The sequence below is a fragment of the Streptomyces poonensis genome, from assembly GCF_014650915.1.
Taxonomy (GTDB): domain Bacteria; phylum Actinomycetota; class Actinomycetes; order Streptomycetales; family Streptomycetaceae; genus Streptomyces; species Streptomyces poonensis.
The window spans coordinates 285,709-341,592 of sequence record NZ_BMVW01000007.1 but is presented as its reverse complement, the minus strand read 5'-3'; the positions used below and the strand labels follow the sequence as shown (position 1 = coordinate 341,592).

Genomic DNA, 55,884 nt, shown 5'->3' with positions numbered 1-55,884 from the left:
CCGGCGAGATGGAGGTCGTGATCGCCCTCGGTCCCTCCACGGACCGTACGGACGAGATCGCCGCCGAGCTGGTCCGGGAAGACCCGCGCGTGCACACCGTCCCCAACCCGACCGGCCGCACGCCCGCCGCGCTGAACGCCGCGATCAAGGCGTCCCGGCACCCCGTCGTCGTCCGCGTCGACGGCCACGGCATGCTCTCGCCGAACTACATCGCCACGGCCGTACGGCTGCTGGCGGAGACCGGCGCGCAGAACGTGGGCGGCATCATGCACGCCGAGGGCGAGAACGACTGGGAGCACGCGGTCGCCGCCGCCATGACGTCGAAGATCGGTGTGGGCAACGCGGCGTTCCACACGGGCGGCGCGGCGGGCGAGGCCGAGACCGTGTACCTGGGCGTGTTCCGGCGGGAGGCCCTGGAGCAGCAGGGCGGCTACAACGAGGAGTTCATCCGCGCCCAGGACTGGGAGCTGAACTTCCGTATCCGCGAGGCGGGCGGCCTGATCTGGTTCTCGCCCGAGCTCAGGGTGTCGTACCGGCCGCGCCCGAGCGTGAAGGCGCTGGCCAAGCAGTACAAGGACTACGGCCGCTGGCGGCACGTCGTCGCCCGCTACCACGAGGGCTCGATCAACCTGCGCTACCTCGCCCCGCCGACCGCGGTGTGCGCCATCGCGGCGGGCATCGTGGTGGGCGCGGTCCTCACGCCCTGGGGTTTCATCGTCCCCGGCGGCTACCTCGCGGCGATCGTGGCCGGCTCGCTGCCCGCGGGCAAGGGCCTGCCGCTGAAAGCCCGCCTGCAGATCCCCGTCGCCCTCGCCACGATGCACATGTCGTGGGGCTACGGCTTCCTGACCAGCCCCAGGTCGCTGGCGAAGAAGGTCATCGCGTCGCGGCGGCCGGCGGTGCTGACCAAGAACTGAGTGTCACGCGCGTGGGGCCCCCTTCCGGGTGGGGAAGGGGGCCCCACGCGCGTGTGTCTGGGTGCTTTACAGGTCATACGGCTCGGACCTGTGCGAACACCCCTCCTAGAGAGGGCCTCCGGCTCGGGGCAGGTTACGCGGTTTCCTGTTCCGTCAACCGTGATCGCTTGACCCATACGCCCCGCCCTCGGGAGCATCAACGCAGGTGCGGGGGTACTGGCAGCGGCATGGGAGAGGGGAACCCAGACCATGAAGGTCACCAAGCTGGTCAGCACATGCGACATCAAGGACTGCCCGACGATCTACGCAACGGATCGCGGCACCCTCCTGGTACAGGGTGAGACGCCGACAGACCACGGACTTCGGATTCCCGCTCACGAAACCCTGGTCGAAATCCCGATGGAACTGATCCAGAAGGCCATTCGTGACAACCTCATCTAAGACCCTCGGTGACCTATTCGACTCGTTCACGCGTGAGGCATTCCGCCTGGAGACCCTGGACGACTACAGCAAGTCCGGGAACGTCGACGCCTATCACGCCTTCCTGGCCGGGGAGCCGCAGCCGGACGACTACAACGAAGGCTGGGTGGAGGAACTTCGCTCACACACCGAAAAGGGAAAGCGGATCTACCGGGTGCACATTCTGTCGCGCCCACTCACGGAATACCTTTGCTTCGAACTGGGGTGGGGCTACCGGAAGAATATGACCGGGGGCGAAGAGTTCTTCATCCTCGACACCACCGACAAGCCCAACCCGTTGGAGAACGTCCCGGACTTCTGGTTCTTCGACTCCGAGTCCGTGGCCGTGATGAACTACGACGAGGCCGGGAAGTACCTCGGCTCTGAAGTACTGGGGCCGGAACAGACGAAAGAATTCACCAGGTTCCGTGACACGGCACTCGCGCACGCGGAACCGTTCACCGAATGGTGGGCAAAGTACGGGGCGTGAACAGGGCACAGCTTGGAGCCGCGCTGCGGGCGCTGCGAGTGGCATCCGACAAGGAAGCCAAGGCGGTGGCCCGCAGCGCCCTCATGTCTCCGTCCAAACTGTCCAAGATCGAGAATGCGAAGCTGGCGCCCAGTACGACGGACGTAGAGCGCATCCTGACCGCAATCGGCGTCTCGGACGAGGTCAAGGCGGAGTACACAGAGGCCGCACGCGCGTCGGCGACAGAAGCGACAGCATGGCGTCTGCTCAAGCGGATGGGGGTCCACAAGGGCCAGCAGGCCGCCAAGGCCCTGGAAGCCCAGATGTCGATGCTGCGGCTGTTTCAGCCCGCACTAGTTCCGGGACTTCTCCAGACTCCCGAGTACATCCGAGCTATTCTGCAACGCCATAATCTCAGTGAGGACGCACTCACGCAAACGATCAATGGTCGGCTTGAACGGCAAGCAGTTCTCTACGACAACACAAAGTCACTGCGGTTCGTCATCACGGAACCAGTTCTACGCTGGCGCATCGTGCCACCACAGATGATGGCTGCACAGCTTGACCGTATCGCTTCCATTTCGCGACTCTCTCATGTGGACATTCGTGTAGTTCCGCTAGAGATTCAGCAACACGATATTGCTAACCACGCGTTCGTAATCCGCGACGACCGCATGGCGACCGTGGAAACGGTACACGCTGAGGTCGTCGTCACTGACCCACGGGACGTGGATCTTTACGTTGAAAAGTTCGAAGGGTTCCAGCGGATAGCACTGACCGGTGAAGACATGCGGAATCTGATCGAAGACATCCGGAACAACTTCTTGCGGGAACAAGAAACAGGCTAGAAGTTCAGCCATGGCTCGCAGAATATAGGAGCCATGGTGAGTGACAGCAGGGCACATAGGACCGAAGCGGCTGATCACCTAGACAGTAATGAGGCCCGACAGTTCCTTTCCCGTCTCTCCGGAGCATTCGGCGGAGGCGGCGTGCTCAGGGTGCCGAAGAGCAGCCCTGGTCCGGAAGGTGCCGACCTCGCCCCTGGTTCGGCCCTGCGCTGGCCGAAATGTGAGTGCGGTAACCCGAGGTGTCCCGACTACGAGCCACCGGCTCAATCGTTGGCCGAGCGCCTGAGCGACAGGGTCGCCGAGATCAACAAGCGCAGCAAGGGCGGGGTGTGAGCCTCAGACGGCCCACCCCAGCGCACCCGTGAGTTCCCGCTCCCCGCTGGTTGGTGAGGCTCCCCAGCGGGGAGCGGGCCAAGCCCCGGCCGGTCGCGCCGTGAAGCTGAGTCGGCTTGCCGGGCCAGCAAGTGCAGTGCACCACTCCCAGCAGCAGGAGGAGACACAGCATGAGCACAGCAGTCCAGACGCGGACCCGCGATCCGCGCATCATCCTCAACGCAGTACAAGAGCGTGTTCCGCATCTGGTCGCGGACGTGGGCGTGACCGACCTGTGGGAGCGCGAGGTGGCACTTCTGCTCCGGGACAGCGTGGCCGTCCGCAGCCTGGCCGAACGCATCCTCGACCAGGGCATCGCCTACCTGATCACCGCCATGGAGAACCCCGGCGTGGACATGGGCGTGGGGTACACCGTGGACATCGGTGTCCATCAGCTCATCCTCGACACGCCGCTGTACTTCGCCCTGTGCGAGGAGTACAACGGCGGGCGGTACAAGCACCACTCTCCGCTGATCGAGCGTCGCCGGGACGGCACCGTGACGCGCACGGCCGAACTGCTGCGCAGGAACGGCTTCGCCGTGGATGACGAGCTGTGGGAGGTGGACGCCTCCGACTGCTCACCGTGTGACAACAAGGTCCCCGACAGCCACTGACACGGGACTGGCACGCCCCGCCCCGCCCCCGAGTCCGCAGGAGGGGCGGGGCACCCGCCGGCCCACTTCGACACAGAGGGAAGCCCCCCGTTGCCCGCACGACACAACATCGACAGTGAACGCGAACTCTGGGACACCTTCGCGGAGAGCACCAAAGACAAGGTGTTCGACTCCAGCCCCGTTTTCTGCTGGACGCAGTACGCCGGGCACGGGCCCGGACCCGAACTGCTGGGCGATCCGGCGACCGCGCTGGAACTCGGATGCGGCACGGGGCGGGCGCTCGCGTATCTCGTGCAGCAAGGAGTGAAGGCAACGGGCGTGGATCTCTCGCCCGTCATGATCGGGAATATCACGGAGCGATGGGGGCCGTTGGGCGCACGGTTCGTCTGCGCAGAAGTGCTGGAGCATCTGAGCACCGAGACAGAGACCTACGACGCCGTGTATTCGATCTTCGGGGCGGTGTGGTTCACCGACCCGGCGAAGCTACTTCCTTTGATTGCTGAGCGGTTGAATCCCGGTGGTGTGCTCGCGTTCTCTCAGCCCCCGGCCATCCCGGGTGCGTACGGCCCGCAGGGCATGTACAAGGGTGGGTTCGCGGGCAAGGCCATGTATACGTACCGGTACAGCCACACGCCACGGAAGTGGGAAAGCCTCCTGCTCAAGGCCGGGTTCGAGGAAGCGAACGTACAGGTCCTGGAGGCTCCGGAGCACGACCACATCGGCACTTTGATCGCCCGTGCGGTGGTGTCCTGACAGACCACGGGGAGACGAGTCCTGCCGCGGACACCTCGCTGATCACTTCACCGGCCGCACTACGCGCAGCAGTGCGTGCAAGCTGCTCGGGGATACGCGGAGAACAGTGGTGGGTGAGTCGGACTCGCGCAGCAGCAGAGCAAGTCCGTCCACCGCGCCGGCGACTTCCACACAGTCCCGGCTCGCGTCGTCACCGGAGAAGCTGGACTTCTGCCACACGGGGTCGGACACCTGTACCTCGCTCAGACTCGGAGCCCCTCGGCCACGTCCCGTATGAGCTTCAGCGACGGTCCCGGACCGAGGGCGACCGCCCTCAACTGGTCGAACATAAGCTTATAGGCCGCCACTTGAGCATGGTCCTGCACGTACAGGGAGGACAGCGCAGTCTCCGCACGCACCACGTCCATGCCGGTGTCGGGCATGCCTACGATGCCGAAAGGACCGTTCACTCCTCGATGGGAGTCGGTCGTGTACGGCAGCACCTGCAACGTCACATGGTCGTGCTGCGCCATCCGGGTCAGGTGCAACAGTTGTTCCCGCATCACGCCCAGGCCGCCGAACCTGGCGTGAAGCACGGCCTCGTACAGCACGAACCACAGGTCTGGCGTCGCATCACCGCCATGCATGACGTGCTGGCGGTGCATCCGTCCACGTACATGAGCCTCCACCTCGTCCTCGGGTGGCTCAATCCGGCCGCGTCGGAACAGGACCCGCATGTAGTCAGGCGTCTGCAGGAGGCCGGGGACGAGAACCGTCTCCCAGGAGTGCAGGCTGAGGGCCTTCGCCTCCAACTCGGCAAGGTCGGCGAAACCCGGCGGCAGCACACTTTCGTACTGGTTCCACCAGTTGCGACGACGGCCTTCACGTGCCATCTCCGTCAGCGCTTCGACAAGCTCGCTGTCGTCGACGTCGTACGCCTGTAGCAGGGCCTTCAGCTCCGCTGCGCGGATCCCGCTCATGCCTGTCTCAATGCGGCTGATCTTTCCTTTGCTGCACTCGAGGATCTCGGCAGCCTGTTCTCCGGAAAGGCCTGCGGCCTCCCGCAGTCTGCGCAGCTCTGCCCCCAGACGCTTCTGACGGACGGTGGGGTATCTCCTGGGCGGCATGCGGACTCCCTGACTGATAGCGCTAGTTGAGTCTCACGCCAGGCCCTGCATAGGTCTAGTCACACGGTCGGGTGAAGCCACCGCAGAATGTTGCACCTCAGAACTTCCCGCTTCTACCGTCGAAGACAGAGCGCTCCCCCACGTCCCTCACGACTCCGGAAGAGCACCGCCTCCGCACCCCATGCGGCAGGCGACGGCGCCACCACGTGAGCAGGCGTGCCCCATCCCGACAGCCGCAAGGGAGTTCCACGATGAGTGAGCCTCATCCCCGACCACCGGACGACTCCTGGGAGTACCACCTCACCCTCCCCCACCACGTCCTTGGCCCCGGCGTCGCCCGCAGCACCGTGCGCTCGATCCTCACCCGCCACTCGCTGCCCGGTCTTGTCGACACCACGGAGTTGTTGACCAGTGAGCTGTGCGGGAACGCGTACCGCTACGCCGCCGGTCCCGCGACCGTGCGCGTGCAGTGGGGCAACGGCACGCTGCGCGTCAGCGTGTGCGATGAGAGCGATGTCTTGCCGCGTCCGACATCCAGCGGGGCCACCCTTGAGGGAGGACGTGGCTTGTTACTGGTGAACCAGTGCGCCCAGGCGTGGGGCAGTCGGGCAGCAGCGATCGGAACGGGCAAGGTCACCTGGTTCGAGCTGCACGGGTGACAACGAGAACGGCCTTGGCGGACCGCGCCGCCAAGGCCGTGTCGTCACCCGAACCCAAACCGGCGGGTTACGGCAGGTTCCGCGCCATCACGATGCGCTGGACCTGGTTCGTGCCCTCGTAGATCTGGGTGATCTTGGCGTCTCGCATCATGCGCTCCACCGGATAGTCCCGCGTGTAGCCGTAGCCGCCCAGCAGCTGCACCGCGTCCGTCGTGACCTCCATCGCCACGTCCGAGGCGAAGCACTTGGCGGCGGCGCCCTGGTAGGTGAGGTCGGCGTCGCCGCGCTCGGAGGCGGCGGCGGCCTGGTAGGTCAGGGCGCGGGCGGCCGAGATCTTCATGGCCATGTCGGCGAGCATGAACTGGATGCCCTGGAAGTCGGCGATCGGCTTGCCGAACTGCTTGCGCTCCTTGACGTAGCCCTTGGCGTAGTCGAGGGCGCCCTGGGCGATGCCGAGGGCCTGGGCGGCGATGGTGATGCGGGTGTGGTCCAGGGTCTTCATCGCCGTGGCGAAGCCGGTGCCCTCCTCGCCGATCATGCGGTCGGCGGGGATGCGGACGTTGTCGAAGTAGACCTCGCGGGTCGGGGAACCCTTGATGCCGAGCTTCTTCTCCGGGGCGCCGAAGGACACGCCCTCGTCGCCCTTCTCGACGACGAACGCGCTGATGCCCTTGGAGCGCTTCTCGGGGTCCGTCACGGCCATGACCGTGTAGTAGTCGCTGACGCCGGCGTTGGTGATCCAGCGCTTGACGCCGTTGAGGACGTAGAAGTCCCCGTCCCGTACGGCGCGGGTCTTCATGCCGGCCGCGTCGGAACCCGCGTCCGGCTCGGAGAGGCAGTACGAGAACATCGCGTCGCCCTTGGCGAGCGGGGTCATGTACTTCTTCTTCAGTTCCTCCGAGCCGGAGAGGATCACCGGCAGGGAGCCCAGCTTGTTCACCGCCGGGATCAGGGAGGAGGAGGCACAGACGCGCGCGACCTCCTCGATGACGATCACCGTGGCGAGCGCGTCCGCGCCGGCGCCGCCGTATTCCTCCGGCACGTGGACCGCGTGCAGGTCGTTGGCGACGAGCGCGTCGAGCGCCTCCTGCGGGAAGCGGGCCTCCTCGTCCACGGCGGCGGCGTACGGCGCGATCTTCGCCTCGGCGAGGGAACGGATCGCGTCACGGAGCATGTCGTGCTCCTCGGACGGGCGGTACAGGTCGAAGTCAGCCGATCCGGCCAAGGTCTCACGCTCCCAGAACACTGTGGTGCTGACGCTAATTACCGTTAAGTAACACGAATTTTAGAGGCCGGCTCACGCGACAGGTACGTGAGCTTGGCGACAAGGGGAAAACTGCCCCGTGAGGTGGCTGAGCACGCCCCGGTTATGCTCAGGCACCGCACGTGCAAGCCGTTTCTCCCAGGAGCACTTAATGGCCCTCAAGATCACTGTGATCGGCACCGGCTACCTCGGGGCCACGCACGCCGCGGCCATGGCCGAGCTCGGCTTCGAGGTGCTCGGGCTCGATGTCGTGCCGGAGAAGATCGACATGCTCCGGCGGGGCGAGGTCCCCATGTACGAGCCGGGACTCGAGGAGCTGCTGCGCAAGCACGTGGCCGGTATCGAGGGGTCGACCGGGCGGCTGCGGTTCACCACCGACTACGCCGAGCTGGCGGAGTTCGGCGACATCCACTTCATCTGCGTCAACACCCCGCAGCGGCGCGGCGAGTACGCCTGCGACATGAGTTACGTCGATGCCGCGGTCAGCGCGCTCGCACCGCACCTGCGGGGCCCCGCCCTGGTCGTCGGCAAGTCCACGGTGCCCGTCGGCTCGGCGGACCGGCTGGCCGCGTACCTCGCCGAGCACGCGCCCGCCGGGGAGGACGCCGAGCTGGCCTGGAACCCCGAGTTCCTGCGGGAGGGCTTCGCCGTCGAGGACACGCTGCACCCGGACCGGATCGTGGTGGGCGTGCGCAGCGAGCGGGCGGAGAAGCTGCTGCGCGAGGTGTACGCGACGCCGGTCGGCGAGGGCTCGCCGTTCGTGGTGACCGACTTCCCGACCGCCGAACTGGTGAAGACCGCGGCGAACTCCTTCCTCGCCACGAAGATCTCCTTCATCAACGCGATGGCGGAGGTGTGCGAGGCCGCGGACGGCGACGTCGCCAAGCTCGCGGAGGCCATCGGGTACGACGACCGGATCGGCAAGAAGTTTCTGCGGGCCGGCATCGGCTTCGGCGGCGGCTGTCTGCCGAAGGACATCCGGGCGTTCATGGCGCGCGCCGGCGAGCTGGGCGCCGACCAGGCGCTGACGTTCCTCCGCGAGATCGACTCCATCAACATGCGCCAGCGCGGCCAGATGGTGGAGCTGGCCCGGCGGGCGCTCGGCGGCGGGCCGTTCCTCGGCAAGCGGGTCGCGGTGCTCGGCGCCACGTTCAAGCCCGACTCCGACGACGTACGGGACTCCCCGGCGCTGAACGTGGCCGGGCAGATCCACCTCCAGGGCGGCCAGGTCACGGTGTACGACCCGAAGGGCATGGAGAACGCCCGGCGGGTGTTCCCGACGCTCGGGTACGCCGAGTCCGCGCTGGAGGCGGTGCGGGGCGCCGACATCGTGCTGCACCTGACGGAGTGGCGGGAGTTCCGCGAGCTGGACCCGGAGGAGCTGGGCGAGGTGGCGGCGCAGCGCCTGGTCCTCGACGGCCGCAACGCGCTGGACCCGGAGCTGTGGCGCCGCGCGGGGTGGACGTACCGGGCGATGGGGCGGCCCACCGCCTGATCCCGGGAGACCGCAACCGGAAGACCGCAGGACGCGTGGAAGGACGCCGGTCCGGCCGAGGCTCAGTCGGCAGGACCGGCGTCTGTCGCATTCTGCACCACTTGCCTGTGCTTCCTTGCCGCCTTTTGTCGCATCCGGCTACTTGGCCCGGTAACGGCGCATCTTCGCGCGGGCCCCGCACACCTGCATCGAGCACCAGCGGCCGCGTCCGGCCGGGCTGCGGTCGTAGTACGCCCAGAGACAGTCGGCGGCCTCGCACGCCTTGAGCCGCAGCCAGGTGCCGGCGACCAGCGCCTCGGCGACGGCGGCGGCGACCCGGGAGAGCAGGGAATGCCCGTCGGCGGGGACGAGGGCCGCCGAGCCGTCCTCCGTGCCGACCGTGACCAGCAGCGGGGCCCCGGACAGCAGCTCGCCCAGCGGGGTCACCGCGCGGTGCGGCGGGTGGCCGGCGTGGGCGAGCAGGGCCGCGCGGAGCGACTCGCGCAGTTCGCGGGCGCCCGGCAGGTCGTCCGCCGTCAGCCCGAAGGGCGCCCGGCCCTCGGCCGTGTCGAGCGAGTCGGCGCCCGTCTCGACGTCCAGCGTGTTCACCAGGGACTGGACCAGAGCCAGGCCCCCCGGCGCGGGCGATCGCTCACTCATGCTTGCGACGTTACCCCCGATACGGCAGCATGCAGTAACCGTTACCGGTTACCCGACTCTTCGGGTAACCGTTCCCCGACTTCGAGGAGGAAGTCATGGCCGTCGCCGAACTGGGCGTCGTCGTCCTGGACTGCCCCGACCCCCGCGCGCTCGCCCGCTTCTACGCCGAGCTGCTCGGCGGAACCGTCGAGGGCGCGGGCGAGGGCGACTGGGTGGACCTGAAGCTGCCCGGCGGGCGGGCGCTGGCGTTCCAGGCCGCGCCGGGGTACGTACCGCCGCAGTGGCCGGCGCCCGGCCACTCGCAGCAGTTCCACCTGGATCTGAACGTGCCGGACCTCGACGCGGCCGAGGAGGCCGTGCTGGGGCTCGGGGCGAAGCCGCTGGACACGGAGGACCGGTCGCGGAACTGGCGGGTTTACGCGGACCCCGCTGGGCACCCGTTCTGTCTCTGCGCCTGCTGAGCCGGGAGGGCTTATGACAGCTGTGGCACGTCTCCGTTCCGTCGTCGTCGACTGCCCCGATCCGCACTCCCTCGCCGACTTCTACGCCCGGGTCGGCGGCGGCACCCCGCGTGCGGAGGACGACGACTGGGTCGTCCTGCAGATTCCGGACGGGCCACGGCTCGCCTTCCAGCGGGCGCCCGGGTACACCCCGCCGGAGTGGCCGCGCGCCGACCTCAACTCGCAGCAGTTCCACCTGGACTTCGACGCGGGGAGCACCTGGGAGGAGGTCGACGCGGCGCACGCGAAGGTGCTGGCGCTGGGCGCCCGGCCGCTGGACCTGGAGGACGACGTGAAGAAGGACTTCCGGGTGTACGCCGACCCGGCGGGGCATCCGTTCTGCCTGTGCCGGATCGAGTCGGAGTGACCACGCCGAAGTGACCACGCGCGCGGGCGGCTACCCGTCCAGCTCCGTGATCCGCGCCGTGGACGGCTGCTTGCGCTGCTGGACGGCCCGGGCCGCGAAGTCCGCGCCGCGCAGCACGCGCTGGACGTTGCCCCAGGTGAGCCGGGTCAGGTGGTCCTCGGGCCAGCCCCGCAGGAGGAGTTCGGCGATGAGGTGCGGGTAGCAGGAGGCGTCGGCTAGGTCCTGCGGATGGGTGGTCCCGGAGTCGTACGTCCCCGACAGGCCGACGCACTCCGGGCCCGCCAGCGCGCGTACGTGGTCGAGGTGGTCGGCGACGTCCCGGACGGACGGGCCGGTCTGCTCGGCGGTGAGCGGCACCAGGCACAGGCCCCGGGCGACGCCCAGCCGCCGGAGCAGGTCGTCGGGCAGGTTCGCCGGGTGCGGCCGCAGCGCGCGGGCCCCCGACCTGGCGCACACCACCGGGGCCCGGGACACCGTGAGCACCCGGGCGGCCGTGGCGTCCGAGGCACCGGAGAGATCGGCGAGCACGCCGAGGCGGTTCATCTCCCGCACCATCTCCTCGCCGAACGCGGTCGGCCCGGCCTCGCCCGCCCAGGAGACGCCGGACAGCGTGAGCACCTTCAGGCCGAGCGCGTGCAGACAGCGCAGGATGCCGGGCGAGTCCCCGAGCGCGACGGCACTCGCGGGCCCGAGGAGGACGGCGGTCCGGCCGCAGTTGCGCGCGTCGGCGGTCTGCCCGGCGCCCTGGGCGAGCCGCAGCGCCTCCGGGTGGGCGCGCACCGCCGTCCGGACCACGTCCATCTGCTCCAGGGTGGCGCTGACGGCCCGCTCGCCGCTCAGCCCGTCCGGCAGGTGCAGCGCGCAGAACAGCGCCCCCACGTGCCCCCTGCGCAGCCGCGGCACATCGGTGTCCACGGCGCCCTCGCCGAGCTCCAGGTCGTACCAGTGCAGCCGGCGCAGCGCCCGGGGCAGCCCGCTGTAGCCGTCGGCGACGGGGTGCGCGGCGAGGAGGGCGTGGGCCCGTGTCAGGAGGTCGGGCAGCAGGTCGGCGGGGATGTCGGAGGTGCCGGTGGCGGATGCGGCGGGAGCTCCGGGCGGACTCTGTCCGGGGTGCCGCCCGGGCCGGGCGGCGGGCGGGTCGAGCTCACCGACCTCCGTTGGCTCGCGCAGTTCGTCGTGCAGGTCGGCCATGACGGGACTCCGTGGGTGAGCGGTACGTCTCGGTACCGTCACCGTGGCACGGAAGGCCGGGAGGCTTCCTGGTGGGTGGAGCGTTCGGGGGTACGGCCGCGCGGGGCGCCCGGCACACCGGGGGCCCCGCGCGCGTGCGTCAGCCGGCCGGCCGCTCGATGCCGTCCAGCTGTTCGATCGTGGCGTTCGACGGGGCCGTACGGGAGCGCAGGTCCCGTGCCACGTCCTCGGCCGCGCCCAGCACCCGGACCGCGTTCTGCCAGGTCAGCTTGGCGAGGTCGGTGCGCGACCAGCCGCGGTCCAGCAGTTCGGCGATCAGGTTCGGATAGCCGGAGACGTCGTCGAGGCCGTCCGGGGTGAAGGCCGTGCCGTCGTAGTCGCCGTCGATGCCGAGGTGGTCGATGCCGGCCACCTCGCGCATGTGGTCCAGGTGGTCGGCGACCGTGGACACCGTGGCGACCGGGCGCGGGCGGGTCTCCTCGAAGGCGCGGTGCACCTGCATCGCCTCGGCGGTGGTGTCGAGGTGGTGGAAGCCGTGGGCGCGCATGTTCTCGTCGGCGGCCCTCGTCCACTCCACCGCCGCCTGGAGCACGAACTTCGGCACGAACGTCACCATCGCCACTCCCCCGTTGGCGGGCAGCCGCTCCAGCACGTCGTCCGGGACGTTGCGCGGGTGGTCGCACACCGCGCGCGCGGAGGAGTGGGAGAAGATCACCGGCGCGACGGACGTGTCGAGCGCGGCCCGCATGGTGGTGGCGGCCACGTGGGAGAGGTCGACCAGCATGCCGAGCCGGTTCATCTCCTTGACGACCTCGCGGCCGAAGGCCGACAGACCGCCCACGCCCGGCTCGTCGGTCGCCGAGTCCGCCCACGCGTTGTTGTCGTTGTGGGTGAGCGTCATGTAGCGCACGCCCAGCTCGTACAGCTGCCGCAGCGTGGCGAGGGAGTTGTCGATGGAGTGGCCGCCCTCGGCGCCCATCAGGGACGCGATACGGCCCTCAGCGCGCGCCGCTTCCATGTCGGCGGCGGTCAGCGCGGCCCGCAGATCGCCGGGGTGGCGGTCGATCAGCTGCCGTACGCAGTCGATCTGTTCGAGGGTCGCGGTGACCGGTCCGGGCAGGTCCGAGCGGACGTACACGGACCAGAACTGCGCCCCGACCCCGCCCGCGCGCAGCCGCGCCAGGTCCGTGTGCAGGTGGGTGCTCTGGTCGGTGGCGATGTCGCGGGCGGCCAGGTCGTAGCGGACCTGCTGGCGCAGGGCCCAGGGCAGGTCGTTGTGGCCGTCGGCGACGGGGAACTCCCGGAGCAGTTCCCGGGCGCGCTCCAGCGCGCCCGGGGAGGAGGCCACGGCGCTCACTTGCCCGCGCCGAAGCCGAAACCGCCCGAGCCCTCCACCTTGGCGCGCAGGCGCTTGCCCTTCTCGGTGGCCTGGTCGTTCAGCTCCTGCTGGAACACGCGCATCCGGGCGAGGAGCTCCTCGTCGTGGGCGGCGAGCATCCGGGCGGCCAGCAGTCCGGCGTTGCGGGCGCCGCCGACGGAGACCGTGGCCACCGGAACCCCGGCCGGCATCTGCACGATCGACAGCAGCGAGTCCATGCCGTCCAGGTACTTCAGCGGCACGGGCACACCGATGACCGGCAGCGGGGTGACCGAGGCCAGCATGCCGGGCAGGTGGGCGGCGCCCCCGGCGCCCGCGACGATCACCTTCAGACCGCGCCCGGCGGCCTCCTCGCCGTACGCGATCATCTCGCGCGGCATCCGGTGCGCGGAGACGACGTCGACCTCGTACGCGATCCCGAACTCGTCGAGGGCCTGCGCGGCCGCCTCCATGACGGGCCAGTCGGAGTCGGACCCCATGACGATGCCGACGACAGGGCTCGGGCTCATTCGGTGATCGTCCCCTTCAGGTAGTCGGCCGCGTGCCGGGCGCGCTCCAGCACGTCGTCCAGATCGTCGCCGTAGGTGTTGACGTGCCCCACCTTGCGGCCGGGCTTCACGTCCTTGCCATACATATGGATCTTGAGCTGGGGGTCGCGGGCCATGCAGTGCAGATACGCGGAGTACATGTCCGGGTAGTCGCCGCCCAGGACGTTGGCCATGACCGTCCACCGCGCGCGCGGGCGCGGATCGCCGAGCGGGAGGTCGAGGACGGCCCGGACGTGGTTGGCGAACTGGGAGGTGATCGCGCCGTCCATGGTCCAGTGGCCGGAGTTGTGCGGGCGCATGGCCAGCTCGTTGACGAGGACGCGGCCGTCGCGGGTCTCGAAGAGCTCCACGGCGAGGTGGCCGACGACGTCCAGTTCCTTGGCGATGCGCAGGGCCAGTTCCTCGGCCTTGAGGGCGAGCTCCTCGTCGAGGTCCGGCGCCGGGGCGATCACCGTGTCGCACACGCCGTCGACCTGGCGGGACTCCACCACCGGGTACGCGACCGCCTGTCCGTGCGGCGAGCGGACCACGTTGGCGGCGAGCTCGCGGACGAAGTCGACCTTCTCCTCGGCGAGCACGGGGACGCCCGCGCGGAACGGCTCGGCGGCCTCCGCGACGGACCGTACGACCCACACGCCCTTGCCGTCGTAGCCGCCGCGCACGGTCTTCAGGACGACGGGGAATCCCCCACTCCCGCCGTCCTCGGAGCCGCCCTCCGCGGCGAACGCGGCCACATCGTCCGGATCGGTCACGATGCGGTGGCGCGGACACGGCACGCCGAGCGCGGCCAGCCGGGCGCGCATGACGCCCTTGTCCTGGGCGTGCTGCAGCGCGTCCGGCCCGGGGCGCACGGGAATGCCGTCCGCCTCCAGGGCACGCAGATGCTCGGTGGGCACATGCTCGTGATCGAAAGTGATCACGTCACAGCCCCGCGCGAACGCGCGCAGCGTGTCGAGGTCGCGATAGTCGCCGATGACGACGTCGCTCACGACCTGAGCCGCGGAATCCTGAGGAGTGTCACTGAGGAGCTTGAATCTGATGCCCAACGGGATGCCCGCCTCGTGTGTCATACGAGCGAGCTGGCCCCCGCCGACCATACCGACTACCGGGAACGTCACACCCCCAGGGTATCGGCCACCGCCGGCCGCTCCCGGGCGGCCGATTTGCACGCCTTTGACAATGCCTGTGCGGCCGTGCACAGGATTCCCCCAGGGGCGCTGGTTAGCATGACGGGGTCGGCGGCACTCGACCGGTGGGGCCGACGGCGGACGGAGGCCGTCGCGGACCGAGGCCATGGTGGACCGAGGCCGTTGCGGACCGATGACGGACCGACGCCCGTGATGTCCGACCGACGCACGTGACCGACGCACGCGACCGCTGTGTGCGACCGATGCATTCGACCGACGGGGGCCGGCACACGATGGGCAGTACCACCTCGGGGCCGCGGACGAGACCGGCCGGCGGTGCCCTGCGCCACAGGGTCGAGCGGCTCGCCCGGGAGGTCGCCAAGTTCGGCGCGGTCGGCGGGGCGGGACTGCTGGTCAACCTCGCCGTGTTCAACCTGGTGCGGCATCTCACCGATCTCCAGGTGGTGCGCGCCAGCGTGATAGCGACCGTCGTCGCGATCGCGTTCAACTACGTCGGCTTCCGCTACTTCACCTACCGCGACCGCGACAAGAGCGGCCGGACGAAGGAGCTGACGCTCTTCCTGCTGTTCAGCGTGGCCGGCCTGGTCATCGAGAACGGCGTGCTGTACGCGGCGACGTACGGGTTCGGCTGGGACAGCCCGCTGCAGAGCAACGTCTTCAAGTTCCTCGGCATCGGCATCGCGACCCTGTTCCGCTTCTGGTCGTACCGGACGTGGGTGTTCCGCGCGCTGCCGGCCCGGGAGGCGGTGGCGAGCGCCGAATCGTTCCTGGAGGCGGGTGCGTCCGCGTCGCCCGCGGTGTCGGCGGTGTCGCGCGGACAGGGCCGCAGGAGCTAGGACTCGGGGGACTCGACCCGGGGCTGAGCAGCCGGCCGGTCTTGCGCCGCCCGCCGGGCTACCGGACCGTCCGCTGCTCCTCGGCGGCGGCCTCGGACGGCTTGGTCGGCGTACGGGACAGGAAGAGCCCGAACACCGGCGGCTTCAGCTGGAGCATCTCCAGGCGCCCGCCGTCGGCCTCGGCGAGATCGCGGGCGACCGCCAGTCCGATGCCCGTGGAGTTGTGTCCGCTGATGGCGCGCTCGAAGATCCGCGCGCCCAGCTCCGGCGGAATGCCGGGGCCCTCGTCGGTGACCTCGATGACCGTCTGGTTGCCGGTGACGCGGGTACGGAGCGCCACGGTGCCGCCGCCGTGCATGAGGGAGTTCTCGATCAGCGCGGCCAGCACCTGCGCGACCGCGCCCGGGGTGCCGACGGCCTCGAGGTGCCGCTTGCCGGAGCTGACGATCGCGCGGCCCGCGCTGCGATAGGCCGGGCGCCACTCCTCCAGCTGTTGCTTGATCACCTCGTCGAGGTCGAAGGAGACGGCCGAGCCGGTCCGCGGGTCGCGCGAGTTGGTCAGCAGCCGCTCCACCACGTCGGTCAGCCGCTCCACCTGCGCCAGTGCGATGACGGCCTCCTCCTTCACCGTGTCCGGGTCGTCGGTGAGGGCGATCTCCTCCAGCCGCATGGACAGCGCGGTCAGCGGCGTACGGAGCTGGTGGGAGGCGTCGGCGGCCAGGCGCCGCTCGGCGGTGAGCATCCGGCCGATGCGTTCGGCGGAGGAGTCGAGGACGTCGGCGACCCGGTCCAGCTCGGGGACGCCGTACCGCTTGTGACGCGGCCGCGGGTCGCCCGAGCCGAGGCGCTCCGCGGTCTCCGCGAGGTCGGTGAGCGGGGAGGCGAGGCGGTTGGCCTGTCGTACGGCGAGGAGGACGGCCGCGACGACCGCGAGCAGGGCGACCGCGGCGATGATCAGCAGCGTACGGCCGACCTCCCGGGTCACGGACGAGCGCGGCTCCTCGACCGTGACCGTCTCGCCCTCCTCGCCCTGGGCCTCGGCGTGGATGACATCGTCGGCGGGACGCTCGCCGATCTCGATCGGCGCCCTGCCGGGAATGTCGATACGGGCGTACCGGTCGGCGTCGACCTGGTCCCGGAGCACGTCCGCGCTGACCCGCTCGTCCCCGAGGATGCGGCTGTCCACGATGCTCGCGAGGCGCATCGCCTCGGAGTCGACGCGTTCCTGGGCGGTGCTGCTGATCGTCCGGGTTTCGACGATCACGAGGGAGACGCCGAAGACGGCGATCACGACGAGAACCACGGCAAGCGTGGACTGAATGAGACGGCGACGCACGGGGCCCTCCGGGCGGGTGGCTTACGAGAACCAGTGTGCCCGCACGAGCCGGAGGCGCTCGGCTCGGACTCGGCTGGGCCCGGGCTCGGCCCGGTCCGGGCTCAACCAGGGCCGGGCTCAGCCAGGCCCGGGCTCAGCTCTTCTCGAAGCGGAACCCGACACCCCGCACCGTGGCGATGTACCGCGGATTCGCCGCGTCGTCGCCGAGCTTCTTGCGCAGCCACGAGATGTGCATGTCGAGGGTCTTCGTGGAGGACCACCAGGTGGTGTCCCAGACCTCGCGCATCAGCTGGTCCCGGGTGACGACCCGCCCGGCGTCCCGGACGAGCACCCGCAGCAGATCGAACTCCTTCGCCGTGAGCTGGAGCTCCTCGTCGCCCATCCAGGCCCGGTGCGACTCGACGTCGATACGGACGCCGTGCGTGGCCGGCGGCTGCTGGGGCTCGGCGGCACCGCGCCGCAGCAGGGCCCGCACCCGGGCGAGCAGTTCGGCCAGCCGGAACGGCTTGGTGACGTAGTCGTCGGCGCCCGCGTCGAGGCCGACGACGGTGTCCACCTCGTCGGCGCGGGCGGTGAGGATGAGGATCGGAACGGCGTGCCCCTCGGCACGCATCCTGCGCGCCACTTCCAGGCCGTCCATGCCGGGCAGCCCCAGGTCCAGGACGACCAGGTCGACGCCACCCTGCATCCCGGCGTCCAGCGCGGCCGGTCCGTCCTGGCGGACCTCCACCTCGTAGCCCTCGCGGCGCAGCGCGCGGGCCAGCGGTTCCGAGATGGACGCGTCGTCCTCGGCGAGCAGTACTCGGGTCATGGGGTGATGGTAGTCCGCTTGCGACAGCACCAGGAGGGTGATCGGCAAGCGTGGTGCACGCCTTCCGGCGAGGCGACTTCCCCCCGCGCGACACCGTGGACACCCTCCCGCGCGCGTGTGCGGTGGCAAAGCCGCGTTCCCTGCGGGCCGCAGGGAAGGTAGGGGCGGTCTCCAGGCCTCTTCGTACGCCCTCCGCACCCCCATAACGCCCTCCGAACGGCCCGAAACGGTGACACGCCGTTACGTTCCGTGATGCGGGCCCTGGAACTCTGGGATGCGATCATGCTTACGACCTTTGAAAGGGTGTCTGTGGTTCCTCTCCCACCTGTGATCCATCTCTCAAGCTCTTCCATATCCGTAACCGCTCTGACGTATGGTGATTGAACGCCTGTAGCACCACCGGGGACCTTTGGCGCTTCTTTACGCTGAAGGTCTCTTTTGTGTGCGGGTCAGCCCACGAGCTGGCCTTGAAAGGAATGACCTGTGGCCGGGCCTCAAACGCAAAGATGCGCGGAGAGGCGTGGATCCCGGTGGTCGCCGTCCATCGCTCCGTGATCCGGAGCGGACTCCCCGTGGGCGTGGGGTGGGCCGGCGGTCCCGCCGGTGCCGGCCGACCCACCGGGCGCGCACCCGTCCCCGAGCCCGTCCAAGGGCAGGGGCTGCGGGCTGGACCCCCACGCGCGCGTCCTGACCAGCAAGGAACGACCATGGCGTCCAGCCTGACGAAGGACTCGGCCACCCCGGGCACCCCCGGTAACGGCACCGAGAAGACCTTCTTCGGCCACCCCCGCGGCCTGGCCACTCTGTTCATGACCGAGATGTGGGAGCGCTTTTCCTGGTACGGAATGCGCGGACTTCTCACGCTCTATCTGATCGCGGGCGTTCTCGACGGTCCTCTCGAGGACCGTGAGGCCCTCGCGGCCGCGATCTACGGCGTCTACAACGCCCTCGTCTACATGCTGGCCATGCCGGGCGGCTGGGTCGCCGACCGGCTCTGGGGCGCCCGCAAGGCGGTGCTGGTCGGTGGCATCGTCATCGCCGCCGGCCACTTCGTGCTCGCCATACCGGCCGACGCCGCGTTCTTCTTCGGTCTGCTGCTGATCGCGATCGGTACGGGTCTGCTGAAGCCGAACATCTCCGCGATGGTCGGTGACCTCTACAAGCAGAGCGAGAGCGCCCGCCGCGACGCCGGCTTCACGCTCTTCTACATGGCGATCAACATCGGCGGCTTCGCGGCCCCGCTGATCGTCGGCACCGTCGGCGAGAAGGTCGACTGGCACCTGGGCTTCGCCCTCGCCGGTATCGGTATGGCGCTCGCCGTCGTCCAGTACGTCCTCGGCGGCCGTCACCTCGGCGACATCGGCAAGGTGGCGCCCACCCCGGCGTCCCCGGAGGAGAAGCGCGCCGTCGGCCGCAAGGTCGCCCTCTGGGCCCTGGTCGCGGTCGTCGCCCTCGTCGTCGACCTGCTGCTCGGCACCTTCCACGTCGACCACGTCGTCAACGTGATGGCCGTCCTCGGTGTGGTCGTGCCGATCGTCTACTTCGCGGTGATGTTCCGCAGCCCGGCGCTGGGCCGCTCGGAGCGGCCGAAGGTCGTCGCCTTCATGTGGTTCTTCATCACGGCCGTGCTGTTCTGGATGATCTACGACCAGTCCGGCTCGCTGCTGACGATCTTCGCCGACGGCAAGACGGACCGCATGATCGGCGGCTGGGAGTTCCCGGCCAGCTGGTTCCAGTCGGTGAACCCGGCGTACATCATCATCCTCGCGCCGCTGTTCGCCTCGCTCTGGACCTGGCTCGCCAAGCGGAACAAGGAGCCCAACACCGTCACGAAGTTCGCCCTGGCGATGCTGCTGATCGCCGGCTCCTTCGGGATCATGGGTCTGGCCGGCGCGGCCGCCGCGAACAGCGAGACCGGCAAGGTCACCGTCTTCTGGCTGCTGGCCGTCTACCTGGTCCAGACCCTCGGTGAGATGTGCCTGTCCCCGGTGGGCCTGTCGCTCTCCACCAAGCTGGCCCCGGCGCAGTTCGTCAGCCAGATCATGGGTCTGTGGTTCCTGGCCACCTCGACCGGCAACGCCCTCAACGGCTGGGTCACCAAGCTCAACTCCGTGCTGGGCGACACCGTGTACTACACCATGTGGGCGATCATCGCCGCCGTGGCCGGTGTCTGCTTCATGCTGGCCTCGCGCAGGATCCGCGCGCTGATGGGCGATGTGAAGTAGCCAAGGGCGCACGGCGTCATCAGTACGCCTGCGCACCCTGCGGACATACGTCGGAAGGGCCCGCACCGTTCGGTGCGGGCCCTTCCGACGTATGTCCTTAGCCGTACGGGCGCGGTCCGCAGCCCTGCCGGGCGGCGGATCAGGCCGGTGCGCCCACTTCCGCCCACACCGTCTTGCCCGCGAGCCCGGGCGTCCGAACGACTCCCCAGTCCAGGCAGAGCCGCTGCACGATGAACATCCCGTGGCCGCCCGGCCGGCCGGCGCGGTGCGGGGTGCGCGGGGCGGGCTGGCCCGCGCCGCGGTCGGTGACCTCGATACGGAGCACCTTGTTGTCGCAGGAGATCGTGAGCTCGTCCGGACCCTCGGCGTGCAGGCAGGCGTTGGTGACGAGCTCGGAGACGACCAGCAGCACGTCCTCGGCGGCCGCCCGCTGGTCGGCGGTCGCGGCGGGCAGCCAGCCCCACGCGTACAGCGCCTGGCGGGTGAAGTCACGGGCGAGCGGCACGACACCGCTCTCCCCGTCGAAGCTCAGCCGGCGGACCTGCCGCGGAGCACGCGCGGGCGAGCCCTCGGCTCCCCCGGCGCTCCCGTTCACGGCCGATACGGTCGGCCCCTGCGCCGGTGCGGCCGCAGCCCGGCTCTCCGCGTCCGGGTCCGGATGCGCGCCTCCCGCGCGCGTATCCCCCGTATGCGCGTCCATCGCACGTGCGGCCGCGTGCGCGCTCCGCGCGTGCGCGGTAGCGGGCGCCGTCGCGTCTTCGGCTCGTCCGGCGGCGGGCGCGGATGCACCTTCCGCGAGCAAGCCCTCTGCGCGGGCTTCCTCTCCGGGCACCGCGGAAGCGCCGCCGGCGCCCGACTCCGGGCCGCGGTCGCCCGGCGAGTAAGGCCGGGTGGTGCTCATCAGCGCTTCACCTCACCGATTCACCAGTTCACGTTTCAAGACTCAGTACGTGGATCCAGGGACCCGGCGGGATCCCCACGGCGCGCCCGCCGTGCCGTCGCCGACATGTTCAGGATGTCTTCTGCCCGACCGGACCGCCGGGACACCCACTTGTTCCGTGGGGAAACCGTGACGGATGTAACGGAACGCCCACACGTGGACGATCGAGGCACCCCGTTGTATGTCATTCGGACATCCCGGCCGATCGGGCTCCGCACGGTCCGGTCGCCCGGGCCTAGTCGCCCAGCGCCGCTTCGAGCGTCTCGTGGACGGTGAAGACGGCGTCCGCCCCGGTGATCTCGAAGACCCTCGCCACCACCGGCTGCATTCCCACGAGATGGACCCCGCCACCGGCGCCCTCCGCCTTCAGCCGCGCGCTCAGCAGGACGTTCAGCCCCGTCGAGTCGCAGAACTCCAGACGCGAGCAGTCCACGACCAGACGTGCGAACCCCTTGTCGAGACACTCGTCGAGTGGTTCACGCAACAGGTCGGCCGTGTGGTGGTCCAACTCACCCGCGGGGATCACGACGGCGCTGGCGCCCTCTTCCCGCACTTCGACCAATAGCCGGCCCGACTGTGCGCTGCCGACCGTCCCGCGGTCCATGCCGTCTCTCTCCCGACCATCGTGGCTGATGACTCGCCACCATCGTGGCTGATGACTCGCCCTCGAACACTACGCCTTCCTCACGCACTCCGACAGCCGAACAATCGCCAGTAAACGGACATTGCGCAACAGAACGCACTTGCGGCGGTCTCAGGAAAGCGGGTAGGGCTAGTAAAGACACCCGACTACACGGCCGGCTTTGGAGGCGCCGCACACCGCAGTGCACGTATTGGCATCGGCGGCCATATGCCGAGAACGATGGAGGACATCATGTCACCCCGGCTCGACGCATCGCATACCCAGAGGGCGACGTCGACACCCGCTCCGGAAGAAGTCCACGACGCATTCGAACTCGCCGCGCTCGAAGGACTCCCGGAGATCCCCCCGTACGACGAGGTGGGGCCGCTGGACGCACGGGCCCTGTCCAAGACACTCTTCGAGCGGCTGGAGTCCCTCGAGGAGGGCACCCATGAGTACGCCTACGTACGCAACACCCTGGTCGAACTCAATCTCGCGCTCGTGAAGTTCGCCGCCTCCCGCTTCCGCTCCCGCAGCGAGCCGATGGAGGACATCATCCAGGTCGGCACGATCGGCCTGATCAAGGCGATCGACCGCTTCGAGCTGAGCCGCGGCGTCGAGTTCCCCACCTTCGCGATGCCGACGATCGTCGGCGAGATCAAGCGCTTCTTCCGCGACACCAGCTGGTCGGTACGGGTACCGCGCAGGCTGCAGGAACTGCGCCTGGACCTGGCCAAGGCCGGTGACGAACTCGCCCAACAGCTCGACCGGGCACCGACGGTGTCGGAGCTCGCGCAGCGCCTGGGCCTCTCCAACGAAGAGGTCGTCGAGGGCATGGCGGCGTCGAACGCCTATACGGCCAGCTCCCTCGACGCCCAGCCGGAGGAGGACGACTCCGAGGGCGCCCTGGCGGACCGCATCGGTTACGAGGACCACGGGCTCGAAGGCATCGAGTACATCGAGTCGCTGAAGCCGCTGATCGCCGAACTGCCCTCGCGCGACCGGAAGATCCTGTCGCTGCGCTTCGTCGCCAACATGACGCAGTCGGAGATCGGCGAGGAACTGGGCATCTCCCAGATGCACGTCTCCCGTCTGCTGGCGCGCACGCTGGTACGTCTGCGCAAGGGCCTGACGGTCGAGGAGTGACACACGCCGACGGCCGGGCACGGGACATGTCTCATCACCGTCCCGCTGCCCGGCCGGCGCGTGTCCTGTGAGCGCCCGCGCGCGTGGGCCGCGCCGTCAGACGACCCTCACGCCTCGGCGCCAGACCGCGCTGACCAGAGGCACTCCCGGCCGGTAGGCGAGATGGACGTGGCTCGGAGCGTCGAGCAGCACGAGGTCGGCGTACGCGCCCGGGACGATACGGCCGATGTCGGTGCGCCTCAGGGCCGCCGCCCCGCCCGCCGTCGCCGACCACACCGCCTCGTCGGGGGTCATCCCCATGTCCCGCACCGCCAGCGCCACGCAGAACGGCACCGAGGACGTGAACGACGAGCCGGGGTTGCAGTCGGTGGAAAGGGCGACCGTCACTCCCGCGTCGAGGAGGCGGCGGGCGTCCGGCCACGCCGCCCGGGTGGAGAACTCGGCGCCGGGCAGCAGCGTGGCGACGGTCCGGCTGTTCGCCAGCGCGTCCACGTCCGCGTCCGTGAGGTGGGTGCAGTGGTCGGCGCTGGCGGCGTCCAGTTCGACGGCCAGCCGGACACCCGGGCCGTACGACAGCTGGTTGGCGTGGACACGCGGGTGCAGGCCCTTCTCCCGGCCCGCGGAGAGGACGGCCCGCGCCTGGTCGCCGTCGAAGGCGCCCTCCTCGCAGAACACGTCGATCCAGCGGGCGTACGGGGCGCAGGCGTCGAGCATCGGGCCGGTGACGAGCTCGACGTACGCCGCCGGGTCGTCGGCGTACTCGGGCGGAACGACGTGGGCGCCCAGGTACGTGACCTCGTCGGTGTGCCGGGCGGCGAGGCGCAGCGCCCGCGCCTCGTCCTCGGCGCTGAGCCCGTAGCCGGACTTGGTCTCCATCGTGGTCGTGCCTTGGCGGAGGGCCTCGGCGAGGTGACGGACGAGGGTGCGTTCCAGGTCGGTGTCGCTCGCGGCGCGGGTGGCCGCGACCGTTGTGCGGATGCCGCCCGCCGAGTAACTCCGGCCGGACATGCGGGCGTTGAACTCCTCCGTGCGGTCGCCCGCGAAGAGGAGGTGGGAGTGGGAGTCGACGAAGCCCGGGAGCACCGCCCGGCCGTCGGCCTCGACCCGATTGTCAGTGGCGGGTGCTTTGCTTGTTTCACCGGTCCAGACGACGCGGTCGCCTTCGATGACGACTGCCGCGTCCCGGATCAGGCCGACGGGGGAGTCGTCACCGAGGGAGGGGTCGTTGGTGACCAGAGCGGCGATGTTGGTGATGACGGTACTGGCCGTGCTGGCCGACTCCGCCGGGCTGGCGGTGCTGGGGCTGCTCATGGCGTCCTTGGTGGCCTGGTCTGCGGTGGGGGCAGGGGTCGGAGAGGCCCGCACGGAACTGCGGGCGGGGGATCGCGTGCGCCTGTGGGCGGGAAGACGCCGCGTACGGATGCGGGCGGAAGCCCTCCGCGTGCGGGTGACGCGGCCCGGGGTCAGCCGCGCAGGGCTGCGACGGCGCTCGCCAGGGCCCGCGGCACATCCGGTACGAGGGAGTGCGCCCCGTCCCGTACGACATGCCGGCCGCCCACGACCGTATGGCGCACATCCGCTGCCGACGCGGCGAATACGGCCGTCTCGGCGCCGAGTCGCGGAAGCGGCCCGGCCGTTCTGACCGAGTCGAGGGCGATCGTCGTGAAGTCGGCGAGCGCGCCGGGCTCCAGGGTGCCCGCGTCGTCCCAGCCGAGGGCCGCGTGGCCGTCGACCGTGGCCGCCCGCAGCAGGGCCGCCGCCGTCCAGTGACCGCGCGTGCGGGTGCGCAGGCGCTCGTTCAGTTCCATGGCGCGTGCCTCCTCGAACAAGTCGATGACGGCGTGGCTGTCGGAGCCGAGGGAGAGTGGCGAGCCGGCGTGCTGGAGCCGGGCGGCCGGACCGGTGCCGTCGGCTAGGTCCCGCTCGGTGGTCGGGCACATGCAGGTGCCGGCGGAGGCGGCGCCGATCAGTTCGATGTCCTCGTCGGTGAGATGGGTGTTGTGGACGCCGGTCGTGCGCGGCCCGAGGACGCCGTGGTCGGCGAGCAGTCGGGCGGGCGTGCATCCGTGGGCCGCACGGCAGGCATCGTTCTCCGCCGGCTGCTCGGACAGGTGCACATGCAGGGGTGCCCGCCGCTCCTCCGCCCAGCGCGCCACGGTCGCCAGCTGACCGGCGGGCACGGCCCGTACGGAGTGGACGGCGGCACCGATCCGTGCGTGATCCCGCTCCTTGAGAAATGAACAGCGTGTCGCCCAGGCCTCCGCGGTGCCGTCGGAGAAGCGGAGCTGGTGGGCCTGGGGCGGCTGCCCGAAGCCGGAGGAGAGATAGGCGGTGTCGAGGAGGGTGATCCGGATGCCGGCCTCGGCGGCCGCCGCGACCAGGGCCTCGCCCATGGCGTTGGGGTCGGCGTACGGGGTGCCACCGGGAGCGTGGTGCACGTAGTGGAACTCGCCGACGCAGGTGATGCCCGCCAGCGCCATCTCGGCGTACGTGGCCCGGGCGAGCGCGTGGTAGGTGTCGGGGGTCAGCCGGTCGGCCACCGCGTACATGACCTCGCGCCAGGTCCAGAAGGTGCCGGAGCCGATCTGGACGGTCGAGCGCAGGGCCCGGTGGAAGGCGTGGGAGTGCGCGTTCGCGAGGCCGGGGAGGGTGAGGCCGCGCAGCACCTCGGCGCCGGGCGGGGGGCCGCCGGTGCCCGCGCCGTCCCCACTGCGGGTGCTGTCCTCACTGCGGGTGCTGTCCCCACTGCGGGTGCTGTCCGTGCTGTCCATGTGCAGGGCGGTGATGCGCCCGTCGGTCACCTCGACGGTCACGCCGGGTTCGACATGGGTGCCGAGCCAGGCGTGTTCGAGCCAGTAGGTCTTCCGCGTCACCTGCAGGCCAGTCCTTCCAGTACGTCGGCGAGGGCGGTCACCCCGGCCACGCAGTCGTCCTCGGTGGCGTACTCGGCAGGGGAGTGCGAGACGCCCGTGGGGTTGCGCACGAACAGCATGGCGGTCGGAACGGTTCCCGAGAGGATTCCGGCGTCGTGTCCGGCGCCCGTGCCGAGGACGGGCACCGTGAGCTCGGCGGTCCCGCCGCCCAGGATCCGGGCGAGCTCGTCCCGCAGGGCGTGGTCGAACTCGACGACGGGTGTGAAGGACTCGCGGACGACGTCGAGCCGGACGCCGTGCGCCTCGGCGTACGCGCGGGCGGCCTCCTCGACGCCGGTCACGACCGTGTCGAGGGTGGCCTGGTCGGCGGCGCGGGAGTCGAGCCAGCCGCGCACGAGGGACGGGACGGCGTTCACCCCGTTGGGCTCGACGGAGATCTTGCCGAAGGTGGCGACGGCGCCGGCCAGCCGGGCCCGCTGCCGGGCGGCGAGCACGGTCTCCGCGTACGACAGCATGGGGTCCCGCCGGTCGGCGAGCCGGGTCGTACCGGCGTGGTTGGCCTCGCCCCGGAAGTCGAACCGCCATCTTCCGTGCGGCCAGATGGCGCTGGCCACGCCCAGCCGGTCGCCCGTGAGGTCGAGGGCGCGCCCCTGCTCGACGTGCAGTTCGACGAAGGCCCCGATCCGCCCGAGCCGTTCCGGGTCCGGCCCGATGGCGTCGGGGTCGTACCCGGCGGCCTCCATGGCGCGGGGCAGGGTGACACCGTCGGCCCCGGTCAGCCGGTGGGCCTGCGCGGCAGTGAGCTGCCCCGCGCTCAGTCTGGAGCCCACACAGGCGAGCCCGAACCGGGCTCCCTCCTCGTCACCGAAGTTGACGATGCCGACGGGCTTGGTGAACCGGGCTCCCCGCGCGCGGAGTTCGTCGAGCGCAGCGAAGGCCGACACGACGCCGAGAGGCCCGTCGAAGGCGCCGCCGTCGGGGACGGAGTCGAGGTGCGAGCCGGTGACGACGGCGTCGCCCTGCGCCGGGTCCCCGAGCCAGGCCCACTGGTTGCCGTTCCTGTCGACCTCGTGGACGAGCCCCCGCCGCCGGGCCTGCTCCGCGAACCAGGCCCGGCACTCGGCGTCGGCCCCGGTCCAGGCGAAGCGGCGATAACCGCCGGTGCCGGAGTACCGCCCCACGGGCCGGAGCTCACGCCACATGGTGGGGAAGTCCGGCGGGGTCGTCGTGAGCTCCGTGGACGGCGCCGGGATGCCGCCTCCCACCACGGATCCGGAGCCACCGCCCACCACGGAGCCGGAGCCGCCGCCCAGTTCCTCCGGCCTCACGCCTCCTCACCCTCGCGCATGGGCACCCGGACACCGCGCTCGGCGGCGACCTCGTCCGCGCGCTCGTACCCGGCGTCCACGTGACGGATGACGCCCATGCCGGGATCGTTGGTCAGGACGCGGCGGATCTTCTCGCCGCCGAGCTCGGTGCCGTCGGCCACGGTGACCTGCCCGGCGTGGAGGGAGCGGCCCATGCCGACGCCCCCGCCATGGTGGACGGAGACCCAGGACGCGCCCGAGGCCACGTTCACCATGGCGTTGAGCAGCGGCCAGTCGGCGATCGCGTCGGAGCCGTCACGCATGGCCTCCGTCTCCCGGTACGGCGAGGCGACCGACCCGCAGTCGAGATGGTCGCGCCCGATGACCAGCGGGGCCGCCAGCTCGCCGCTCGCGACCATGTCGTTGAAGCGTTCGCCGACCCGGTCCCGCTCCCCGTAACCGAGCCAGCAGATGCGCGCGGGCAGCCCCTGGAAGCGCACCCGCTCCCCGGCCATCCGGATCCAGCGGGCCAGGGACTCGTTCTCCGGGAAGAGGTCCAGGATCGCCCGGTCGGTCTTCGCGATGTCCGAGGCCTCGCCCGAGAGCGCCGCCCACCGGAAGGGCCCCTTGCCCTCGCAGAACAGCGGCCGGATGTAGGCGGGCACGAACCCGGGGAAGGCGAACGCTCGCTCGTACCCGGCGAGTTTCGCCTCGCCGCGGATCGAGTTGCCGTAGTCGAAGACCTCGGCACCCGCGTCCATGAAGCCGACCATGGCCTCGACGTGCCGGGCCATGGACTCGCGCGCGCGGGTGGTGAACCCGGCGGGGTCCTTGGCCGCGTACGAGGCCATGTCGTCGAAGTCGACGCCGAGCGGCAGGTACGACAGCGGGTCGTGGGCCGAGGTCTGGTCGGTGACGATGTCGACGGGCGCGCCCTCGGCGAGCATGCGCGGCAGCAGTTCCGCCGCGTTGCCGAGCAGGCCGATGGAGAGCGGCCGGCGGGCGTCGCGGGCCTCCACGGCGAGACGCAGGGCGTGTTCGAGGGAGTCGGCGCGGACGTCCAGGTACCGGTGCTCGATGCGGCGTTCGATCGCGCGCGGGTCGCAGTCGATGCAGAGGGCGACGCCGTCGTTCATGGTGACGGCGAGCGGCTGAGCGCCGCCCATGCCGCCGAGCCCGGCCGTCAGGGTGATGGTCCCGGCGAGGGATCCGCCGAACCGCTTGGCGGCGACCGCGGCGAACGTCTCGTACGTGCCCTGGAGGATGCCCTGGGTGCCGATGTAGATCCACGAACCGGCGGTCATCTGCCCGTACATGGTGAGCCCGAGGTGTTCGAGCCGCCGGAACTCCTCCCAGTTCGCCCAGTCGCCCACCAGGTTGGAGTTGGCGATCAGGACGCGCGGCGCCCACTCGTGCGTCTGCATGACGCCGACGGGGCGGCCGGACTGCACGAGCATGGTCTCGTCCTGCTTCAGCGTCCGCAGCGTCCGCACCATCGCGTCGAACGAACGCCAGTCCCGGGCCGCCTTCCCCGTGCCGCCGTAGACGACGAGTCGGTCGGGGTGCTCGGCCACCTCGGGGTCGAGGTTGTTCTGCAGCATGCGCAGGGCGGCTTCCTGCGGCCATCCCGGCGTGCTCAGCTCCGTGCCGCGCGGGGCTCGTACGGGGCGGGGTCCTGACACGTCTGCCTCCTGACGGGACGGGCGGGCGGTACACCTGTTGCACTCCCTATTCACATCCTGAAGACATGAATAGAACTAGTCAATACACACGTCGCCCGCCCGGACGCACCCCGGATGTTTGGCTGGACGCACTCGGCACAGGATTCCGGCGGCGAGAACCGTGAGAACGGCGCACACGACAACGGGGGGCCGACATGAATGACACGGGGTTCGGCATGAACGACACGGCGTTCGGCAGTGCGGGTGACAGCGACCGGCGGCGCGCGGCCCGGCGGGACGACGCGGTGCGCGCCGCCGTGGAGCAGGGCCTGCTGGGGCCGGGCGCGCCCATCGTCGGACTGCTGGACGTCACCGGCATCCGGGACTCGGCGGCGGCGCTGCGGGCGGCCTTCGACGCGGTGACGGCACCCGGCACACCCGTGCTGCACGCCTTCGCCGTCAAGGCCACCCCGCTCGTGCCCGTACTGCGCCTGCTGCGCGAGGCGGGCATCGGCGCCGAGGTGGCGAGCCCCGGCGAACTGGCGCTCGCCCGCGCGGCCGGGATCACCCCGGACCGTACGGTGCTCGACTCGCCCGCCAAGACGCCGGCGGAACTGCGGGAGGCGCTGGCCCTGGGCATCGCGGTCAACGCGGACAACCCCCAGGAACTGGACCGCGTCGACGCCCTGGTCCGCTCGGCACCCACCCGCTCGCCGCTCGGCATCCGGGTCAACCCCCAGGTGGGCGGCGGTTCCATCGGCGCGACGTCCACCGCCACGGCCACCTCGAAGTTCGGTGTGGCCCTGCGCGACGAGGGCGCCCGGGAGTGGGTCGTCCAGGCGTACACGGAGCGTCCCTGGCTCACCCGTCTGCACGCCCACACCGGCTCCCAGGGCATTCCGCTGTCCCTGATGGTGCGGGGCGTGGCGGAGACGTACGCCCTGGCCGAGGAGATCAACCGGCGCGTCGGCCGCCGGCAGGTCGACACCGTCGACATCGGCGGCGGCCTGCCGGTCAACTTCACCTCCGACGAGACGACCCCGACCTACGCCCGGTACGCGCGTCTGCTGGCCGAGGCGGTACCGGGCCTCTTCGACGGACGGTACGGGCTGGTCACCGAGTTCGGCCGCTCGCTGCTGGCCAAGCACGGCACCGTGGTCGCCCGCGTCGAGTACACCAAGCGGTCGGGCGGCCGCCCCATCGCGGTCACCCACGCCGGCGTCCAGGTCGCGACCCGCACCGTCTACGCACCGGACTCCTGGCCCCTGCGCATCGCCGCGTACGACGCGAAGGGGCACCCGAAGTCCGGTCCGGCGACCGTCCAGGACATCGCCGGCCCCGCCTGTTTCTCGGGCGACCTCCTCGCCGAGGGCCGCACTCTCCCCCTTCTCGAACAGGACGACTACGTGGCCGCCCTGGACACCGGCGCGTACTACTTCGCCCACCACTACGCGTACAACTCCCTGCTCCGCCCCGGGATCTACGGCTTCGCCCCCGCCTCCGTGCCCGCATCCGCATCCGCGTCCGCATCCGGGGGAGTCCGCTTCACGCCGGTACGAACTCCTCAGGGCCTGGACGAGATCGTCGGGGAATCGGGCGGGGAACACGCGAGCGGTCTTCTGCATCTGTAGGGGGATGCCGGGGCAGGGGCGCGCACCTGCCCGGATACCGCACAACCGGCGCACGCCGCATCTCGCGCTTCAACTCGACGGCCGTCGGCGCCGGATTGACGCACCATGACCGCTCCGGCCCCGGCACCCGCTCCCGCGACGCCCCAGCTGAGCGCAGTCCAGCGCGGACCCGTACCCGACTCCGCGGCCGCCCGGACAACCGATCCAGCGTAGTCGCGCCGGGCACAGCCGACCGGAAAACGCCTGGAACCCTCACCCCTCTCGCACACGGTGCATAGCTTCGGCGTCACTCAGCCGTACCCGAGGCGGGAGGGGAGCCACGGTGCCCGGAATAGACGAGTGTCTGCTGGAAGCCATGCGGCTGCCCGGAGCCCTGGGCGCCGCGGTGGTCGACTGGACCAGCGGTCTGGCCCTGGGCACGGTCGGGGACGCGCCGGGTGGTGACCACGAGACGACCGCGGCCGAGGCGGCGGAACTCGCCCGGCTCGCGGCCGAGCACCGCGCCTTCGCACCGGACGAGGAGGAGGGAACCGGCTGGGACGGCCAGGACCCTCCGGTCGAGGATCTGATCGTCAGCAACCGCGACACGTACCACCTGCTGCGGTTCGTACGGACGACCTTCGACAGCAGTGTCTTCCTGCACCTGTGGCTCACCCGCACCGACGGCAACCTCGCTCTGGCCCGCATCCGGCTCGGCGAGATGGCAGGACGGCTGGTGCTGGGATGACCGCGATCGGCACGCCTCCGCCCCCGCTGCCCGTACGCCGCAAACCGAACGGCGGCGCGCAGGCCCCCGCGGACCTCACATCTCCCGCGGACCTCACATCTCCTGCGGACCTCACGTCCCCCACGGACCTCACGTCCTCCGCCGGCCGTCCGGAACCCGCCGCTCCCGTCGGCGCCGTCACCCCCGCACCTTCCCCGGCCGTCCCTCCCGGCCTGTCGCCGATGCTGAACCGCCTCGCCGCCGAACGCGCCACCGGCGTCCTGCTGCGCGAGCACGGCAGGCTGTACCTCGTCGACGGCCGGATCATGCACGCCGAGAGCCCGGAGACCCCGGGTCTCGACGTCCTGCTCACCATGGGCGGCCTCCTGGACACCGAGTTCTGGCGGGAGGCCGTCGCGCAGGCCGGCGCCCGGCGGCGGGTCGGCCGGTTCCTGGTCGACAGCGGCCGGGTCTCCGAGGGGGCCCTGGAGCTGTGTCACGTGGGCGCGCTGTTCGACGCGGCGTACTTCGTGCTCGGTCCGTCCAGCGCTCCCGCCCGGTTCCGGTACGGGGCCGTGCACTGGCTCGGACCCGTACGCCCGGTGCCGGTGGCCGCGCTGGAGCGCGAGACGCTGCGCCGTCGCGCGCTGCTGCACCGCATCTGGCCCGACCCGGCGACGGACAGCGCCCCGCTGGTCCGGGCCGACGCCCCCGCCGAACCACCGGTACCGGCCCGCCAGGGAGCCGTGCTCGGCCAGGTGAACGGGGCCCGGACGGCCGCGGACATCTCGCGCGCGCTCGGCCGCCCGGCGTTCCACACCCTGGTCGACCTGCGCAGGCTGGCCGCCGCCGGACTGGTGAGAACGGCACCGGCGGCCGCACCACCGCAGACGTCACCGCGACGGCCATCGATCGCCCACGGCCCCGACGGCCTCGACGGCCCCGACGGCCCCGACGCCTCTGTGTCCGCACTGCTCACCGAGCCTTCGGCGGACCCCGACGTCTCCCTGCTGCGCCGGCTCCGAGACGCCCTGGAGGCCCTGTGATCCGCGCGCTTCGACAGCGTGCCGAGAGGAGACTGCTGATGGCGGCGGAGGCCGAGGTCCTCGACGAGCTGCACCGGCTGCGAGCCCGTGTGCCCCAGCTGACCGGTGCGCTCGCGGCCAGTGTCGACGGCCTGCTGCTGGCCCAGGACACGTCCGGTGTGGAGCCGGAGGGCGTGGCCGCCCTCACGGCCTCGGTACTGGGCGTGGCCGTACGGATGGCGGACGCCACCGGGCAGGGCGGCTTCCGCGAGCTGCTCGTCCGCGGGGCGAACGGCTATGTGGCGACGTACGCGGCGGGCTCGGCCGCCGTGCTGACGCTCCTGGCGGAAGACCGGATCAACGTGGGCCGGCTGCACCTGGAGGGCCGCCGGGCCGGTATCCGCATCGGCGAACTGGTCGACGCCGCCGCGGCCCGCGCCGATCCGCCCACGCGGACCGCCGGGGCAGGGACCCGCGCCGGGGCCCGTACCGGAACCCGCACCGGAAGCCGTACCGGAACGGGCACCAGGGCCGCCATCGCAGACGGGACAGCAGACGCGACAGCAGACGGAACCGGGGCCGGAGCCGGAGCCGGTACCAGGGCGACCCCGGCCAGGACGAAGGCGGGGAGCCCGACCGCCGGGACCGCCGGGACCGCCGCAACCGCCCCGGCCACGCCCGCCCCCAACCCCTCCCCCACCGACCCGCCCACCCCCGCGAAGACCAGCACGACCAACACGACCAACACGACCGACACCAGATCCGCCACCCCGCGGACCCGGCCCGCGCGCACCACCACGCACGCGAGTCCGAAGAAGACCCCGACCACTCCCACACCGAGCGAGAGTTGAAAGGACGCACCCCACCATGGCCAACACGGAAACCGCACTGAAAGAAGCGCTCGCCTCCATCGAGGGCGCGACCGGCGCCGCGCTGGTCGACTACACCAGCGGCATGGCACTGGGCACGATCGGCGGCAGCAAGAGCTTCGACCTGAACGTCGCGGCGGCCGGCAACACCGACGTCGTCCGCGCCAAGCTGCGCACGATGGAGCATCTGGGCCTGAAGGGCGAGATCGAGGACATCCTGATCACCCTGAGCGACCAGTACCACCTGATCCGCCTGCTCACCGGCCGTGGCGGCAACGGCCTCTTCCTCTACCTGGTGCTGGACCTTAAGCGGTCCAACCTGGCCATGGCCCGGCACCAGCTGAAGAAGATCGAGGCGGAACTGGAGGTCTGACCGGCCCCGGGGACCGGAGACTCCACGGCACCGGAGGCACCACAGGGCGGCGCACCCACCGGGGGCGCCGCCTGCCGCATGCCACCCTGCCCGGCCGCCCCGGAACGTCCCCCGAGGGCTCGCCGGACCGGCCGTACGCACCCCTTCTCTTCCGCGAGCCGTGTCGTGCTCCATGAACCTCTCGTGAACCTCTGAGAATCGGCGCGGTACGCATCCATGTCCCGCCGCCGGGCAGAACCACCCGGACGGTTCACCGACCGGGGGAGGCACTCTTGTCCACCACCGAAGCGACCACCGGAGCACCGGAACCCACCGAGGAGCCAGGCCTCAAGCGCGTTCTGGGTCCCAAGCTGCTGATCCTCTTCGTCATCGGCGACATTCTGGGGACCGGCATCTACGCGACCACCGGCAAGGTCGCCGGGAAGGTGGGCGGCGCGCTGTGGCTGCCGTTCGTCATCGGCTTCGTCGTGGCGATCCTGACGGCGGCGTCGTACGTGGAACTGGTCGGTAAGTACCCCAAGGCGGCCGGCGCGGCGCTCTACACCCAGAAGGCCTTCAAGGTGCCGTTCCTGACGTTCATCGTGGCGTTCATGGTGATGTGCTCGGGCCTGTCGTCCGCCAGTGCCGCGGCCCGCGCGTTCAGCGGGGACTACCTGGGCGAGCTGACGAACGACGTGCTGCCGCCCACCCTGATCGCCATCCTGTTCATCGTCCTGCTCGCCGCGCTGAACCTGCGCGGCGTCTCCGAGTCGGTCAAGACCAACGTGGTCCTGACGCTCGTCGAGCTCACCGGCCTGCTGATCATCCTCGCGATCGGTGCGTGGGCGGTCCTGAACGGCGACGGCGAGCCGGCCCGCCTCACCGAGTTCCAGGCGAGCGGCACGGGATACGCCCTGATCACGAGCGTGCTGGGCGCCACGGCCCTGGGCTTCTTCGCCTTCGTGGGCTTCGAGGACTCGGTGAACATGGCGGAGGAGACCAAGGACCCGGTCAGGACGTTCCCACGGGCGATCTTCATCGGGGTGGCGGTCACCGGCACGATCTACGTCCTGGTGGCCCTGGTCTCGTCCCTCCTCGTCGACCACACCACCCTGGCGGGATCGAGCGGCCCGCTCCTGGAGGTCGTCAAGGCGGGCGGAGTGGACTTCCCGCACAAGCTGTTCGCGCTGATCGCCCTCTTCGCGGTAACCAACTCGGCTTTGATCAACATCATGATGGCCTCCCGCCTCTGCTACGGCATGGCCAACGAGCGCATCCTCCCGCGCGCCATGGGCCGCGTACTGCCGCGCCGCCGCACCCCGATCGCGGGCATCGTCTTCGTCACGATCCTGGCCGTCGGCCTGGTGTCCACGGGCGAGATCGAAGGGCTCGGCGACACGACGGCGTTCCTGCTCCTGTGCGTGTTCGCCGTGGTCAACATCGCGGTGCTGGTCCTCCGCCGCGACCGCGTGGACCACCCCCACTTCCGCACCCCTACGGTCCTCCCCGTCCTCGGCGCCCTCACGGCCCTGATCCTGGCCAGCCCCCTGGCCGACCGGCCGGCCGAGGTCTACGTCCGGGCCGGTGTCCTCGTGGCCATCGGCGTCGCCCTGTGGGCCGTGAACAAGCTGATCCTCCGTGTACGCGGGGAGGACCGAGGGGTCCTCGACACGTGAGGGCCCCGGTTCCGTCCGGCTTCAGGACCGTGCGGCGACCGCGACCCGGCGCCCGCCTCCGGGCGCCGCGTCCCCCGCGGCCACGCCGGTGGTCCGGTATCCCTTCACCCGCTTGCCGGCGGGCGTACCGCCCCGCCGCGAGAGCCAGTCGACCCGCACCCACAGCAGCGCGTCCCCGTCCCGTTCCACGCGCCCGATCCACCCGGCCTTGAGCCACAGTCCGGCGCCCGCCCCGGCGAGCAGCAGCCCGCCGGCCGCCGGCACGGCGAACCCGCTGCCCAGCGCGGCCAGGAAGGCGAGCAGCAGCCACCACCGGTGCCCGCGCCGCCAGTTCCGTACGGTCACCCGCCGGTCCTGGAGCACATCGTGCTTGCCCGCCCGCGCGGCGGCTGCCGCCGGCGTCCGGTACCGCTTGCGCCGTGCACCGGCCACCACGGCCGCGGCGACGAGGAACAGCGCGACGCCGGCCAGGAGGCCGATCCGCCGCCCGGTCAGCCCCGGCACCAGCACACTGATGCCGGCCGCGAACACTCCGAGCCACCACAGGGGCGCGGCTCCCGCCCTCACGACGACGGCCACCCGCGCCAGTCCCAGTCCTCCGCGTGCCACGTCCCGCCTCCTCGACCGCTCAGGTCCTCAGGTCTCACTCCGGCGCCGGGCAGGCTAGCCAGCGAACCTGAGACCTGTCTGAGAAGCGGCGCCGACCTGACGGCCGGTCAGGTGTCACTCCACGAACAGCCCCTTCGCGGCCGCCCGCGCGTCGAACGCCTCCAGCCGCGTCTGCGCTCCCGGCAGGCCGTCGCACATCACCTCCAGCAGCGCCCGGCCCAGCAGCATCGGCGCGCACGCCGTGTCGAAGGCGAGCTGCGTGCCGACGGCGGCCGGCAGCAGCAGGTCCGAGAGCCCGGCCACGGGGGCGAAGGCCGAGTCGGCCACCGTCACCACGGTCAGCCCGGCCTCCTTGGCGTACGCGAGTGCCTCCACGGTCTCCTTCGGATGCCGGGGCAGCGCGAAGCACAGCAGGGTGCTCGCCCCGGCCGTCACCGCCGCGTCGATCCGGTCGTGCAGCATCGTGCCGCCCTCGTTCAGCAGCCGGACGTCCGGATGGACCTTGGCGGCGAAGTACGCGAAGCCGTACGCCTGGGCGGCGGCCGCGCGCAGCCCGAGCACCGGCAGGGGGCGCGAGGCGGCCAGCAGCCGGCCCGCCCGCTCCACCGGTGCCGGGTCGGCGAGGACCTCCGCGAGGTGCCGCAGGTTCTCGATCTCCGCCTCGACGGCCTGCTGGTACTCGTTGTACGAGGCCGTGTCCGCGGCCGCGGCCGGCTCGGCGGGCGCGACCTCGCGCAGGTGCCGGCGCAGCGCCGGGTAACCGTCGAAACCGAGGGCGACCGCGAACCGGGTCACGGACGGCTGGCTGACCCCGGCGAGTTCGGCGAGCTCCACGCTCGACAGGAACGGCACGTCCGCGGCCCGCCGCACCATGCTGTGCGCGATGCGCCGCTGGGTCGGCGTCAGCCGGTGCCCCTCGAAGAGCGCCTGCAGCCGCGCGGCAGGGTTGTCGGTCGTGCTCATGGCGTGCTTCCCTCCAGTGGCTGGTGGCCCAGTGGTCGGTAACCGCCGGTACGGCCCCGCGGGCGCCAGTGTATTCAGGCGCCGGAAAGCCTGCATGGCCCTATGCAGAGGGGGGCGGCACCCGCCCGGCCCTGGGGCGCGGCCCAGCCCGAACAGGGGGGCTAACCCCAGTGCCCCGGGCCCCGCGTCCCGCCTACCGTAAGCGGCATGACCGGTAATCAGGCCCGTGACGCCGACCTCAAGAAGGAGCTCTCCGCCACCCTGCAGGCCCGCAGGGAACTGGGCGAGGAGTACGAGTCGGCGCTGGTCGACTCGTTCCTGGAGAAGGTCGAGCAGCGCGTCGACGGCGCGGTGGACCGCCGGGTGCGGCGCCAGCTCGCCGAACAGCAGATGTCCGTGGCGCGCGGCGCCCGTTCGCCGCAGTCGGCCACCGACTCCTGGGGCGAGCGGTTCGGCTTCGGGATCGTCTCCCTGGTCCTCGCGATACCCCTCTCCGCCATCGGCGGCGGCGTCGCGGACCTCCCGGGCCTGCTGGTCGCCTGGGCGGGCATCCTCGGCGTCAACGTCGCCTGGTCCCTGCGCACCAGCCCCCGCTTCGGCCGCCGGGACGAGTCGCCGGACGCGGACTGGGACGAGTAGCCCTCCGCGAAGGACGGAGAAGGCGGCAAGGAGTGAGCGCGGGGACCGCCGCACCCCCGTGACCGGGGGGCGGGACGACGGCGGTCCCCGCGAGGGACGCGGGCCGGGTCGGGCCAGGCCTTGCGCGTCCTGGCGTCCAGGAGGTCCGGGAGCCGCTCCGGAGGTCCTTGGCGCCGTTCGCTGCCGGCCCGGGTGGGTCGCCTCCCCCAGTGCTCAACCCCTGGGAGGTACCCCACCGCCTGCCGACACCCACTAATGTGCCGGGCGCGTGTTAAGCGGGTGCTGCGCGGACGTGACGTGCTCGTACCGCTTCCGCGAAGTTCGTCCCGCCGGGACCGGCCGGAGACCGGAGGATCCACCCGCATCACGACAGTACGGACGGATCCCCCGCCCCTGGTGTCACTGCTTCCCGTTCCCCTTGGCGAGGAAGGCGAGCAGGTCCTGCCGGCTCACCACACCGGTCGGCTTGCCCTCGACCAGCACGATCGCCGCGTCCGCGGTGCCCAGCACGCTCATCAGGTCCGCCAGCGGCTCACCGGAACCGACCTGCGGCAGCGGCGCCGACACGTGCTTCTCCAGCGGGTCGTCGAGCGAGGCCCGCTTGGCGAACAGCGCGTCCAGCAGCTCCCGTTCGACGACCGACCCGACGACCTCGGCGGCCATCACGTCCGGGTGCCCGGCGCCCGGCTTCACGATCGGCATCTGCGAGACGCCGTACTCGCGCAGTACGTCGATCGCCTGACCCACCGTCTCGTCGGGGTGCATGTGGACGAGCGAGGGGATGGAGCCGCCCTCCTTGTCGTGCAGTACGTCGCCGACGCGGGCGCTCGTCCCCTCGTCCTCCAGGAAGCCGTAGCTCGCGAGCCATTCGTCGTTGAAGATCTTGCTGAGGTACCCGCGGCCGCCGTCCGGGAGCAGGACGACCACCACGTCGTCCGGCCCCAGCCGCTCCGCGACCCGCAGCGCGGCCACGACGGCCATGCCGCAGGAGCCGCCCACCAGCAGGCCCTCCTCCTTGGCGAGGCGCCGGGTCATCTGGAAGGAGTCCTTGTCGGAGACGGCGACGATCTCGTCGGCGACGGTCCGGTCGTACGCGGTCGGCCAGAAGTCCTCGCCGACGCCCTCCACCAGGTACGGCCGCCCGGACCCGCCCGAGTACACCGACCCCTCGGGGTCGGCGCCGATGACCTTGACCTTCCCGTCACTGGCCTCCTTGAGGTACCGGCCGGTGCCCGAGATCGTGCCGCCGGTGCCCACGCCCGCGACGAAGTGCGTGATCCTCCCCTCCGTCTGCTCCCACAGCTCGGGGCCGGTGGAGTGGTAGTGCGAGAGGGGGTTGTGCGGGTTGGAGTACTGGTCCGGCTTCCAGGCGCCGGGCGTCTCACGCACCAGCCGGTCGGAGACGTTGTAGTACGAGTCGGGGTGCTCCGGGGCCACGGCGGTGGGGCAGACCACGACCTCGGCCCCGTAGGCGCGCAACGTGTTGATCTTGTCGGTGCTCACCTTGTCGGGGCACACGAAGATGCACTTGTAGCCCTTCTGCTGGGCCACGATCGCCAGGCCCACACCGGTGTTGCCACTGGTCGGCTCGACGATGGTGCCGCCCGGCTTGAGCTCGCCGCTCTGCTCGGCCGCCTCGATCATGCGCAGGGCGATGCGGTCCTTCACGGATCCGCCCGGGTTGAAGTACTCGACCTTCGCGAGGACGGTCGCCTGGATACCCGCGGTCACGCTGTTGAGCCTCACCAGCGGGGTGTTGCCGACGAGGTCGATCATCGAGTCGTGGATGTGCACCGTTGTCTCCGGAGCTGCAAAAAGGAATGGTCTTGATGGTCCGCCCGACACCCTATGCCCCGCTCCGTGCCTTCACGCCCTGTTGCGATTGGCCGACGCCCCTGACGGGGCAAGGAGTGGTTGTACGGCTACGGAGAGGTGGCGGCGACCCATGACGAGCATGTCCAGGGCGCGGGTGGCCCGGCGCATCGCCGCGGGTGCGGCGTACGGCGGCGGCGGGATCGGCCTGATCGGCGCGGCGGCGGCGGGTCTGCTGCTCGCCGAGGTGCAGCTGGCCAAGCGACACGTGGGCAACGGACACAGCCCGCATCCACCGAGCGCGGAGGGCGTGTACGGGCGGGCGTACGACGATCCGGGCGACCCTCCGCTGCGGCTGACCATGCTCGGCGACTCCACGGCGGCCGGGCAGGGCGTGCACCGGGCGCGCCAGACCCCGGGCGCGCTGCTGGCCTCGGGGCTCGCGGCGGTGGCGGAGCGTCCGGTGCGGCTGCGGAACGTGGCCGTGCCGGGCGCCCAGTCCGACGACCTGGACCGCCAGGTGTCCCTGGTCCTCGCCGAGCCGGACGAGGTCCCGGACGTCTGCGTCATCATGATCGGCGCGAACGACGTCACCCACCGTATGCCGCCCACCCGCTCGGTCCGCCATCTCTCGGCGGCCGTCCGCAGGCTGCGCACCGCGGGCGCGGAGGTGGTCGTGGGCACCTGTCCCGACCTGGGCACGATCGAGCCGGTCCAGCAGCCCCTGCGCTGGCTGGCCCGCCGGGCGTCCCGGCAGCTGGCGGCGGCGCAGACGATCGGCACGGTGGAGCAGGGCGGCCGAACCGTTTCTGTGGGCGACCTCCTGGGCCCGGAGTTCGAGGCGAACCCGCGTGAGCTGTTCGGCCCGGACAACTACCACCCGTCGGCCGAGGGGTACGCCACGGCGGCCATGGCGGTCCTGCCCTCGGTCTGCGCGGCGCTCGGCCTCTGGCCGGCCGAGGAGGAGCGCCCGGACCTCACCCGCCGGGAGGGCTTCCTGCCGGTGGCCCGGGCCGCCGCGGAGGCCGCGTCCGAGGCGGGTACGGAGGTCGCGGCGGCCCTGCCCACGGGCCCGCGCGGCCCCTGGGCCCTCCTCAAGCGGCGTCGCCGCCGCCGCGTCCCGGCCTCCGACCCGGCCCCGGCGGCGACGGCCGACCGGCCGACCTGACCGGGCATCGGGGAAGAATCAGGGACAGAAAGGGGCAACGGAAAAAGCAAGCGCTTAGAAAAGTGCGGCCGGAGTCACACCGCGACACCCGTGACCTCGACCATACGTACGGGTAACTTCCCTCACAGTTCCGCGGAGTCCGCCGACATCTCGCCGACGTCCCGTACCGCCAACGTCAACGCCAATGGAGCCGTGATGCCCGAAGCCGTCATCGTCTCAGCCGCCCGCTCCCCCATCGGCCGCGCTTTCAAGGGCTCCCTGAAGGACCTGCGCCCCGACGACCTGACCGCCACGATCATCCAGGCGGCGCTGGCGAAGGTCCCGGAGCTGGACCCGAAGGACATCGACGACCTGATGCTCGGCTGCGGTCTGCCCGGCGGCGAGCAGGGCCACAACCTGGGCCGCGTCGTCGCCGTGCAGATGGGCATGGACCACCTGCCGGGCTGCACGGTCACCCGTTACTGCTCCTCGTCGCTGCAGACGTCGCGCATGGCCCTGCACGCCATCAAGGCCGGTGAGGGCGACGTGTTCATCTCGGCCGGTGTCGAGATGGTCAGCCGCAGCGTGAAGGGCACCTCGGACGGCCTGCCCGACACGCACAACCCGCTCTTCGCGGACGCCGAGGCCCGTACCGCCGCCGTGGCCGAGACCGAGGGCGCCGACTGGCACGACCCGCGCGAGGACGGCCTGCTGCCCGACCCGTACATCGCGATGGGCCAGACCGCGGAGAACCTCGCCCGGCTCAAGGGCGTGACCCGCGAGGAGATGGACGAGTTCGGCGTCCGCTCGCAGAACCTCGCCGAGGAGGCCATCAAGAAGGGCTTCTGGGAGCGCGAGATCACCCCGGTGACACTGCCCGACGGCACGGTCGTCAGCAAGGACGACGGTCCGCGCCCCGGCGTGACGGTGGAGGGCGTCGCCGGACTGCGGCCCGTCTTCCGTCCCGACGGCCGCGTCACCGCCGGCAACTGCTGCCCGCTGAACGACGGCGCCGCCGCCCTCGTGATCATGTCCGACACGAAGGCGCGCGAGCTCGGCCTCACCCCGCTCGCCCGGATCGTCTCCACGGGCGTCTCGGGCCTGTCCCCCGAGATCATGGGCTACGGCCCGGTCGAGGCCAGCAAGCAGGCGCTGAAGCGGGCCGGGCTGACCATCGGCGACATCGACCTGGTCGAGATCAACGAGGCGTTCGCCGCCCAGGTGATCCCCTCCTACCGCGACCTGGACATCCCGCTCGACAAGCTGAACGTCAACGGCGGTGCCATCGCCGTCGGCCACCCCTTCGGCATGACCGGCGCCCGTATCACCGGCACGCTGATCAACTCGCTGCAGTTCCACGACAAGCAGTTCGGACTGGAGACGATGTGCGTCGGCGGCGGCCAGGGCATGGCGATGGTCATCGAGCGCCTCAGCTGACCCGCTCCCGTGCCCGTCAGTCACCCTTGTTGAACCGGCCGTGAGGCTTTGGCCCGGGACCCCGGAAGCACCGGGGTTCCGGGCCGTTTCGTGATCCAATCTCCCCCAGGATGTGACCTACCTCCCTCGTCAGAGGGAGATGCGCAGGTCAGAGCTGTTTCGCCGGGAAACGCCGACCAAAGGGCCCGCCCCTTTCGTGACAGCACGCACTGACAGCTGGTTAGTCCACCCTTCAAGCTGATGTAGGAAGTCGGGGGACGACTGTGAACCGGGAGTACGTCAGTGAGCGCCATGCCGATTGCTCTGCTGCTCACCACGGCCGCCGCGGCGGCCGTGGGCGTCGCCGTCCTGCGCGCCCTGCGGACGCTGCGCCGACAGGTCGCTGCGCTGCGGACGGAGCTCGCCGAGAGCCGTGCCACGCACGCACGCGCCGTCGTCCCCGCCGCCCGCCCGGCCGCCGGCACGGACGAGATACGTGCCGCCGTGGCCGAGGCGCTCGCCGAGGAGCGCGAGCGCGAACTGGCCGAGGCGCGGGCGTTCTGGGCCGCGCAGGAGGCGCGTGACATCCCCGACGCGCCGACCCTGCTGGGTCTGGCCGACAGCGAGCCGTATCTGCCGCGCCAGTCGGACTTCGCGGGCCTGGACCATCTGGAGGCGATGACCGAGGCGGGCCTGGAGGGCGAGGAGTCCTCCGGGGAGTGCCCGGAGCTGGCCGCGGCCCGCCGCCGGCACCCGTCCCACCCGGACTTCGTGCCGGTGCCGTCCCCGGCCGTGAGCGACCACGAGCGCACGGTGGCCTGTCTGGAGGAGCTCGCCCGCTCGGGCACCGAGCTGGCGGACGTCCGCCCCGGCCCGCTGGGCACCCTGGACGTGTACGTGTTCGCCGACGGTACGACCCTGTGCATGACCCCGGGGCACCGGGAGACCGCGGAGCGGCTGGCCGCGGCACTGCGCGCCGGCCGGAGCCCGGTCCTGCTGGGCGGTTCGGGCGTGTCGGGCGCGTACACGCTGACGTTCCGATGCGGTGAGGAGAACCTCTACATCCTGGCGGACCGGGTCATCGCATCGCTGTAGCCGGGCGGGCGGCCACCACCCGCCGTCCGCCTACACCCCGGCGCGCTTCTGGGCTTCCTCCACCAGCGCCACCGCGGCCGCCAGTTCGCCCTCGTCCGTGAGGGCGAGCGCCAGATCGTGCCCGGCGACGGTGATCTGGTCGGCGGCGGCGAACATACCCGCGTCGGGCATCTCCCGGGGCCGCGTCCCCGGCTCCTCCAGCTGCTGGGCACGCCGTGCCAGCTCCCTGGCCAGGCCCAACGCCTCGGTGGCCGCACCCCGTTGGAGCCGGCTCTGCGGGGCGGCTCTGAGCCGGTCGGCGAAGTGGTCCACAGCGCGGGTCAGCGGCGTCGTATCAAGCACCCCGCGAGATTACGCGGCATCACGGGACTGTTGCCAACACGCCTCCACTCAGGCACGGTGACGTGAAGGACCGGCTAACATCCCAGCGTCCGGAGGCGCCGATGTCCCAAGTCTTCTCCGCAGAGACCCACCGCAACCTGCTCGCCCGCATCCCGCACTGCACCGGTCGTGAAGTATCCGACTGGTTGCGCACCGTCGACGAGGGCCCGGCTCTCTTCCGCTTCGAGGAGAAGGTCAGCTGGCTCCGGCACGAGCACAATCTGGCGTACGGCCACGCCAAAGCGATCGTTCACGAGTACGACCTGAGGAGGGCCGCGCGCAAACTGCTCTGAGCGCGCCCCTCCGGCACTTTCGAGCAGGACAACGGGGAAGGGCCCCGGGAGCACGGCTCCCGGGGCCCTTCGTCTCGCTGTTCACCGCCTCGTGGCGGTGTCCGCCTCAGGTGGTGCGAGCTCAGTCGCTGCTGTTGAAGATGGCGACCAGCCGCAGCATCTCGACGTAGATCCAGACCAGGGTCATGGTCAGACCGAACGCGGCCAGCCAGGCCTCTTCCTTCGGGGCGCCGTAGGTGACACCGTCCTCGATCTGCTTGAAGTCGAGGGTCAGGAAGAAGGCGCCGAGCAGGATCGCCAGGATGCCGACGATCGCGCCGAGCGGGCCCATGCTCCGCAGGCCGCCGTCCTCGGCGACACCGAAGACGACCAGCAGCAGGTTGACCGCCATGACCAGCACGAACGCGATGGCGATGGTCAGACCGATGCGCGCGTAGCGCGCGGTGACGCGGATCCAGCCCGCCTTGTAGACGAGCAGCGTGGCACCGCTGACCGCCATCGTGCCGAGCACCGCCTGGAAGGGGGCACCCGACCAGGCCGTGTTGAACATCTCACTGATCACGCCGAGGAAGACACCCTCGAAGGCGGCGTACGCCAGGATCAGCGCGGGCGAGGCCTTGCGCTTGAAGCTCTGGATCAGGCCGAGGACCATCGCGACGAGCGCGGCGCCGACGGCCAGGCCGTAGCTGGTCGACGAGACCGGCAGCAGCGCCCACGCGAGGACGGCGCCGATGACGACCGTGCCGAGCGTCATGGCCGAGCGCACGACGACGTCGTCCATCGTCATACGGCCGGTGGAGACCGGGGCCTGCGGCGGAGCGCCGTACTGCTGGGCCTGCTGGGCGTAAGGGTTCGTCGCGTACGGGTTGCCGCCCTGCTGGGCGTAGGGGTCACCCTGCGCGTAGGGGTTGCCCTGCGTGCCGACAGCTGCTCCCCCGGCCTGCGGCGCGGTGTTGAAGCCCGCGTAGCCGTTGTCGCGGCTGAACCCCCGTCGCGAGAAGACCGGGTTGCTGCTCCTCATTTCACTCCTCCACGGCCACCCTGCGTGGCCTTGGCTCAAGAGTAATAGATAGGCAAAGGATCGACCCTAGTGCTTGAGGAGGATCTTTCCCTCGTCGTGACGCTGAACACGCTACGCGTCTGCGTGATTCCCCACATCGGTCTCGATCACCCATGACCGACCCGGTACCCGTCCGGAACCGTCCGGAGACCAACCGGCGACCCGCGGGGCGGGGCCGCCCCCGCTGCGCGGGAGTGATCGATCCGGACGACGGCACCGCCGTCCTCCACGACCGTCGCGGAGACGCGGGAAGCCGGATCCGGGACTCGGGACGCGGGAGTCGGGACGCGGGACTCTGGAAACGAGAACGGCACCCACCCGCCGTACGACAGGTCGAGCGCCGTGTGGTCGGAGGTGCCCGGAACCGGACTCGAACCGGTACGCCCGCGAGGGGCAGCGAGGTTTAAGCTCGCCGTGTCTGCATTCCACCATCCGGGCAGGCCTTGGGCTCCGCGTCGAGGATCGAGCCTATCGGGACCCATCCCCCGAACAGCGGAAGAGCGGACCGATGTTGTCTTATTTTATTGACGCCTGAGGGTGCATCAGCACTCCGTGCGCGCCATCCGCACATGCCAATAGCCTTGCGCAGAGCCGGGCCGCTCGTGTGCGGAATGACGGGATTTCACCGCCCGAACGAGCGGCCTCCACAGCCTCCCCCCAGTGAGGCCCTCACTCCGCTTCTGTTTCACCACCGTCGGACGCCTCACGTACGCCCGTCGCACTCCCTGCGGTACGTCCGCCGTGCGCCCTGCCGTGCGCCCGTGACCGCGCCCTCAGGGACCCCTGTCATCCCCAGGTATGACATGGCCGCGCTCGGTCCGCCCGAAGTCGCCCTCCAGAACCGGAACAGCGGCTGACTCCGGGCCGTCCGGCGGCCCGGACGATGGAACACGTCCTCGATGCCGTCCCGACAGGAGCACCTCTCCGTGACCACCACATCCATCGCCGGCCGGGCCACCGCCGTGGCCGCTCGCGCCACGGACCTGTCCAAGGTCTACGGACAGGGCGAGACCCGGGTGATCGCCCTGGACCGGGTCAGCGTCGACTTCGGGCAGGCCGAGTTCACCGCGATCATGGGTCCCTCGGGCTCCGGCAAGTCCACGCTGATGCACTGCGTGGCCGGTCTGGACTCCTTCTCCTCCGGCTCCGTGCGCATCGGCGACACCGAGCTGGGGTCCCTGAAGGACAAGCAGCTCACCAAGCTCCGCCGGGACAAGATCGGGTTCATCTTCCAGGCGTTCAACCTGCTGCCCACCCTGACCGCCCTGGAGAACATCACGCTCCCCATGGACATAGCGGGCCGCAAGCCGGACAAGCAGTGGCTCGACACCGTGATCGAGATGGTCGGTCTGTCCGGCCGGCTCGGTCACCGTCCCTCCCAGCTCTCCGGCGGCCAGCAGCAGCGTGTCGCGGTCGCCCGCGCCCTCGCCTCGAAGCCGGAGATCATCTTCGGCGACGAGCCGACCGGCAACCTGGACTCCCGTTCCGGCGCCGAGGTCCTGGGCTTCCTGCGCAACTCCGTGCGCGAGCTCGGCCAGACCGTCGTCATGGTCACCCACGACCCGGTCGCCGCCGCCTACGCCGACCGCGTGGTCTTCCTCGCCGACGGCCGCATCGTCGACGAGCTCCGCGCCCCCACGGCCGACTCGGTCCTGGACCGCATGAAGCGCTTCGACGCCAAGGGACGCACCAGCTAGGGCACCGCCCCGCGCGGGTAACCCCCGGGCGCTCACCCACCCACCCGAACCGACCCCACCGGACTGAGAAACCCCATGTTCCGTACCGCCCTGCGCAACGTGCTCGCGCACAAGGCCAGGCTGCTCATGACCGTGCTCGCCGTCATGCTCGGCGTGGCGTTCGTGTCCGGCACCCTCGTCTTCACGAACACCATCTCGGAGGCCCAGCAGAAGAGCTCCGCCAAGGGCTTCGACCAGGTCGACGTCGCCGTCCGGCCGACGTGGGAGGAGGATCGGGGCGATTCCCTGGGCAAGGAGAACGAGCTGACCCAGGACGTCCTGGAGCGGGCCGAGAGCGCCGAGGGCGCCGCCTCCGCCATCGGCGTCGTCACCGGCTTCACCGCCATCGCCGACCAGGACGGCGACCTGATCGGCGGCGGCTTCCAGTCGCAGGGCGGCAACTACTGGGGCACCGACGACCCCCGCTACCCGATCACCGAGGGCCATGCTCCGAAGGGCGACGACGAGATCGCCCTCGACGCGAAGACCGCGGAGCGGGCCGGCTACGAGGTCGGCGACACGGTCCGCCTCTCCGTCGACGGCCCGGTCCTCACGCCCACCGTCACCGCGATCTTCACCACGGACGACGGCAACGTCGCCGCGGGCGGCAGCCTCGCCCTGTTCGACACGGCCACCGCGCAGCGACTGTTCGGCAAGACGGGTACGTACGACGAGATCGACGTCAAGGCGGAGGCGGGCGTCAGCCAGACCGCTCTGAAGGCCGCCCTCGACAAGGCCCTGCCGAAGGACGCCACCGAGACGACGACCGGCAAGGAACTCGCCGACGACCAGGCCGAGATGATCGCCTCGTCGATGAGCGCCATGAAGCAGGCCCTGCTGGTCTTCGCCGGCATCGCCCTCTTCGTCGGCACGTTCATCATCGCCAACACCTTCACCATGCTGGTCGCCCAGCGCACCAAGGAGCTGGCGCTGCTGCGCGCCGTCGGCGCCTCCCGCCGCCAGGTCACCCGGTCCGTTCTGATCGAGGCGCTCGTCGTCGGCACGGTCGCCGCGGTCACCGGTCTCGTCGCCGGCATCGGCATCGGCGCCGGGCTGCGCTCCCTGATGGGATCGCTCGGCACGACCATGCCGGACGGCCCGCTCGTCGTCACGCCGGGCACCGTCGTGGCCGCGCTCGCCGTCGGCGTCCTCGTCACCATGCTGGCCGCGTGGCTGCCCGGCCGCCGCGCCGCGAAGATCCCGCCGGTGGCCGCGATGAGCAGCGTGCACGCCACCGCGACCACCAGGTCGCTGGTGCTGCGCAACACGATCGGCTCGCTGTTCACGGCGGCGGGCGCCGCGGTCGTCCTGGCCGCGACGACGATGGACGACACCACGAGCGCCCAGGCGCCCATGGGGCTCGGCGCGGTCCTGATCGTCATCGGTGTCTTCGTGCTCACCCCGCTGCTGTCCCGGCCGCTGATCGCCGCCGCGGCGCCGGTGCTGCGTGTCTTCGGCATCTCCGGCAAGCTGGCCCGCCAGAACGCGGTCCGTAATCCGCGCCGTACGGCGGCGACGGCCTCCGCCCTGATGATCGGCCTCACCCTCATCACGGGCATGACGGTGATGGCGAACAGCCTGCAGTCCGCCATCGACAAGATGGCGGCATCCTCGATCAAGGCCGACTACGTGGTGTCGATGGCGAACGGGAACGATCTCTCCCCGGACGTCGAGAAGAAGCTCGCCGTAGCCGAGGGCGTCACCGCCACCAGCCCGCTGCGCAACGCCCCGGCGCGCATCGACGGCGACACCGAGTACCTGACGGGCGTCACGGGCTCCGCGCTCGGCAAGCTGACCGATCTCCCGGTCGAGGACGGCGCGTTCGAGGTCGGCGGTACCCGGGTCGTCGTCGACGACACCACCGCGAAGTCGCACGGCTGGCAGGCCGGCTCGGACTTCACCGTCGCCTACGAGGACGGCGGGAAGCAGGAGCTGACGGTCGCCGGGGTCTACCAGGGCAACGACATGTTCAGCGGGATCATGCTCGACCTCGCCACGCTCGCCCCGCACCAGAGCGACCCGGCCGACATGGTGGTGCTGGTCAAGACGTCCGCCGAGGCGTCCGACGCGGCGAAGGACGGCCTGGAGAAGGTCCTCGGCGACAACCCGGCCATCAAGGTGCAGGACAAGCAGGACCTCTCCAACGAGATCGCCCAGATGTTCACCATGATGCTGAACATGCTGTACGGCCTGCTGGCCATGGCGGTGATCGTGGCGGTCCTCGGCGTCGTCAACACCCTGGCCATGTCGGTGTTCGAGCGCTCCCAGGAGATCGGCATGCTCCGGGCCATCGGCCTGGACCGCGTAGGGATCAAGCGGATGGTCCGCCTGGAGTCGCTGGTCATCTCCCTCTTCGGCGCGGTGCTGGGCATCGGCCTGGGCGTGTTCTTCGGCTGGGCCGCGGGCGAGCTGCTGGGCACGAAGATGGCGACGTACGAACTGGTGCTGCCGTGGGACCGGATCGGAATCTTCCTGCTGCTGGCCGCCGCGGTCGGCGTGCTGGCGGCCCTGTGGCCGGCCCGGCGCGCGGCCCGGCTGAACATGCTGGCCGCCATCAAGTCGGAGTAACGGCGGTACGCGCGTGAAAAGGGGCCCCTTCCCGCGGAGGAAGGGGCCCCTCGCGATGCCGGGGATGCCGCGCCGTCAGTTCCAGGTGCGGGAGCGCAGCGGCATCCCGGAGGCGCCGGACTCCGGGGTCTTCACGGCGAGGACCTGGTTGACGCCGATGCGGTTGCGTTCGAAGGAGAGCGCGGAGGCCGCCATGTACAGGCGCCAGACGCGGGCGCGGCCGGGGCTGGTGAGTGCGACGGCGCGGGCCCGGCCGGCCTCCAGGTTGGCGACCCAGCGGCGCAGCGTGAGCGCGTAGTGCTCGCGGATCGACTCCACGTCCCGCACCTCGAATCCGGCACGCTCCAGCTGGGTGACGGTGGTGCCGAGCGGGGCGAGTTCGCCGTCGGGGAAGACGTAGGAGTCGATGAACTCGTCGACGGTGTAGGCCGACTCGTCCCGCTGCGGCCGGCGGGCGATCTGGTGGTTGAGGAGCCGTCCGCCCGGTGCGAGGAGTCGGAAGAGATCGGTGGCGTACTCCAAGTACCGCGCGGCGCCGACGTGTTCCGCCATGCCGATGGAGGAGATCGCGTCGTACGGCCCGTCGGTGACGTCCCGGTAGTCCTGGACGCGGATCTCCACCTTGTCCGTGCGTCCCTCCTCGGCGACGCGCTTGCGGGCGTACGCGGCCTGCTCCTGCGAGAGGGTGATGCCGACGACGTACACGCCGTGCTCGCGGGCCGCGTGGATCGCCATGGAGCCCCAGCCGCAGCCGACGTCGAGGAGGCGCTGACCGGGCCTCAGGTCGAGCTTGCGGGCGACCAGTTCGAGCTTGTCGTGCTGCGCCTGCTCCAGGGTGCTGTCGGGCGCCGGCCAGTAGGCGCAGGAGTACACCATCGAGGGACCGAGGAAGAGTTCGTAGAAGTCGTTGCCGACGTCGTAGTGGTGGCTGACGGCCCGCCTGTCGGTGCGTTTGGTGTGCAGGTGGCGGCGGGGCCTGCGGATCTCCTCGCGGGGCGGGGCGGGCGGCAGCGGGGGACCGGCGAGCTTGACCAGGCCGCGTACGGCGGCCCGGAACTCGGGGTCGCGCAGGGCGTCAACCAGGCCGCGGGCGTCCTCTCCGCGCTCCCAGATCAGCCCGGCGAGGAGGTCGAGGGCGGTGTACAGATCTCCCTCGACGTCCAGGTCACCGGCCACCCAGCCGCGGGCCAGGCCCAGTTCGCCCGGTTTGAACAGCAGGCGGCGCAGCGCCCTGCGGTTGCGTACGACCAGCGTCGGCGCGCCCGGCGGGCCCGCCTGCGAACCGTCCCAGGCGCGGATGCGCACCGGGAGCGGTGCCCCCACCAGTTGTTCGACGAGGCCCTGCAGCCGCAGCGCGGCATCAGCCATGGCGTACCTCCATGACGAGCGATCCCGGAAATGTCCAACACCACGTAAACACTTGCGGGCCCGCCTTACAGTCCTCGGCGCGCGTCACGACCGGGCAAAATACCTGCACACGCCACGGATATTTTGGTCCGGAGACGGAACACCGAAGGGGCCGCCCGCACCACGGATGGCAGGCGGCCCCTTCGGGCGGTCGAGGTGACCCTCGGGTCAGGAGGCCTTGGCCTTCTCCTCGGACTTGCTGGCGGCGGGGGCCGGAGCCGGCTTGGCGGCCTCGTAGAACTCCTCGCGGGGGTTCTCCATGGCGCCGAGCGAGACGACCTCGCGCTTGAGGAACATACCGAGCGTCCAGTCGGCGAAGACCCGGATCTTGCGGTTCCAGGTCGGCATCGCCATGCCGTGGTAGCCACGGTGCATGTACCAGGCGAGACGGCCCTTGAGCTTGATCTTCATCTTGCCCATGACGATCATCGCCACGCCCTTGTGGAGGCCGAGACCGGCCACCGCACCCTTGTTGGAGTGCTTGTACTCCTTCTGCGGGAAGCCCCGCATGCCGGAGACCACGTTGTCGCCGAGGACCTTGGCCTGGCGCAGCGCGTGCTGGGCGTTCGGCGGGCACCAGGCGTTCTCGACACCGGCGGCGCGGGCGGCGAGGTCCGGGACCTGGGCGTTGTCGCCCGCGGCCCAGATGTAGTCGGTGCCCTGGACCTGGAGGGTCGGGGCGGTGTCCACGTGGCCGCGCGGGCCGAGCGGCAGGCCGAAGCGGGAGAGGACCGGGTTCGGCTTGACGCCGGCGGTCCACACGATGGTGTTGGAGTCGACCTCCAGCCCGTTCTTCAGCACGACGTGGCCGTCGATGCAGGAGTCCATGGAGGTGGAGAGGTAGACCTCGACCCCACGGCTCTCCAGGTGCTCCTTGCCGTACTGGCCGAGCTTGGGGCCGACCTCCGGGAGGATCTTGTCGGCGGCGTCGACGAGGACGAAGCGCATGTCCTCGCGGGACACGTTGGTGTAGTACTTGGCCGCGTCCCGGGCCATGTCCTCGACCTCGCCGATGGTCTCGGCGCCGGCGAAGCCACCACCGATGAAGACGAAGGTGAGCGCCTTGCGGCGGATCTCCTCGTCGGTGGTGGAGTCGGCCTTGTCGAGCTGCTCCAGCACGTGGTTGCGCAGGCCGATGGACTCCTCGATGCCCTTCATGCCGATGCCCTGCTCGGCGAGGCCGGGGATCGGGAAGGTGCGGGAGACCGCGCCCATCGCGATGACCAGGTAGTCGAAGGGCACCTCGTACGCCTCGCCGACGAGCGGGGCGACGGTGGCGACCTTGCGGTCCTGGTCGATGGTGGTGACGCGGCCGGTGAGGACCTCCGCCTTGCGCAGTACGCGTCGCAGCGGGACGACGACGTGCCGCGGGGAGATGCTGCCGGCTGCGGCTTCGGGGAGGAAGGGCTGGTAGGTCATGTACGACCGGGGGTCGACGACCGTGACGGTCGCCTCGCCGTAGCGCATCTTCTTCAGGATGCGCCGTGCGGCGTACAGGCCTACGTACCCACCGCCTACTACGAGGATCCTGGGACGCTCCGTGGTGCTCATGCCATCGAGTATCCACCCGCCGGCGAAGGGATGCTCGTGCGCCCCTTCACAAGGTCTGGCGGGCCCTCTGCTACACTGCGCGGCTCGCGTGACGCAGGTCATGCGCCGACGGGGGAACCGCCGCACCGGTCGGACCGTTGTCAATGCCCCGTGAACTGCCCTCCCGTCTTTCCTGAGCTCCTGGACCACTCACCGGCGGGCCGGGGCCACAGCCGCGGGGCAGCCCCGAACAAGGGGCCGTTGGTCCCGCGAGATACCCCGGACGACCCCTTCACAGGGGGTTCCTCGCCGATCTCGGCGGAATTCCTTGTGAAGAACTTCACGAAGTTTTCCGACGGTACGTCGGTGAGGGGCTCGACGCGCCCCTCACCCGTGCTCATACGCTAGCGAACCCGCTCAGCCGAGACTACCCATCGGTAGGTAAGAGTCGCCCGTCAGCCGGTCACGGAACCGGCCATCGGCCACCCGACGGGCCACCGGCCACCGGCCACCCCACCGGCCCCCGGTCGGGCGACGGACCAGGCGAAACCGCCGAGGAACGCTCGCGAACGCGACTCCCCGAACCAGGGCACGTGTACACGCGAATGCGTACACAAATCTCATGGCCGAGAACACCGTGACCGTACGGGAAGCCCGCGCGCACCTCGCCGACCACATCAACCGGGCTGAGGAAGGCGTTCCGACCGTCATCACGCGCAACGGCGCTCCGGTGGCAGCCGTAGTCCCGATCGCGGACTTCGAAGCGCTGGAGGAAGCGGCCGACGTCATGCTGGCGCGCGCAGCCGAAGCGGTCCCGACCGAGGGCGGCCCCACAGTGACGATGGCGGAACTGCTGGCAGACCTGTTCACCGAGCAGGACGGCGAGTCGGCGTGAAGTACGCCCTCAGGTTCACCACGGCGGCACAGCGGCAGCTCCGGGCCATCAGCCGGCCCGACGCCATGCGCATCCTGACCGCGCTGACCGCGCTCGGTGACGAGCCGTACCGCGAGGACGCCGACGTCAAGGAACTCACCGGCCCGTCCGGGCTCTACCGGCTCCGGGTCGGAAGCTACAGGGTCGCCTACCAGATCAACGACGGTGAACTCGTCGTCCTCGTCGTCAAGGTGGGCGACCGGCGGGACGTCTACCGCAGCCTGTAGGCGGTCAGGCCAAAGACCATCCGATCCCGTCGAGAATGTCGTGCTCGCTGACCACGACCTCGTCCGCACCGGTCCGCTCCATGACCGTGAGCAGTACGAGCGCGCCGGCGGCGATGACGTCCACCCGGCCCGGGTGCATGGAGGGCACGGCGGCACGCTCGGCGTGCGTGGAGGCGAGCAGCCACCCGGTGATCTCCCGCACCCGCTCGTAGGAGATCCGGGAGTGGTGGATGGCCGCGGAGTCGTACTCCGGCAGCTCCTGGGCGATCGCCGACACGGTGGTCACCGACCCGGCGAGCCCGACGAGCGTACGGGCCTCGCGCAGCGGCACCGTCTGCTCCGCCAGGTCCAGCGCGGCCACGATGTCGGCCCGCATGGCCTCGATCTGCGCAGGCTCGGGCGGGTCGACGACAGCGCCGTCCCGCACCAGGTGCCGCTCGGTCATCCGGACGCACCCGACGTCCACGGACCGCGCCGCGCGCACGTGGTCGTCGCCGACCACGAACTCCGTGGACCCGCCGCCGATGTCGACGACGAGGTAGGGCCGGTCGAGGTCCGTACGACCGGTGAGCTCCTTGGTGGCGCCGGTGAAGGAGAACTCGGCCTCCTGGTCGCCGGTGATGACCTCGGGCTCGACCCCGAGGATGTCGATGACCCCCCGGACGAACTCGTCCCGGTTCTCCGCGTCCCGGGAGGCGGAGGTGGCCACGAAGCGCAGCCGCTCCGCGCCGAGCTCCTTGATGACCGCCGCGTACTCCCGGCAGGCCGCGAACGTCCGTTCCAGTGCCTCCGGTGCCAGCCGCCCGGTGCGGTCGACACCCTGACCGAGCCGCACGATCGTCATGCGCCGGTCCAGGTCGGTCAGTTCACCGGTGGCGGGGTCCGCGTCCGCGACGAGGAGGCGGATCGAGTTGGTACCGCAGTCGATGGCGGCCACACGGGTCACTTGTCGTCCTCCTCGGAAGCCCCGGCGACCGTCACGCACGGCCCCTTGCGCCACCACTCCGGCAGCATGGCGATGGCCTCGTCGCCCAGCGGGTTCACCCCGGGGCCGGCGACCAGCGAGTGCGCTACCAGGACGTGCAGGCACTTCACCCGGTCGGGCATGCCGCCCGCGCTGGGGAAGTTCTCCAGCACCTCGATGGCGTCACGCCGGGCGATGTAGTCCTCGTGGGCGGCCCGGTAGGCGGCGGCCAGCTCGGGGTCCTGGCCCAGCCGCTCCGTCATCTCCTTCATGACGCCGTTCGCCTCCAGCGTGCCGATCGCGGAGGCCGCCCGGGGGCACGTCAGGTAGTACGTCGTCGGGAACGGCGTGCCGTCCGGCAGCCGCGGCGCCGTCTCGACCACGTCGGGCTGTCCGCACGGGCAGCGGTGCGCGATCGCGCGCAGTCCGCGCGGGGGCCGCCCGAGCTGCTGCTGGAAAGCCTCGACGTCGGCGTCGGTGGGTTCGGTGCGCTCGGTGGGCGGCAATTCGAACAGTGTCAGCGCGGAGCGCTGTCCTTGAGGGGTGGTGGCCGGGCGACGGGCGGGCGTTTGCATGGCTGTCTGAGACTGTCTTTCTGTCGGTTCGGTGGGGCGGGCGGGTGTCAGCGCTCGGCGTCCGCCTTGTCGACGCCGTCCCACAGGTTCGCGTACCAGGGCCGGGCGGCCGTCCCCTGCGTCGTGCGCGGCTGCTTCACCGCCGCCGGGTCGACCACGATGAAGCCGGTCTCGCCGGGCATCACGTAGTGCAGCCGCTCGCGGATCTGCTGTTCGGCGTACGCGTCGTCCTGCCAGCGCTCCTTGAGGTCGCGCAGTTCCTCGACCCGCGCGCGGGCCTCCTCGCGCTCCCGCTCCAGCTCGGCGATCTCGGCGCGCTGGGAGAAGTACTGCCGGGTCGGGTACGCCAGCGCCACGATCATCGAGCACAGGACGAGCGCGAGGAGCGCGGCCCGGCCGGTCAGCCGGGAACGGCGGGCCTGGCGTTTGGTCTGGGAACGGTAGACACGGGCCGCGGTCTGCTCACCGAGCACCCTGAGCCTGGTCGCGGTGGAGAACCGGTCCCGGTCCTTCACGGCCATGTTCCCGCCTCCCGTTCGCCGGCCACGCGCGCACGCGCGTACGTCCCCGCACACGGTACGGGACCGCGTACGGGGACGTACGTACGACTGGCTGAGCCTCGGCTCAGGAGCTGTCAGCCCTTGAAGCGCGGGAAGGCGCTGCGGCCGGCGTACACCGCGGCGTCGTCGAGGATCTCCTCGATGCGCAGGAGCTGGTTGTACTTGGCGACGCGCTCGGAACGGGCCGGGGCGCCGGTCTTGATCTGGCCGCAGTTGGTGGCGACGGCCAGGTCGGCGATGGTGACGTCCTCGGTCTCGCCGGAGCGGTGGGACATCATGCACTTGAAGCCGTTGCGCTGGGCCAGCTCGACGGCGTCCAGCGTCTCGGTCAGCGAGCCGATCTGGTTGACCTTCACCAGCAGGGCGTTGGCGGCGCCCTCCTCGATGCCGCGGGCCAGGCGCTCCGGGTTGGTGACGAACAGGTCGTCGCCGACGAGCTGGACCTTGTCACCGAGCTTCTCGGTGATGGTCTTCCAGCCCTCCCAGTCGTCCTCGAACAGCGGGTCCTCGATGGAGACGAGCGGGTACGCCTCGACGAGCTCGGCGTAGTACTCGGTCATCTCGGCGGCCGAGCGCTCCTTGCCCTCGAACGTGTAGACGCCGTCCTTGTAGAACTCGGAGGCGGCGACGTCGAGCGCCAGGGCGATCTGCTCGCCGGGGGTGTAGCCGGCCTCCTTGATGGCCTCGAGGATGAGGTCGAGGGCCTCGCGGTTGGAGCCGAGGTTCGGGGCGAAGCCGCCCTCGTCGCCGAGGCCGGTGGCCAGGCCCTTGCTCTTCAGGACCTTCTTGAGGGTGTGGTAGACCTCGGTGCCCCAGCGCAGCGCCTCGGAGAAGGTCTCCGCGCCGATCGGGGCGATCATGAACTCCTGGATGTCCACGTTGGAGTCGGCGTGCGAGCCGCCGTTCAGGATGTTCATCATCGGCACCGGCAGCAGGTGCGCGTTCGGGCCGCCCAGGTAGCGGAAGAGCGGGAGGTCGGACGCCTCGGAGGCGGCGTGCGCGACGGCGAGCGAGACGCCGAGGATGGCGTTGGCGCCGAGGGAGCCCTTGTTGTCGGTGGCGTCCAGGTCGAACATCGCCTGGTCGATCAGGCGCTGCTCGGTGGCGTCGTAGCCGACCAGCTCCGGGCCGATCTGCTCGATGACGGCGAGGACGGCCTTCTCCACGCCCTTGCCGAGGTAGCGGTTCGAGTCGCCGTCGCGGAGCTCGATGGCCTCGAAGGCGC

At 70.8% G+C, this 55,884-nt stretch carries 55 protein-coding genes and 1 tRNA gene (2 of these 56 cut by a window edge); 28 read left to right on the top strand and 28 right to left on the bottom strand.

What is annotated here, in order from left to right; genetic code table 11:
- The 6 genes from IE242_RS20180 to IE242_RS20155 all read left to right on the top strand — a co-directional run.
- Positions 1 to 917, top strand: partial view of a glycosyltransferase family 2 protein gene (locus IE242_RS20180; protein WP_189861203.1) — the 3' portion only. 112 nt of this gene lie to the left of the window's left edge; only the last 917 of its 1,029 coding nucleotides appear in the window; the start codon falls outside the window, past its left edge; the stop codon is at positions 915 to 917.
- A 249-nt stretch (positions 918 to 1,166) separates the two neighbouring features.
- Entirely contained in the window at positions 1,167 to 1,358 is a 192-nt protein-coding gene (locus tag IE242_RS20175; RefSeq protein WP_189861201.1) for a hypothetical protein, read from the top strand.
- On the top strand, positions 1,342 to 1,866 hold the full coding sequence (locus IE242_RS20170) for a DUF6879 family protein (protein WP_189861198.1): 525 nt from the start codon (positions 1,342 to 1,344) through the stop codon (positions 1,864 to 1,866). The genes IE242_RS20175 and IE242_RS20170 overlap by 17 nt, the downstream gene beginning before the upstream one ends.
- A complete protein-coding gene (locus IE242_RS20165; RefSeq protein ID WP_229859148.1) occupies positions 1,863 to 2,693 on the top strand; it encodes a helix-turn-helix domain-containing protein in 831 nt (276 codons plus the stop codon). Before IE242_RS20170 ends, IE242_RS20165 begins: the two co-directional genes overlap by 4 nt.
- A 503-nt stretch (positions 2,694 to 3,196) precedes the next feature.
- Positions 3,197 to 3,679, top strand: a complete 483-nt coding sequence (locus IE242_RS20160; RefSeq protein ID WP_189861194.1) for a hypothetical protein — start codon at positions 3,197 to 3,199, stop codon at positions 3,677 to 3,679.
- Between the two features lie 90 nt (positions 3,680 to 3,769).
- A complete protein-coding gene (locus tag IE242_RS20155) occupies positions 3,770 to 4,432 on the top strand; it encodes a class I SAM-dependent methyltransferase (RefSeq protein WP_189861192.1) in 663 nt (220 codons plus the stop codon).
- Between the two features lie 42 nt (positions 4,433 to 4,474).
- Here the strand turns inward: IE242_RS20155 and IE242_RS20150 are convergent, their stop codons facing one another.
- Positions 4,475 to 4,651, bottom strand: a complete 177-nt coding sequence (locus IE242_RS20150) for a DUF397 domain-containing protein (RefSeq protein WP_268249472.1) — start codon at positions 4,649 to 4,651, stop codon at positions 4,475 to 4,477.
- Positions 4,652 to 4,674: 23 nt separating this feature from the next.
- Complete coding sequence (locus tag IE242_RS20145) at positions 4,675 to 5,538, bottom strand: helix-turn-helix domain-containing protein (RefSeq protein WP_189861188.1); 864 nt, start codon at positions 5,536 to 5,538, stop codon at positions 4,675 to 4,677.
- Positions 5,539 to 5,789: 251 nt separating this feature from the next.
- Here IE242_RS20145 and IE242_RS20140 point away from each other — a divergent pair, with 251 nt between their 5' ends.
- Positions 5,790 to 6,197, top strand: coding sequence for an ATP-binding protein (locus IE242_RS20140; RefSeq protein ID WP_189861186.1), 408 nt, complete (start codon positions 5,790 to 5,792; stop codon positions 6,195 to 6,197).
- A gap of 67 nt (positions 6,198 to 6,264) precedes the next feature.
- Here the strand turns inward: IE242_RS20140 and IE242_RS20135 are convergent, their stop codons facing one another.
- The gene (locus IE242_RS20135) at positions 6,265 to 7,422 is read right to left on the bottom strand and encodes an acyl-CoA dehydrogenase (protein ID WP_268249469.1); all 1,158 of its coding nucleotides are present in this window, start codon (positions 7,420 to 7,422) and stop codon (positions 6,265 to 6,267) included.
- Between the two features lie 190 nt (positions 7,423 to 7,612).
- Between IE242_RS20135 and IE242_RS20130 the strand changes: the two genes are divergently transcribed.
- A complete protein-coding gene (locus IE242_RS20130; RefSeq protein WP_189861184.1) occupies positions 7,613 to 8,956 on the top strand; it encodes a UDP-glucose dehydrogenase family protein in 1,344 nt (447 codons plus the stop codon).
- A gap of 138 nt (positions 8,957 to 9,094) precedes the next feature.
- Here IE242_RS20130 and IE242_RS20125 read toward each other — a convergent pair whose 3' ends face one another.
- Complete coding sequence (locus IE242_RS20125; RefSeq protein ID WP_189861182.1) at positions 9,095 to 9,595, bottom strand: CGNR zinc finger domain-containing protein; 501 nt, start codon at positions 9,593 to 9,595, stop codon at positions 9,095 to 9,097.
- Between the two features lie 95 nt (positions 9,596 to 9,690).
- Here IE242_RS20125 and IE242_RS20120 point away from each other — a divergent pair, with 95 nt between their 5' ends.
- Positions 9,691 to 10,056: a VOC family protein gene (locus IE242_RS20120; protein WP_189861180.1), complete on the top strand. Its 366-nt coding sequence runs from the start codon at positions 9,691 to 9,693 to the stop codon at positions 10,054 to 10,056.
- Positions 10,057 to 10,069: 13 nt separating this feature from the next.
- Complete coding sequence (locus tag IE242_RS20115) at positions 10,070 to 10,462, top strand: VOC family protein (protein ID WP_189861178.1); 393 nt, start codon at positions 10,070 to 10,072, stop codon at positions 10,460 to 10,462.
- A 30-nt stretch (positions 10,463 to 10,492) separates the two neighbouring features.
- Here the strand turns inward: IE242_RS20115 and IE242_RS20110 are convergent, their stop codons facing one another.
- From IE242_RS20110 to IE242_RS20095, 4 genes are all read right to left on the bottom strand, one after another.
- Positions 10,493 to 11,653: a dipeptidase gene (locus IE242_RS20110; RefSeq protein WP_189861176.1), complete on the bottom strand. Its 1,161-nt coding sequence runs from the start codon at positions 11,651 to 11,653 to the stop codon at positions 10,493 to 10,495.
- Between the two features lie 139 nt (positions 11,654 to 11,792).
- Positions 11,793 to 13,001, bottom strand: a complete 1,209-nt coding sequence (locus tag IE242_RS20105) for a dipeptidase (protein WP_189861174.1) — start codon at positions 12,999 to 13,001, stop codon at positions 11,793 to 11,795.
- Positions 13,002 to 13,006: 5 nt separating this feature from the next.
- A complete protein-coding gene (purE, locus tag IE242_RS20100) occupies positions 13,007 to 13,540 on the bottom strand; it encodes a 5-(carboxyamino)imidazole ribonucleotide mutase (protein ID WP_189861172.1) in 534 nt (177 codons plus the stop codon).
- Positions 13,537 to 14,697 carry a 5-(carboxyamino)imidazole ribonucleotide synthase gene (locus tag IE242_RS20095; RefSeq protein ID WP_189861170.1) on the bottom strand — a complete coding sequence of 387 codons (1,161 nt, stop codon included), beginning with the start codon at positions 14,695 to 14,697 and terminating at the stop codon, positions 13,537 to 13,539. Before IE242_RS20095 ends, purE begins: the two co-directional genes overlap by 4 nt.
- Before the next feature lie 302 nt (positions 14,698 to 14,999).
- On the opposite strand from IE242_RS20095, the gene IE242_RS20090 reads away from it, so the two are divergent.
- Positions 15,000 to 15,563: a GtrA family protein gene (locus IE242_RS20090; RefSeq protein ID WP_189861168.1), complete on the top strand. Its 564-nt coding sequence runs from the start codon at positions 15,000 to 15,002 to the stop codon at positions 15,561 to 15,563.
- 58 nt (positions 15,564 to 15,621) lie between these two features.
- On the opposite strand, the gene IE242_RS20085 is transcribed toward IE242_RS20090, so the two are convergent.
- Both IE242_RS20085 and IE242_RS20080 read right to left on the bottom strand, forming a co-directional pair.
- Positions 15,622 to 16,899: a sensor histidine kinase gene (locus IE242_RS20085; RefSeq protein WP_189861166.1), complete on the bottom strand. Its 1,278-nt coding sequence runs from the start codon at positions 16,897 to 16,899 to the stop codon at positions 15,622 to 15,624.
- 133 nt (positions 16,900 to 17,032) lie between these two features.
- The gene (locus IE242_RS20080) at positions 17,033 to 17,710 is read right to left on the bottom strand and encodes a response regulator transcription factor (RefSeq protein ID WP_189861165.1); all 678 of its coding nucleotides are present in this window, start codon (positions 17,708 to 17,710) and stop codon (positions 17,033 to 17,035) included.
- Positions 17,711 to 18,417: 707 nt separating this feature from the next.
- Here IE242_RS20080 and IE242_RS20075 point away from each other — a divergent pair.
- Complete coding sequence (locus IE242_RS20075; protein WP_189861163.1) at positions 18,418 to 19,935, top strand: peptide MFS transporter; 1,518 nt, start codon at positions 18,418 to 18,420, stop codon at positions 19,933 to 19,935.
- A gap of 139 nt (positions 19,936 to 20,074) precedes the next feature.
- Here IE242_RS20075 and IE242_RS37805 read toward each other — a convergent pair whose 3' ends face one another.
- Both IE242_RS37805 and IE242_RS20065 read right to left on the bottom strand, forming a co-directional pair.
- On the bottom strand, positions 20,075 to 20,635 hold the full coding sequence (locus IE242_RS37805) for an ATP-binding protein (protein ID WP_373299548.1): 561 nt from the start codon (positions 20,633 to 20,635) through the stop codon (positions 20,075 to 20,077).
- A gap of 475 nt (positions 20,636 to 21,110) precedes the next feature.
- A complete protein-coding gene (locus tag IE242_RS20065; RefSeq protein ID WP_189861159.1) occupies positions 21,111 to 21,479 on the bottom strand; it encodes an STAS domain-containing protein in 369 nt (122 codons plus the stop codon).
- A gap of 258 nt (positions 21,480 to 21,737) precedes the next feature.
- Between IE242_RS20065 and IE242_RS20060 the strand changes: the two genes are divergently transcribed.
- Complete coding sequence (locus IE242_RS20060; protein ID WP_189861157.1) at positions 21,738 to 22,643, top strand: RNA polymerase sigma factor SigF; 906 nt, start codon at positions 21,738 to 21,740, stop codon at positions 22,641 to 22,643.
- Positions 22,644 to 22,739: 96 nt separating this feature from the next.
- Here IE242_RS20060 and hutI read toward each other — a convergent pair whose 3' ends face one another.
- The 4 genes from hutI to hutU form a co-directional block, all read right to left on the bottom strand.
- Positions 22,740 to 23,954, bottom strand: coding sequence for an imidazolonepropionase (hutI, locus tag IE242_RS20055; RefSeq protein ID WP_189861155.1), 1,215 nt, complete (start codon positions 23,952 to 23,954; stop codon positions 22,740 to 22,742).
- Between the two features lie 152 nt (positions 23,955 to 24,106).
- Positions 24,107 to 25,516, bottom strand: a complete 1,410-nt coding sequence (locus IE242_RS20050; protein ID WP_189861153.1) for a formimidoylglutamate deiminase — start codon at positions 25,514 to 25,516, stop codon at positions 24,107 to 24,109.
- A complete protein-coding gene (locus tag IE242_RS20045; protein WP_189861288.1) occupies positions 25,513 to 26,718 on the bottom strand; it encodes an allantoate amidohydrolase in 1,206 nt (401 codons plus the stop codon). The genes IE242_RS20050 and IE242_RS20045 overlap by 4 nt, the downstream gene beginning before the upstream one ends.
- Positions 26,719 to 26,840: 122 nt before the next feature.
- Complete coding sequence (gene hutU / locus IE242_RS20040; protein ID WP_189861151.1) at positions 26,841 to 28,505, bottom strand: urocanate hydratase; 1,665 nt, start codon at positions 28,503 to 28,505, stop codon at positions 26,841 to 26,843.
- Between the two features lie 215 nt (positions 28,506 to 28,720).
- Between hutU and IE242_RS20035 the strand changes: the two genes are divergently transcribed.
- From IE242_RS20035 to IE242_RS20010, 6 genes are all read left to right on the top strand, one after another.
- Positions 28,721 to 30,115 (top strand): type III PLP-dependent enzyme domain-containing protein, encoded by a 1,395-nt coding sequence (locus tag IE242_RS20035; RefSeq protein ID WP_189861286.1) that lies wholly within the window; start codon positions 28,721 to 28,723, stop codon positions 30,113 to 30,115.
- A 322-nt stretch (positions 30,116 to 30,437) separates the two neighbouring features.
- Positions 30,438 to 30,842: a hypothetical protein gene (locus IE242_RS20030; RefSeq protein WP_189861149.1), complete on the top strand. Its 405-nt coding sequence runs from the start codon at positions 30,438 to 30,440 to the stop codon at positions 30,840 to 30,842.
- 221 nt (positions 30,843 to 31,063) lie between these two features.
- On the top strand, positions 31,064 to 31,867 hold the full coding sequence (locus IE242_RS20025; RefSeq protein WP_189861284.1) for a hypothetical protein: 804 nt from the start codon (positions 31,064 to 31,066) through the stop codon (positions 31,865 to 31,867).
- A 38-nt stretch (positions 31,868 to 31,905) separates the two neighbouring features.
- A complete protein-coding gene (locus IE242_RS39215) occupies positions 31,906 to 32,697 on the top strand; it encodes a roadblock/LC7 domain-containing protein (protein ID WP_373299545.1) in 792 nt (263 codons plus the stop codon).
- 16 nt (positions 32,698 to 32,713) lie between these two features.
- A complete protein-coding gene (locus tag IE242_RS20015; protein ID WP_189861147.1) occupies positions 32,714 to 33,088 on the top strand; it encodes a roadblock/LC7 domain-containing protein in 375 nt (124 codons plus the stop codon).
- Between the two features lie 272 nt (positions 33,089 to 33,360).
- Positions 33,361 to 34,743 carry an APC family permease gene (locus IE242_RS20010; RefSeq protein WP_189861145.1) on the top strand — a complete coding sequence of 461 codons (1,383 nt, stop codon included), beginning with the start codon at positions 33,361 to 33,363 and terminating at the stop codon, positions 34,741 to 34,743.
- 21 nt (positions 34,744 to 34,764) lie between these two features.
- Here IE242_RS20010 and IE242_RS20005 read toward each other — a convergent pair whose 3' ends face one another.
- Both IE242_RS20005 and IE242_RS20000 read right to left on the bottom strand, forming a co-directional pair.
- Positions 34,765 to 35,352 (bottom strand): hypothetical protein, encoded by a 588-nt coding sequence (locus IE242_RS20005; protein WP_189861143.1) that lies wholly within the window; start codon positions 35,350 to 35,352, stop codon positions 34,765 to 34,767.
- Between the two features lie 114 nt (positions 35,353 to 35,466).
- Positions 35,467 to 36,315 carry a MurR/RpiR family transcriptional regulator gene (locus tag IE242_RS20000; RefSeq protein WP_189861141.1) on the bottom strand — a complete coding sequence of 283 codons (849 nt, stop codon included), beginning with the start codon at positions 36,313 to 36,315 and terminating at the stop codon, positions 35,467 to 35,469.
- A 207-nt stretch (positions 36,316 to 36,522) separates the two neighbouring features.
- On the opposite strand from IE242_RS20000, the gene IE242_RS19995 reads away from it, so the two are divergent.
- Positions 36,523 to 36,954 (top strand): hypothetical protein, encoded by a 432-nt coding sequence (locus tag IE242_RS19995; protein ID WP_189861140.1) that lies wholly within the window; start codon positions 36,523 to 36,525, stop codon positions 36,952 to 36,954.
- Between the two features lie 399 nt (positions 36,955 to 37,353).
- Here the strand turns inward: IE242_RS19995 and IE242_RS19990 are convergent, their stop codons facing one another.
- Positions 37,354 to 38,748 (bottom strand): cystathionine beta-synthase, encoded by a 1,395-nt coding sequence (locus IE242_RS19990; protein ID WP_189861138.1) that lies wholly within the window; start codon positions 38,746 to 38,748, stop codon positions 37,354 to 37,356.
- Between the two features lie 151 nt (positions 38,749 to 38,899).
- Here IE242_RS19990 and IE242_RS19985 point away from each other — a divergent pair, with 151 nt between their 5' ends.
- The 3 genes from IE242_RS19985 (at position 38,900) to IE242_RS19975 (ending at position 42,424) form a co-directional block, all read left to right on the top strand.
- The gene (locus IE242_RS19985) at positions 38,900 to 39,934 is read left to right on the top strand and encodes an SGNH/GDSL hydrolase family protein (protein WP_189861136.1); all 1,035 of its coding nucleotides are present in this window, start codon (positions 38,900 to 38,902) and stop codon (positions 39,932 to 39,934) included.
- 195 nt (positions 39,935 to 40,129) lie between these two features.
- Complete coding sequence (locus tag IE242_RS19980; RefSeq protein WP_189861282.1) at positions 40,130 to 41,350, top strand: acetyl-CoA C-acetyltransferase; 1,221 nt, start codon at positions 40,130 to 40,132, stop codon at positions 41,348 to 41,350.
- A gap of 291 nt (positions 41,351 to 41,641) precedes the next feature.
- Positions 41,642 to 42,424: a hypothetical protein gene (locus IE242_RS19975; protein WP_189861134.1), complete on the top strand. Its 783-nt coding sequence runs from the start codon at positions 41,642 to 41,644 to the stop codon at positions 42,422 to 42,424.
- Positions 42,425 to 42,454: 30 nt separating this feature from the next.
- On the opposite strand, the gene IE242_RS19970 is transcribed toward IE242_RS19975, so the two are convergent.
- Entirely contained in the window at positions 42,455 to 42,766 is a 312-nt protein-coding gene (locus IE242_RS19970; protein WP_189861132.1) for a hypothetical protein, read from the bottom strand.
- Positions 42,767 to 42,867: 101 nt separating this feature from the next.
- On the opposite strand from IE242_RS19970, the gene IE242_RS19965 reads away from it, so the two are divergent.
- Positions 42,868 to 43,098, top strand: coding sequence for a DUF4287 domain-containing protein (locus tag IE242_RS19965; RefSeq protein ID WP_189861130.1), 231 nt, complete (start codon positions 42,868 to 42,870; stop codon positions 43,096 to 43,098).
- 121 nt (positions 43,099 to 43,219) lie between these two features.
- Here the strand turns inward: IE242_RS19965 and IE242_RS19960 are convergent, their stop codons facing one another.
- Positions 43,220 to 44,119, bottom strand: coding sequence for a Bax inhibitor-1/YccA family protein (locus IE242_RS19960; protein ID WP_189861128.1), 900 nt, complete (start codon positions 44,117 to 44,119; stop codon positions 43,220 to 43,222).
- Between the two features lie 394 nt (positions 44,120 to 44,513).
- Positions 44,514 to 44,596 (bottom strand) — tRNA-Leu (locus tag IE242_RS19955).
- Between the two features lie 461 nt (positions 44,597 to 45,057).
- Here IE242_RS19955 and IE242_RS19950 point away from each other — a divergent pair.
- Both IE242_RS19950 and IE242_RS19945 read left to right on the top strand, forming a co-directional pair.
- The gene (locus tag IE242_RS19950; protein ID WP_373299544.1) at positions 45,058 to 45,855 is read left to right on the top strand and encodes an ABC transporter ATP-binding protein; all 798 of its coding nucleotides are present in this window, start codon (positions 45,058 to 45,060) and stop codon (positions 45,853 to 45,855) included.
- Positions 45,856 to 45,930: 75 nt separating this feature from the next.
- A complete protein-coding gene (locus IE242_RS19945; RefSeq protein WP_189861124.1) occupies positions 45,931 to 48,462 on the top strand; it encodes an ABC transporter permease in 2,532 nt (843 codons plus the stop codon).
- Between the two features lie 75 nt (positions 48,463 to 48,537).
- On the opposite strand, the gene IE242_RS19940 is transcribed toward IE242_RS19945, so the two are convergent.
- Entirely contained in the window at positions 48,538 to 49,830 is a 1,293-nt protein-coding gene (locus IE242_RS19940) for an SAM-dependent methyltransferase (protein WP_189861122.1), read from the bottom strand.
- A gap of 207 nt (positions 49,831 to 50,037) precedes the next feature.
- The gene (locus tag IE242_RS19935) at positions 50,038 to 51,420 is read right to left on the bottom strand and encodes an NAD(P)/FAD-dependent oxidoreductase (RefSeq protein ID WP_189861120.1); all 1,383 of its coding nucleotides are present in this window, start codon (positions 51,418 to 51,420) and stop codon (positions 50,038 to 50,040) included.
- 601 nt (positions 51,421 to 52,021) lie between these two features.
- Here IE242_RS19935 and IE242_RS19930 point away from each other — a divergent pair.
- Together IE242_RS19930 and IE242_RS19925 are read left to right on the top strand one after the other, a co-directional pair.
- Positions 52,022 to 52,294, top strand: coding sequence for a type II toxin-antitoxin system Phd/YefM family antitoxin (locus tag IE242_RS19930; protein ID WP_189861119.1), 273 nt, complete (start codon positions 52,022 to 52,024; stop codon positions 52,292 to 52,294).
- Complete coding sequence (locus tag IE242_RS19925) at positions 52,291 to 52,560, top strand: type II toxin-antitoxin system RelE family toxin (protein WP_189861117.1); 270 nt, start codon at positions 52,291 to 52,293, stop codon at positions 52,558 to 52,560. Before IE242_RS19930 ends, IE242_RS19925 begins: the two co-directional genes overlap by 4 nt.
- 4 nt (positions 52,561 to 52,564) lie before the next feature.
- On the opposite strand, the gene IE242_RS19920 is transcribed toward IE242_RS19925, so the two are convergent.
- From IE242_RS19920 to eno, 4 genes are all read right to left on the bottom strand, one after another.
- Positions 52,565 to 53,506: a Ppx/GppA phosphatase family protein gene (locus IE242_RS19920; protein ID WP_189861115.1), complete on the bottom strand. Its 942-nt coding sequence runs from the start codon at positions 53,504 to 53,506 to the stop codon at positions 52,565 to 52,567.
- The gene (locus tag IE242_RS19915; RefSeq protein ID WP_229859146.1) at positions 53,503 to 54,099 is read right to left on the bottom strand and encodes a DUF501 domain-containing protein; all 597 of its coding nucleotides are present in this window, start codon (positions 54,097 to 54,099) and stop codon (positions 53,503 to 53,505) included. The genes IE242_RS19920 and IE242_RS19915 overlap by 4 nt, the downstream gene beginning before the upstream one ends.
- Positions 54,100 to 54,146: 47 nt before the next feature.
- Positions 54,147 to 54,620 (bottom strand): FtsB family cell division protein, encoded by a 474-nt coding sequence (locus IE242_RS19910; protein WP_189861113.1) that lies wholly within the window; start codon positions 54,618 to 54,620, stop codon positions 54,147 to 54,149.
- A gap of 113 nt (positions 54,621 to 54,733) precedes the next feature.
- Positions 54,734 to 55,884, bottom strand: the 3' portion of a protein-coding gene (gene eno / locus IE242_RS19905; RefSeq protein ID WP_189861111.1) for a phosphopyruvate hydratase. The gene runs 130 nt beyond the window's last position; the window shows 1,151 of its 1,281 coding nt (coding positions 131-1,281); the start codon falls outside the window, past its right edge; its stop codon occupies positions 54,734 to 54,736.

Excerpts from the sequence above, each read along its gene's own strand:
- IE242_RS19995 (WP_189861140.1), top strand. The coding sequence starts at position 36,523 with ATGACCGGTAATCAGGCCCGTGACGCCGACCTCAAGAAGGAGCTCTCC.
- IE242_RS20175 (WP_189861201.1), top strand. The coding sequence starts at position 1,167 with ATGAAGGTCACCAAGCTGGTCAGCACATGCGACATCAAGGACTGCCCG.
- IE242_RS20130 (WP_189861184.1), top strand. The coding sequence starts at position 7,613 with ATGGCCCTCAAGATCACTGTGATCGGCACCGGCTACCTCGGGGCCACG.
- IE242_RS20065 (WP_189861159.1), bottom strand. The coding sequence starts at position 21,479 with ATGGACCGCGGGACGGTCGGCAGCGCACAGTCGGGCCGGCTATTGGTC.
- IE242_RS20120 (WP_189861180.1), top strand. The coding sequence starts at position 9,691 with ATGGCCGTCGCCGAACTGGGCGTCGTCGTCCTGGACTGCCCCGACCCC.
- IE242_RS20090 (WP_189861168.1), top strand. The coding sequence starts at position 15,000 with ATGGGCAGTACCACCTCGGGGCCGCGGACGAGACCGGCCGGCGGTGCC.
- IE242_RS19930 (WP_189861119.1), top strand. The coding sequence starts at position 52,022 with ATGGCCGAGAACACCGTGACCGTACGGGAAGCCCGCGCGCACCTCGCC.
- IE242_RS19965 (WP_189861130.1), top strand. The coding sequence starts at position 42,868 with ATGTCCCAAGTCTTCTCCGCAGAGACCCACCGCAACCTGCTCGCCCGC.
- IE242_RS20045 (WP_189861288.1), bottom strand. The coding sequence starts at position 26,718 with ATGTGGCGTGAGCTCCGGCCCGTGGGGCGGTACTCCGGCACCGGCGGT.
- IE242_RS37805 (WP_373299548.1), bottom strand. The coding sequence starts at position 20,635 with ATGGACGCGCATACGGGGGATACGCGCGCGGGAGGCGCGCATCCGGAC.
- IE242_RS19950 (WP_373299544.1), top strand. The coding sequence starts at position 45,058 with ATGCCGTCCCGACAGGAGCACCTCTCCGTGACCACCACATCCATCGCC.
- IE242_RS39215 (WP_373299545.1), top strand. The coding sequence starts at position 31,906 with ATGGCGGCGGAGGCCGAGGTCCTCGACGAGCTGCACCGGCTGCGAGCC.
- IE242_RS19980 (WP_189861282.1), top strand. The coding sequence starts at position 40,130 with ATGCCCGAAGCCGTCATCGTCTCAGCCGCCCGCTCCCCCATCGGCCGC.
- IE242_RS20060 (WP_189861157.1), top strand. The coding sequence starts at position 21,738 with ATGGAGGACATCATGTCACCCCGGCTCGACGCATCGCATACCCAGAGG.
- IE242_RS20160 (WP_189861194.1), top strand. The coding sequence starts at position 3,197 with ATGAGCACAGCAGTCCAGACGCGGACCCGCGATCCGCGCATCATCCTC.
- IE242_RS20140 (WP_189861186.1), top strand. The coding sequence starts at position 5,790 with ATGAGTGAGCCTCATCCCCGACCACCGGACGACTCCTGGGAGTACCAC.
- IE242_RS20080 (WP_189861165.1), bottom strand. The coding sequence starts at position 17,710 with ATGACCCGAGTACTGCTCGCCGAGGACGACGCGTCCATCTCGGAACCG.
- IE242_RS20125 (WP_189861182.1), bottom strand. The coding sequence starts at position 9,595 with ATGAGTGAGCGATCGCCCGCGCCGGGGGGCCTGGCTCTGGTCCAGTCC.
- purE (WP_189861172.1), bottom strand. The coding sequence starts at position 13,540 with ATGAGCCCGAGCCCTGTCGTCGGCATCGTCATGGGGTCCGACTCCGAC.
- IE242_RS20110 (WP_189861176.1), bottom strand. The coding sequence starts at position 11,653 with ATGGCCGACCTGCACGACGAACTGCGCGAGCCAACGGAGGTCGGTGAG.
- IE242_RS19910 (WP_189861113.1), bottom strand. The coding sequence starts at position 54,620 with ATGGCCGTGAAGGACCGGGACCGGTTCTCCACCGCGACCAGGCTCAGG.
- IE242_RS19985 (WP_189861136.1), top strand. The coding sequence starts at position 38,900 with ATGACGAGCATGTCCAGGGCGCGGGTGGCCCGGCGCATCGCCGCGGGT.
- IE242_RS20025 (WP_189861284.1), top strand. The coding sequence starts at position 31,064 with ATGCTGAACCGCCTCGCCGCCGAACGCGCCACCGGCGTCCTGCTGCGC.
- IE242_RS19935 (WP_189861120.1), bottom strand. The coding sequence starts at position 51,420 with ATGAGCACCACGGAGCGTCCCAGGATCCTCGTAGTAGGCGGTGGGTAC.
- IE242_RS20000 (WP_189861141.1), bottom strand. The coding sequence starts at position 36,315 with ATGAGCACGACCGACAACCCTGCCGCGCGGCTGCAGGCGCTCTTCGAG.
- IE242_RS20035 (WP_189861286.1), top strand. The coding sequence starts at position 28,721 with ATGAACGACACGGCGTTCGGCAGTGCGGGTGACAGCGACCGGCGGCGC.
- IE242_RS19975 (WP_189861134.1), top strand. The coding sequence starts at position 41,642 with ATGCCGATTGCTCTGCTGCTCACCACGGCCGCCGCGGCGGCCGTGGGC.
- IE242_RS20015 (WP_189861147.1), top strand. The coding sequence starts at position 32,714 with ATGGCCAACACGGAAACCGCACTGAAAGAAGCGCTCGCCTCCATCGAG.
- IE242_RS19960 (WP_189861128.1), bottom strand. The coding sequence starts at position 44,119 with ATGAGGAGCAGCAACCCGGTCTTCTCGCGACGGGGGTTCAGCCGCGAC.
- IE242_RS19940 (WP_189861122.1), bottom strand. The coding sequence starts at position 49,830 with ATGGCTGATGCCGCGCTGCGGCTGCAGGGCCTCGTCGAACAACTGGTG.
- IE242_RS20145 (WP_189861188.1), bottom strand. The coding sequence starts at position 5,538 with ATGCCGCCCAGGAGATACCCCACCGTCCGTCAGAAGCGTCTGGGGGCA.
- hutI (WP_189861155.1), bottom strand. The coding sequence starts at position 23,954 with ATGAGCAGCCCCAGCACCGCCAGCCCGGCGGAGTCGGCCAGCACGGCC.
- IE242_RS19915 (WP_229859146.1), bottom strand. The coding sequence starts at position 54,099 with ATGCAAACGCCCGCCCGTCGCCCGGCCACCACCCCTCAAGGACAGCGC.
- IE242_RS20075 (WP_189861163.1), top strand. The coding sequence starts at position 18,418 with ATGGCGTCCAGCCTGACGAAGGACTCGGCCACCCCGGGCACCCCCGGT.
- IE242_RS20115 (WP_189861178.1), top strand. The coding sequence starts at position 10,070 with ATGACAGCTGTGGCACGTCTCCGTTCCGTCGTCGTCGACTGCCCCGAT.
- IE242_RS19945 (WP_189861124.1), top strand. The coding sequence starts at position 45,931 with ATGTTCCGTACCGCCCTGCGCAACGTGCTCGCGCACAAGGCCAGGCTG.